We start from the raw sequence: 57,671 nt of genomic DNA, 5'->3' as shown, positions 1-57,671 counted from the left end.
CGGTTTAGCGGTGCATTTAGCCAACCCTGCTTACGCAGCCGTTTTGTTGCCGCGTTCCGGCTTGGGTCATAAACACGGTATTGTTTTGGGTAACTTGGTCGGTTTGATTGACTCGGATTATCAAGGCGAATTGAAGGTCTCTCTGTGGAACCGTGGTAAAGAAGCGTTTACCATCGAGCCGATGGAGCGCATCGCGCAAATGGTGATTGTGCCGGTTGTCCAAGCTGCGTTTAAGGTTGTGGACGAGTTTGCCGCCAGCGCGCGCGGTGAAGGCGGATTCGGCAGTACCGGCAAAGCCTGATGATTTAAAAGGCCGTCTGTAACAGGATAAATTGAAATATTCGATTTCGGTTTGCCGCTGTTCAGACGGCTTTTTTGTTGTGCCAACCTTTGCATAATTACACACAAGATTGCATTTTTATATCTTGCCTGCATGGCTGACGCACCCAATAATACAGGCCGTCTGAAACCTTTACGGAGCGTTGTTATGTCCCGCCCCTCACTTTTTCTGCCTTTATTTTTGATTATCTTTGGTGCGATTTGGTTTTTACGCGCTACGGATATTTTGCCTGCGACATCGACAATGATTGCCGGCGCATTAATTATTTTGGGCCTTGCCGTGTTGATTATGGACGGTATCAACAAACAGTCCATCGTTTCCGGCCCGATGTTGGTTTATATCGGCACAGCCATTTATCTGCACATGAGCTACTGGATTTACCTCTCGCCGTTGCTGGCCATCGGCATGGTCGTGTTGGGTTGCCTGCTGTTGCTCTCGCGCAGCGATATGATTCCTGAGAAACACACAAAATAGAAAGATGAGAGATTTGGGTTTTGCCCTATAAAGGCCGTCTGAACAATGGTATAATCCGCCGATTCAGACGGCCTTTTTTATTGTGGTTTAAATTTGAAATTTACCCTCACGGCCGCACCGTTTTCTTACATTTTGCAAAGTTTCCGCCATGACCCAAGACAAAATCCTTATTCTCGACTTCGGCTCGCAAGTTACCCAGCTGATCGCCCGCCGCGTGCGCGAAGCCCATGTTTACTGCGAATTGCATTCTTTCGACATGCCTTTGGAAGAAATCAAAGCCTTCAATCCGAAAGGCATCATCCTCTCCGGCGGCCCTAATTCCGTATACGAATCCGATTATCAAGCCGATACCGGTATTTTTGATTTGGGCATTCCGGTTTTGGGCATCTGCTACGGTATGCAATTTATGGCGCACCACTTGGGCGGCGAAGTTACCCCGGGCAACCAACGCGAATTCGGTTATGCGCAAGTTAAAACCATCGACAGCGAGCTGACACGCGGCATTCAAGACGATGCGCCAAACACGCTCGACGTATGGATGAGCCATGGCGATAAAGTTTCCAAACTGCCTACCGGCTTCTCTGTCATCGGCGATACCCCGTCTTGCCCGATTGCCATGATGGAAAACGCTGAGAAACAATTCTACGGCATCCAATTCCACCCTGAAGTGACCCACACCAAACAAGGCCGCGCGCTGTTGAACCGCTTTGTCTTGGATATTTGCGGTGCACAACCAAGCTGGACCATGCCGAACTACATCGAAGAAGCCGTTGCCAAAATCCGCGAACAAGTCGGCAGCGACGAAGTGATTTTGGGTTTGTCCGGCGGCGTGGACTCTTCCGTAGCGGCCGCGCTGATTCACCGCGCCATCGGCGACCAACTGACCTGCGTGTTTGTTGACCACGGTCTGTTGCGTTTGAATGAAGGCAAAATGGTGATGGATATGTTTGCCCGCAACTTGGGCGTACGCGTGATTCACGTTGATGCCGAAGAGCAGTTTTTGGCGAAACTGGCCGGCGTGACCGATCCGGAGAAAAAACGCAAAATCATCGGTGCGGAATTTATCGAAGTATTTGATGCTGAAGAGAAAAAACTTACCAACGCCAAATGGTTGGCGCAAGGTACGATTTACCCTGACGTAATTGAATCCGCAGGCGCGAAAACCAAAAAAGCCCACGCCATCAAATCCCACCACAACGTCGGCGGCCTGCCTGAAAACATGAAGCTCAAATTGCTTGAACCATTGCGCGACTTGTTCAAGGACGAAGTGCGCGAATTGGGTGTGGCTTTGGGCCTGCCTCGTGAAATGGTGTACCGTCATCCGTTCCCCGGTCCCGGTTTGGGCGTGCGTATCTTGGGCGAAGTGAAAAAAGAATACGCCGACTTGCTCCGTCAAGCAGACAATATTTTCATTCAAGAATTGCGCAATACTACCGATGAAAACGGCACATCTTGGTACGACCTGACCAGCCAAGCCTTTGCCGTATTCCTGCCTGTGAAATCCGTCGGCGTGATGGGCGACGGCCGTACTTACGATTACGTCGTAGCTTTGCGTGCCGTGATTACCAGCGACTTTATGACTGCGCACTGGGCAGAGCTGCCATACTCGCTGCTTGGCCGCGTGTCCAACCGCATCATCAACGAAGTCAAAGGTATCAACCGCGTAGTTTATGATGTCAGCGGCAAACCGCCTGCCACGATTGAATGGGAATAATCCCTAAATAATAAAGGCCGTCTGAACAGATATTGTTCAGACGGCCTTTATTATTTAGGGAGCAAGCCCAATTAAAATTGATTTTTCAATTCACGCAAAGCGGCGAAGACTTCGAGTTCGCTGTTTAATTTTCGTCCGCTCAATTCTTCGGCGCGTGCCTGAACTTGGGGCAGGTCTGCGCGGAAAAACGGATTGACTTTGCGTTCGTGCGCTAGGCTGACAGGCAGTGTCGGCGTGTGTTCGGCTGCGGCCAAGGCCGTCTGAATATCGGCGTTGTCCGGCTCGATATGCTGGGCAAAGCGCAGGTTGGAGGCGGTATATTCGTGCGCCGGATAAAACAGCGTTTCTTCGGGCAGTTGGTTGAATCGGTGGAAGCTGTCGTAAAGTTGCTCGATTGTGCCGGTAAATACGCGGCCGCAACCGGCGGAGAACAAGGTATCGCCGCAGAAAACATGCAGGCCGTCTGAATTTTCCAGCAGATAGCTGATGTGGCGGTCGGTATGGCCGGGGGTTGCCCAAACGGTAACCAAGCCTTCGCCAAACGGGAACTGCGTGCCTGCGGTGACGGTATGCGTCGCCACGTCGATGTCGCTTTCGCCATAGATTGGTGATTCTAAGAAGCCGTTGTGCAGCGCTTTTGCGCCGCCGGTATGGTCATGATGGGGATGGGTAATCCATGTTTGCGCCAGCATCAAGTGGTTGTGAACAAGGAATTTTAAGACCGGCGTGGCATCGGACGGATCGACGCAGACGGCATGATTGCCTTCTTGAATCATCCAGATGTAGTTGTCGTTTAGGGCTTGGATTGGTGTGATTTTCATATGCTTTCTTCTGGTTTGGGGTTTCAGACGGCCTCTAAATAATCTTTGATATTCGGGCTTTGGCCGAATACGGCTTCATGGGCTTGCTGGATGCTCAGTCGGTTGAACAGCAATCTTTGGGTTTGGTCGCCGTCGATAATCCGCACTTGGCCTTGCAGTTTGGGCGCATCGTGATGAAAGGTATTTTTAAACGCATGCCAATGGTCAGCTTGCAGATGGACGGTGGCAAACATATCGTGCGAAATATTGACGCCGACGCTCAATAGCTTGGCCGAGGCTTGCAGGCAGAAACTGCTGTCGCCAAACAGGCACAGTCCTGCGTTTTCAGGGTAGCGGAACAATTCGATTTTCACGGCTTCGGGTTCGGCAAAAATGTTGCAAAACAGCCGTTCAAACAACGACGGCTGCGCCACGCCTTCGCTCAACATACCGTAAAGCCCGCCCAGCCAATCGACATAGCCGAGAAAAGTGAAACGGTAGTCCTGCATAATGGCTTCAATGCGCTTGGGGTCGCGTTTGCTGATCAAGCGGACAAATTCAAAACCGACTTCCGGCAGCCGCGCCCGAAGTATTTGGTGCAGACGGTGGGCAAACAGGTTTTTATGGTTGTGCGGATTGCGCAGGATACCGAGGAATTTCAGCCGCAATATCCGCCACAACGCATCGGGAACTTTGACCGTATCGGGTTCGCCTGTTTTCAGACGGCCTGCAGGTAAGGTGCGCAGGTGGTTGCAGGCCTCTTCGTAGCCGCTTTCATGACGGTTGAACCAGCTTTCCAGATTGTATTGGTTGGCGGAGTCTTCGACAAAGGTCAGCGTATAGAGGTTTTTCGCCGCCAGATTGCCGATGATGTTGACGCTTATCGCTTCGTTGCGGTTTTGTTCTTTACCACGGGCTTTTTCGCCAGTATGGAACATTGACAAGGGCAGGCGGTAAACGTTTTGGTTTTGCGGGCTGACCTGCGGATTATGCGAATGCTGCCGCTGCTCGGTTTGGGCGATGAAGTGGTGTTCCTTCGTCGGATTCGCGGTCAACAGGGCGTAAGGCTTTTCTCCGCATTCGGAAAATTCGCAATCGCTGAGGATAAAGGCTTGTCGAGTCATAATGTCGGGAAAGGCCGTCTGAATATGTCGATTATAGTTTAAAAGTGAGAATTATACAGAATGACGGCAGTCGGTTTCTATAAGTAAAAGCTTACATAAAGGCCGTCTGAAAACAGGGAACGGCAAATTTTGCTTTTCCTGTTTTCAGACGGCCTTTCTTAAAGCCTGATCAAATTAAGCTTCTCATTAGCCCAAAGCTTTTCTTGCACCGGCAAAGAGGCGGTACCAGCCGGACAATTCCGTCCAGTCTTCCGGTTTCCAGCTCATTTGTGCGGCGCGGTATACGCGTTCCGGATGCGGCATCATGATGGTAACGCGGCCGTCGGCGTTGGTCACACCGGCGATGCCTTGCGGCGAGCCGTTGGGGTTGAGCGGGTAGGTTTGGGTAACCTGGTTTTGTCCGTCGACGTATTGCAGCGCAATGCCCAAATCGGCGGAGATATTGCCGCCGTGAAGCGCGAAGTCGGCGCGGCCTTCGCCGTGGCTGACCACGACAGGCAGGCTGGAGCCTTGCATTTCGTTCAGGATCAAGGAGGCTGATTGGGGGACGTGAACCATGCTCAGGCGCGCTTCGAACTGTTCGCTCAGGTTGCGTTTGAACTTCGGCCAGCCTGCCGTGCCGGGGATGATTTCGGCGAGGTTGCTGACCATTTGGCAGCCGTTGCACACGCCCAATGTCAGCGTGTTCGGGTCGGCGAAGAAGGCGGCGAACTGGTCGCGCAAGGCGGGGTGGAACAGGATGGATTTCGCCCAGCCTTCGCCCGCGCCGAGTACGTCGCCGTAGCTGAAGCCGCCGCACGCCGCCAGCATTTTGAAGTCGGCAAGGTGGACGCGGCCTGCCATCAGGTCGGACATATGCACGTCGTAAGCATCGAATCCGGCGCGGGTGAAGGCGGCGGCCATTTCGATTTGTCCGTTCACGCCCTGTTCGCGCAGGATGGCGATTTTGGGTTTCGCGCCGCTGTTGACGAAAGGCGCGGCGATGTCTTCATTCACGTCGAATTTCACGTCGGCAAACAATGCGCTGCGGTAGTTGTCGTCAATTAGGGCAAACTCGCTGTCGGCGCAGGCAGGATTGTCGCGCAGACGTTGAATGGCGTGGCTGGTTTCCTGCCATGCGCGTTGCAGGTCGGCGCGGTTTTGTTCCAATACGATGCCTGCTTGGTTGCGGATAACGATTTTCTCGTCAGTACCGATGGTCGCAATGGTATGCAGTGCCAAATCAGCTTCTTTAAACAAGGCTTCTACGGCCGCAACATCTTGTTTGGCAATTTGAATCACTGCGCCCAGCTCTTCATTGAATAATGCGCGAATGCTGGCTTCGTTGACGTCGGCTTGGCTGGCAACCAGCGAGGTCAAATCCACATTGACGCCGATACGGCCGGCAAATGCCATTTCTACCAAAGCGGCAAACAAGCCGCCGTCGCTGCGGTCGTGATACGCCAAGAGTTTGTCTTTGGCGACAAGCTGCTGAATCACGCCGTAAAAGTCTTTCAGACGGCCTGTATCGTCCAAATCAGGCGCGTCGCCGGTCATATTGTTGTACACCTGACCGAACGCGGAGCCGCCCATACGCGCTTTGCCGAAGCCCAAATCGATAAACAGCAATACGCTGTCTTCGACGTTTTTCAACTCAGGCGTAACAGTCTTGCGTACGTCTTCCACTGGCGCAAACGCGGAGATAATCAGGCTCAACGGCGAAACCACGGATTTTTTCTCTTCGCCATCCTGCCACACGGTTTTCATCGACAAGCTGTCTTTGCCCACGGGAATGCTCAAATCCAATGCTTGACAGGCTTTAGAAACTGCTTCAACGGTGCGGTAGAGTTTTTCGTCTTCGCCTTCGTTGCCGCATGCCGCCATCCAGTTGGCGGAAAGTTTGATGTTGCCGATGTCGCCGATATTGACCGCAGCGATGTTGGTGATGGCTTCGCCGACGCACATTCTGCCCGAAGCAGGCGCGTCAAACAGGGCGACGGTCGGTTTTTCGCCCATAGACATCGCTTCGCCGCGATAGGTATTGAAGCCCATCATGGTAACGGCGCAGTCGGCTACGGGGGTTTGGTATTTGCCGACCATTTGGTCGCGGTGGGTCATGCCGCCGACGCTGCGGTCGCCGATGGTAATCAGGAAGTTTTTAGCGGCTACGGTGGGCAGGCGCAAAACACGGTAGGCGGCTTCGGTAATGTCGATATTGCCGGCGTTAAACGGTTTTTCAGACGGCGTAACCGTTTTGTCGGTGCGCGTGGTTTTAGGCGGTTTGCCGAGCAAAACGTTCAATGGCAAATCGACGGGGTTGTTGGAGAACAAATCGTCGCGTACTTTCAAATGGCCGTCGTCGGTCGCCGTACCGACTACGGCAAACGGGCAGCGTTCGCGTTCGCAGATGGCGCGGAAGGTCTCCAAATCTTTTTCTAAAATGGACAATACATAACGTTCTTGCGATTCGTTACACCAAATCTGCAATGGGTTAAGACCGTGTTCTTCCAGCGGCACTTCGCGCAGTTTGAATACCGCACCGCGTCCGGCATCATTGACCAGTTCGGGGAAGGCGTTGGACAGGCCGCCTGCGCCGACGTCGTGGATGGAGATAATCGGGTTTTGGTCACCGAGTTGCCAGCAGCGGTCGATGACTTCTTGCGCACGGCGTTCGATTTCGGGGTTGCCGCGTTGTACGGAGTTGAAGTCCAAAGATGCGTCGTTTGTGCCGGTGTTCATGGAAGAGGCCGCGCCACCGCCCAAGCCGATGAGCATGCCCGGGCCGCCCAGTTGGATCAGCAATGCGCCTTCGGGGATTTCGTCTTTGTGTGTTTGTTGTGCCTGAATGCTGCCCAAGCCGCCGGCAATCATAATCGGTTTGTGGTAGCCGCGAACCTGACCGTCAAATTTTTCTTCAAAAGTGCGGAAGTAGCCCAAGAGGTTCGGACGACCGAATTCGTTGTTGAACGCTGCGCCGCCAATCGGGCCTTCAATCATGATGTCTAGGGGAGAAGCAATATGGCCGGGTTTGCCATATGCTTGTTCCCAAGGCTGTTTCAAGCCCGGAATATTCAGGTTGGAGACGGTAAAGCCGGTCAAGCCTGCTTTCGGACGCGAACCTTTGCCCGTTGCGCCTTCATCGCGGATTTCACCGCCCGCACCCGTTGCCGCACCCGCAAACGGCGCAATGGCGGTCGGATGGTTGTGTGTTTCCACTTTCATGATGATATGGGTGTCTTCTTCGTGGAAACGGTAGCCTTGGTTTTCCGCCGCATTCGGATAGAAACGTTCGACTTTTGCGCCTTCGATCACGGATGAATTGTCTTTATAGGCAACGACTGTGCCTTCGGGATGCGCATTGTGTGTATCGCGAATCATGCCGAAGAGGGATTTCGGTTGTTTTTCGCCATTGAGGATGAAGTCGGCGTTGAAGATTTTGTGGCGGCAGTGCTCGCTGTTTGCCTGAGCGAACATCATCAATTCAACATCGGACGGATTGCGGTTTAAAGCCTGATAGTTTTCAACCAGATAATCGATTTCGTCGGCTGAAAGTGCCAAACCCATTTCGGTATTGGCTTTAATCAATGCCTCTTTACCGCCGCCCAATACATCTACGCTGGAGAAGGTTTCCGATTGGATGTGGTGGAACAGTTGCGCCGCTGCATCGATGTCGGTCAACACGCTTTCGGTCATGCGGTCGTGCAACAGGGCTGCCCATTGTTGTTTTTGCCCGTCGGTAAGCGCACCTTCCAACCATACGGCCATGCCGCGTTCGATACGTTCAATGCCTTCCAAACCGCAGTTTTCGGCGATATTGGTTGCTTTGGAAGCCCAAGGAGAAATGGTGCCCAAACGGGGCGTTACCAAAAATAAATGCAAGCCCTCGCGCGCTTTGGGCGTTTGTTCAACGCTTTGCGCTGCCAGTAAGGCTTGCAGTTTTTCGACTGTCGCGGCATCAAGTGCTTTTTCGCTACCGACAAAATACCAAAATTCGCTGCTTAATTTGACTTCGGGCAGGCCGAGGGCGGCTGCTTTTTGGAAGAGTTTTTCAACACGGAAATCGGAAAGGGCGGTTACACCGCGCAAGGGCAGAACAACAGACATGGATTCAGCTCACAAAATGCAGTTGGGGAATCCATTATTATACCTGAAAAATGCGATTTTGCTTGTGAATTTATACTTGAAATGTTGACAATTTTTACTTGTGAACAGAAGACGGAAGAAGCCGTCTTTCCGTCCTTTTGTTTATTTTATATCTGATTATTCAGTTATTTTTATTTATTTTTGAAGGATTGGGCGAAATGGGGTCGGATAGGTGCGACGACATAAAGTGAGGATTATTGGATGGTTGTTTGTGATTTTTTGCTGACAATAAGGCCGTCTGAAACCTTGTTTTCAGACGGCCTTGCGTTATCCTTTCTTTTTATTCCCCAGCATATCCAACAAGCCTGCTAAGTTACTTTTTCCTTCTTCCTTGCTCACAATCGGATCGCCGCCTTTGCGTCCTAAAATTTTGATGTCTTCCTGCGGCATTTCGTCTATGAAGCGGCTCGGCTCGGGGAACTGCCATGTGCCTTGTTTTTTACGTTTGAGGCAGTGGGTCAGCGTAAGTTGGCGTTTGGCGCGGGTGATGCCGACGTACATTAGGCGGCGTTCTTCTTCGACATTGTCTTCTTCGATGCTGTCGTTGTGAGGCAAGATACCTTCTTCGCAACCGACAAGGAAGACGTAGGGGTATTCCAAACCTTTGGAAGCGTGCAGGGTCGAAAGTTTGACGGCATCGACTTCTTCTTCACTTTTGCCCTCCAAAAGCGTCATCAGGGCGATGGTTTGGGCAAGCTCGATGATGTTTTTGCCGTCCTGCTCGCCTTTGCGTTCCAGCCAGCCGGTCAGGTCGGTAACGTTGCGCCATTTAATTTCTCCTGCTTTGCCTTCTTCATTGGCCAACAGGTGGTTTTCGTAGTCGATTTCTTTCAGCAGGTTATGAATAAGCTCGCCTGCTTCGCTGGTTTCAGCTTTGGCTCGGTAGTTTTCAATCATATCCATGAAGGCTTGCAGGTGTTGGCGGTTGGTATGGTTCAACAGGGCAAGCGCTTCTTCGTTTTGCGCGGCTTCATATAGGCTGCATTCGTGTTCGTGTGCGAAGGTATTGAGTTTGCCCAGCGTCACGTCGCCGATGCCACGTTTGGGCGTGGTTACGGCGCGCAGGAAGGCAGGATCGTCGTTGGGATTGGCAAGCAGGCGCAAATAGGACAACACATCTTTGATTTCGGCTTTGTCGAAAAAGCTTTGTCCGCCGGAGAGTTGGTAAGGGACGCGCGCACTGCGCAAGGCTTCTTCAAAAATCCGCGCCTGATGGTTGCCGCGGTATAACACGGCGAAATCGGCGTATTGGGTTTTATCGCCGCCGACCAGCTTCTGCTTGACGATTTGGCTGACAACCCAGTCGGCTTCGTGCTGCTCGCTTTGACAGGCAACGACTTTGACGATTTCGCCTTCGCCGAACTGTGACCAAAGTTTTTTGGTAAAGAGTTTGGGGTTGTTTTCAATGACTTTGTTGGCGATTTTGAGAATCCGCGCGGTGGAGCGGTAGTTTTGCTCCAGCTTGATGACCTTCATCTGCGGATAATCTTCCTGCATTTTGCGCAGGTTTTCCATGTTTGCACCGCGCCATGCGTAGATGGACTGATCGTCATCGCCGACGGCGGTAAACATGCCTTCCGCACCGGTCAGAAGCTTCATCAGCGTAAATTGGCAGGTGTTGGTGTCTTGGCATTCGTCAACCAGCAGATAACGCAGCCGTCGTTGCCATTTGTTGCGCACTTCGCTGTTCTGCTGCAACAGCACGGCAGGCAGGCGGATTAAGTCGTCGAAGTCCACCGCCTGATAGCTTTGCAGGGTTTCCTGATAACTTGCATAGACGCGCGCTGTTTGCTGTTCCCACACATTGGAGGCCGTCTGAACGACATCTTCAGGCGTTTTTAGATCGTTTTTCCAAAGGGAAATTTGATGCTGCGCTTTGAATATAGCTTCTTTGCCCGTACCGCCCAAGAGTTCGCCGATAATTTTGGCGCTGTCGGTAGAGTCGAGGATGGAAAAGTTTTTTTTGTAACCGATTTGATTGGCTTCTTCGCGCAAAATCTTCATGCCCAAAGAGTGGAAGGTGCAAATCGTCAGCCCGCGCGTTTGCGACTTGGGCAGCATTTTAGAGACGCGTTCCTGCATTTCCGTGGCGGCTTTATTGGTAAATGTAATCGCTGCAACGGTATGCGGCAGATGGCCGACATTGACAATCAAATGCTTGATTTTTTGCGTAATCACGCCGGTTTTGCCGCTGCCTGCGCCGGCAAGGACGAGCAGGGGGCCGCCAAGATATTGGACTGCGGCTTGCTGTTGGGGGTTGAGTTTCATTGAAGGGGAAGACGGGTAATATGGGGAGCAATTATACAACAAGGCCGTCTGAAATTTTCAGACGGCCTTGGGCGTTTTTTAGAGTAAACCTTATTCAAAATATTTCAATTTGCCTTTGAAGTCTTCCAGCTTCTCATAGCCTTTTTGCGCCATGATGGCTTTTAATTCAAGGGAAACCCGTTCAAAAATGTCTACGCCTTGCTGGTGTAGCGCCGTGCCGATCTGCACCATACTTGCACCGCACAAGATGTGTTCAAACGCATCACGACCGCTATAAACGCCGCCTGTTCCGATGATTTGGATAGACGGATCCAGTCTTTGATAGAACGCGTGGACATTGGCGAGCGCAGTCGGTTTGATGTATTGGCCGCCTATGCCGCCGAAGCCGTTTTTCGGGCGGATTACGACGGATTCGTCTTCGATATACATGCCGTTGCCGATGGAGTTGACACAGTTGACGAATTTTAGGGGATAGCGGTTGAACACTTTCGCCGCTTGATCGAAATGGGCAATATCAAAATACGGCGGCAGTTTGATGCCCAATGGCTTGTCGAAGTAGGTAAAGGCATTATCCAAAATTATCTCGGTTGTTTCAAAATCATAGGCGATTTGCGGTTTGCCGGCGACGTTTGGGCAGGATAGGTTGAGTTCGGTAATGCCGTTGAACCCGCTGTTTTGCACCTTTTCCAACAGGATATGTGTTTCGCCGGGCGACAGACCGACCAGTGATAGGAAAAATGTCCGTTCCGGCTGAGACTCTTGAAGGGTAAGCAGGTAATCCAGATAGTAATCAATGCCTTGATTCGGTAAGCCCATCGAATTGATGCTGCCGAGAGGCACGTCCCGATAACGCGGCTCGGGGTTGCCTTGACGCGGGGTAAGCGTTGCGGTCTTGGTAATGACAGTGCCTGCCGAAGACTGTCTGACCGCTTCCAATTCCTCAACGGTCATACACGACACACCAGCCGCATTCATCAGGCAGTTGTCAAAAGAAAAACCGGCGATTTGGGTTTTCAACGATACCATCTCCTGCTCCTTTTCTTCGTAAAATCAAATTGTTTGCCAAGCGTAACACGAAGAGGCAGTATGATTTTTAACAAACATCAAATGACAAAGCATGTAGGCGGATGTTGTTTTCAATATTGAAAAAAGGCCGTCTGAAAAACTCAAACGGTCTTTCAGACGGCCTTCACTATATGGCATCAATTAGGAACAAAAGCTGTCGGCTGATTTGGAGATTGGGTTTTAAAAATCAGGCCAACCATTCGGCCAAGGCCGCTTCAAAACGTTTCAAGCCTTCGGCCATGTCTTCATCGTTCAGCAGCAGGCTGGGGGCGAAGCGCACCACATTGGCGCCGGCAACCAGTACCATCAATCCGTGTTTCAAAGCGGCGGCGGTGATTTCCGATGCCTTGCCTGCGTATTCGTCTGCCAACACGCAGCCGAGCAGTAGGCCCATGCCGCGGACTTCTTTAAATACGCCGGTCTTTTCGCCTATTTCACGCAAGGCCGTCTGAAGTTTTTGGCCTTGTTGTTCAACGTGTGCCAATGTTTCGGGCGTATTGATGATGTCAAACGCACGGCTGCCGACCGCACACGCCATCGGATTGCCGCCGAAGGTTGAGCCATGTGTTCCGGGGCCGAAGGTTGGGGCGATTTTATCGGTTGTCAGAATTGCGCCAATCGGGAAGCCTCCGCCCAAGGCTTTGGCGGAGCTGAGAATATCGGGTGTTACGCCGTAATGCTCGTAGGCAAACAGTTTGCCCGTATGACCCATGCCAGTTTGTACTTCGTCCAAAATCAGCAAAGCACCATGTTTGTCGCATAAACGGCGTGCGGCTTGCAGATATTCTTGAGTGGCAGGCAGAATGCCGCTTTCACCTTGAATCGGCTCGATAATCACGGTGCAGGTTTTGTCGCTGACGGCTGCTTCCAATGCGGCAACATCATTGAAGGGAACGTGGGTAATGCCGGCCGGCAGCGGCGCGTAGTCTTTGCTGTATTTGGGCTGGCCGCCGACGGATACGGTAAACAGGGTGCGGCCGTGGAAGCTGTTGAGGCAGGAGATGATTTCGGTTTTGTGTTCGCCAAAATGATCGCGGCCGTATTTGCGCGCCAGTTTCAACGCAGCCTCATTGGCTTCTGCGCCGGAATTGCAGAAAAACACTTTGTCGGCGAAGGTGTTTTCGACCAATTTTTTGGCCAATTCTTGCGCCGGTTGGGTGGTGTAGATATTAGAAATGTGCCAGAGTTTTTGCGATTGTTCGGTCAAGGCTGCGACCAAATCGGGATGACAATGGCCCAGCGCGTTCACAGCAATACCGCCTGACAGGTCAATGTATTCTCGTCCTTCGGTATCCCAAACTCGGCTGCCGAGCGCGCGTTCTGGAATCATGGGGGCGAATGAGAAATTGGGCGTCAGGTAGTTTTGCATGTTATTTTCCTTTTGATATTGTCAACAATTTCTTCAATTATGCGCCTATTGATTGAGAGATTCAATATGGTAATCAGGCCGTCTGAAAACTGGCTTTCAGACGGCCTGATGCTTATTTATGCTTGATTTCCCAGCATTGATGAATTTTTTTGTTGCGGAAATCGTCGGGAACGGACTGCTTGGAAATGTCTTTGACCGCATATTGTTCCGCGACCGAATCGTCCAACACAAAGCTGCGTAGGTTGTTGGAGAAGTACAAAATACCGTCTGAAGCGAGCAGGTTCATTGCGCCGTCGATCAGCTTTTTATGGTCGCGCTGGATGTCGAGGATGTCGAGCATCTTTTTGCTGTTGGAAAAGCTGGGAGGATCCATGACGATCAGGTCAAACTTTTTGCCTTCGTCAGCGGCATTTTGCAGGTATTGGAACACATCGGCACGGACGATTTTGTGTTGTTCGGTGTCGATGCCGTTGAGTTCAAAATTGCGTTTTGCCCACTCGAGATAAGTGTTGGATAAATCGACGGTTTCGCTGGATACCGCGCCGCCGGTTGCGGCATAGACGGTAAAGCTGCCTGTGTAGGAAAACAGGTTGAGGAAGCGTTTGCCCGCTGCGGTGTCGCCAACTTTTTTGCGCGTGTTGCGGTGGTCGAGGAAAAGGCCGGTATCGAGGTATTTGTCGAGGTTGATCCAAAACTTGCGGCCGTTTTCAGTGATGACGAAATCGTCGCCGGTTTTGCCAGTTTTCTCGTATTGCTGTAAACCTTTTTGACGTTCTCGGCGTTTGAGATGAATTTGTTTGGGCGCAAAACCGGTCACAAAACCGATGGCTTCCAATACATCTGCAAGCCATGCTTCGTATTCTTCGGGCTGCATCAGCCAGCCGGTATCGTATTCCTGAAGATGGATTTGGTCGCCGTAAACATCGACGGCAAAGGGAAATTGGGGAATATCGCGGTCGTAAATGCGCCAGGCTTCGATATTGTTGCGTTTGGCCCATTTCATAAGATGTTTGATGTTTTTGCCCAAGCGGTTGGCAAAGGGGGTAATGTCAGTCATGGTTTCAGATGGCCTGAATAAGTATTGGGAAGGGGTTGGATTTTAACGCACTTGATGCCTTTTTGCTTGACTGTTACCCATAAAATCTATATTATTCGCCGTTCGCCTTTTGATACGAAGCCATCGTCATCCAACCTAAACCGCCGTTTCGGGCGCGTTTCTTTTATTGCTTGCATATTTGCAAAGCCTTTTCTGTGCAGGTTGTCGTCGATGTTAACCACAAGCAAGATGCTTGCGACAACCCTGTAACTTCACATTTCCCGTATCGTTACTTTCCTTTGCTTCAGGTCGTCTGAAATTGTTCAGGCGTGCGCGTTGTTGTCTCTTAGGATAGATATGTCTATTAAATTTGCCGATTTGAACCTTGATAAAAACATTTTGTCTGCCGTACGCAGCGAGGGTTATGAAAGCCCGACCCCGATTCAGGCGCAAGCGATTCCGTTTGCTTTGGACGGCCGCGACATCATGGCTTCGGCACAAACCGGTTCAGGCAAAACCGCAGCCTTCCTGCTGCCTACCTTGCAAAAACTGACCAAGCGCAGCGAAAAACCGGGCAAAGGCCCGCGCGCTTTGGTATTGACCCCAACCCGCGAACTGGCGGCTCAGGTGGAAAAAAACGCGCTGGCGTATGCTAAAAATATGCGTTGGTTCCGTACTGTCAGCATTGTCGGCGGTGCATCTTTCGGCTACCAAACCCGTGCCCTGAGCAAACCGGTTGACCTGATTGTCGCCACTCCGGGCCGTCTGATGGACTTGATGCAAAGTGGCAAAGTTGATTTTGAACGTTTGGAAGTGCTGATTCTGGACGAAGCCGACCGTATGTTGGACATGGGCTTTATCGATGATATCGAAACCATCGTTGAAGCGACGCCTAGCGACCGTCAGACTTTGTTGTTTTCCGCCACTTGGGACGGCGCAGTGGGCAAACTGGCGCGCAAACTAACCAAAGACCCTGAAACCATCGAAGTTGAGCGTGTGGATGATCAAGGCAAAATCGAAGAGCAGCTGTTGTACTGCGACGATATGCGCCATAAAAACCGCCTGCTCGACCACATCTTGCGCGATGCCAATATTGACCAATGCGTGATTTTTACGTCCACCAAAGCTATGACCGAAGTCATCGCGGATGAATTGTACGAAAAAGGTTTCGCCGCCAACTGTCTGCACGGCGATATGCCGCAAGGCTGGCGTAACCGTACGCTGATGGACTTGCGTAAAGGCCGCTGCAAAATTTTGGTTGCCACCGACGTTGCCGCACGCGGTATCGACGTACCGACCATTACCCACGTTATCAACTACGACTTGCCGAAACAGGCTGAAGACTACGTTCACCGCATCGGCCGTACCGGCCGCGCTGGCCGTACCGGTATTGCGATTACTTTTGCCGAAGTGAACGAATACGTCAAAGTACACAAAATTGAAAAATACATCGGCCGTAAATTGCCTGAGCTGACCATCGAAGGCATGGAGCCGACACGCAAACGCAAATCTGCCGGCGGCAAACCAAAAGGCAAAGGCGGCTGGGGCGATCGTAAATCCGGCGGCTGGCGCGGCGATAAGAAACCGGCTAAAGAAGGCTTCGGCGGCAAATCACGCGGCGAAGGTCATAAAAAAGACGGTTTCAAAAAAGATGGCTTTAAGAAAGACGGTTTCAAGAAGTCTGACGGTTTCAAAAAAGGCGGCGAAGGCTTTAAAGGTAAACGTAAGTCTAACGATGGCTTTGGCGGCAAACACAAAAGAGGTTGATTGCTTCAATCTTAAGGCCGTCTGAAAAGACATAAGGGCGTGTGAAGACACGCCCTTTTTTATGGTTTAAAGTTTTCGCATATAAAAAAGCGCGGGATTGATCCCACGCTTTTTTCAGACGGCCTCTTACAAAGCGGCCAATACGGCATCGCCCATTTCGGAGCAGGAAACCAGTTTAGTACCTTCTTCGTAAATGTCGCCGGTACGCAAGCCTTGTTGCAGTACTTTTTGTACAGCGTTTTCAACTTGTTGAGCGCGTGCTTCGTCGTTCAGGCTGTAACGCAACAACATGGCAAGAGATAATACGGTCGCCAGCGGATTGGCTTTGTTTTGACCGGCAATGTCAGGAGCAGAGCCGTGAGACGGTTCGTACAGGCCTTTGCCGTTTTCGTCCAAAGAAGCGGAAGGCAGCATACCGATAGAGCCAGTCAGCATGGAAGCTTCGTCGGAGAGGATATCGCCGAAGATGTTGCCGGTGGCAATCACGTCAAACTGTTTAGGTGCGCGTACTAACTGCATGGCTGCGTTATCAACGTACATATGGGAAAGCTCGACATCAGGGTATTCTTTGCCGATTTCTTCAAAGATTTCGCGCCACAGTTCGGTGGTTTCCAAAACGTTGGCTTTGCCTACGGAGCAGACTTTTTTGCTGCGTTTTTGGGCGGATTGGAAGGCAACGTGGGCAATACGGCGGATTTCACTTTCGCTGTATTTCATGGTGTTGTAGCCTTCGCGTTCGCCGTTTTCCAAAACACGGATGCCGCGCGGTTCGCCAAAGTAAATATCGCCGGTCAGTTCGCGTACGATAAGGATGTCGAGGCCGGCTACGATTTCCGGTTTCAGAGTGGAAGCATTGGCCAGCTCTTTATACAAAATGGCAGGGCGCAAATTGGCAAACAGATTCAAGTCTTTACGGATGGCCAACAAGCCGCGCTCAGGGCGCAGCGGGCGGTCGAGATTGTCGTATTGAGGAGAACCGACTGCACCAAGCAAGACCGCATCGGCTTTACGGCAAAGGTTTTGCGTGAATTCTGGATAAGGATGGCCGTATTCGTCATAGGCTTCGCCGCCCAAAGGTGCGTATTCGTAGCTGACATCCAAACCTTGTTCGATAAGTTTGTCGAGTACACGGACGGTTTCTGCAACGATTTCAGGGCCGATGCCGTCGCCGCGCAAGATAGCGATATGTTTGGTCATTTCGGGTTTCCTTATGGGAAGGTTTTAGGTAAAGGGCAGGCCGTCAGTTTTTCAGACGGCCTTAAATCAATTTGCTCTGAAAACGCTGATTGTACCATTATGGTACTGGTAAAGCTGGGTAGAAATCGCGTAGGCAGATTCTTCAAATGCCTGCAGGGCGATATTCGCCATCGCCTGCAAAGCTTCTTCATCAGATGGGCTGCAAACGAGCAGGGCATTGCGTGCCGGGACTGCAAAAACAGGGTTGGCCGGCAGCATAGGATCGTCTTTAAGTACTTCGTCCAAAAGCAAAATCAGGGAAGCATCATAGTCGTTGTCCAAATGGATTTGAGCCAATGACCAACCTTCGGCATGATGAATTTGGACATGTCCATTCATCCGTTGGCGCAAATTATCCATGGCGGTACGATACAAGGCGTCTTCATCTTCAATACCGGCCTCTTTCATATGCTCACGATTGAGCGTATGCATGGATTCTTCCGTATCCACCATATAAAGCACCATGATATCGCCCGCAATCGGTTTGTATGCCAGGTAATCGGCAGGTTCGGCTTCGTCCGTATTTGTAATTAGTCTGGCGTTTTCCAGATAAATCGTATTTTTAATCGTCGGAAGAATTTGTTGTGCCGAAACACTGGCATCAGCGTCTTGAAGCTTATCGATAACCGCTAAATTGGCAGCAACAATAGCCTCCAAGGCCTCGGGATTTTGCAGATAACTTGTGTAATGGTTGCTCAAATATGTGCTGAACGATGCTTCATCGTCTTCGGAGAACTGGACAATGATCGGCGAAGAAGCAATGTTTTCGCCCCAGTCAATTTTTGCCTCAAGATCCAATTCTTCTTGGATACGACGGGCAAAGTATTCGACAAATTCCTGCCAAGTCATTAATTTAGGTTTGGAGCGGAACAACCTGCTGAAAAAAGACATATTGTGTCCTGAATAAGGGGATAAGGCCGTCTGAAATATTATAGACGTTCGGTTTCAACACGGATTTTAAAAACAACTTTGCGTATGTTCGCCCTGTCGCCGACCAATGGGGCATGCGCATCATTCGGGAAAAATAGCGCAAATTCGCCGGGCTCCAAGGTCAGCCAGGTTTCCGGTTCACAGTCGAAAAATTCGATATCGCGCTTTTCGTTGTAGCCTAAACCGTTTTTCAGACGGCCTCTGTCTATCCAGCCATATGTTTCGCTGCCATCAATCGGCGTTTGAATATCAATGTGTTTTAAGTGTGCTTCAGGCTGGGCTTCGCCTTTAGTCCTCATCGGCTCGCTGCCGATAAAAATACGGATATTGGGATTCTCGCACGGCACTTGGCCGTCCGGCAGCTTGGAAAAATCCAAGGTCTGCAACAGATGGAAGGCCTCGGCAAAGTCGGGATGCAAGGCAGCGTAGCGGGTGGCATTGCTTATGGTGTCGGTAATCATGGTATATTTGTGTAGATTAAAGGCCGTCTGAAACACTTAAATTTTTCAGACGGCCTTTTGTATGTCAACCGTTAAACAGCCAAGGCTGGCTTTGGCGGCATTTTTCTTCAAAGGCGTGAATTTCGTCAGCGTGTTGCAGGGTCAGGCCGATTTCGTCCAAGCCGTTTAAGAGGCAGTGTTTGCGGTGTTCGGTAATGTCGAATGTGAATGTTTCGCCGCTAGGGGTAGTCAGGGTTTGCTCGGCAAGGTCGATGGAGAGCTGATAGCCTTCGTTGGCTTCAACTTCTTTGAAAAGCTGGTCAACCTGTTCTTCTGTCAAAACGATAGGCAAAAGGCCGTTTTTGTAGCAGTTGTTGAAGAAGATGTCGGCGAAGCTGGGGGCGATGACGGCGCGGAAGCCGTAGTCGTCCAATGCCCAAGGGGCGTGTTCGCGTGAAGAGCCGCAACCGAAGTTTTTGCGTGTGAGCAGGATTTGCGCGCCTTGATAGCGTGGCTGGTTCAGAGAGAAATCCGGATTTAACGGGCGTTTGCTGTTGTCCATGCCAGGTTCGCCGTGGTCGAGGTAGCGCCATTCATCAAAGGCATTGGGGCCGAAGCCGCTGCGTTTGATGGATTTCAAAAATTGTTTGGGGATGATGGCGTCGGTATCGACGTTGCTGCGGTCGAGCGGGGCAACGATGGCGGTAATTTTGGTAAAGGCTTTCATGTCAGATTCTTATAGTAATAATGGGAAATTTTATGGCTATTCGGGTTAGCATGTGCTGTGCAAACCGATTCGGTTGCCTTCTGTGTCTTCGATAAATGCTGCAAAGCCGTTGGCAATGCGGAATTTCTCTTGTAACAGTTTGCCGCCTGCTGCAACGGCTTTTTCTGCTGTTTCGGCGCAATCTGGGCAATTAAAGAAAATGGTTGTACCGCCGTGACCGGGTTGGGCATTGCTGTCGTGCCAAATCATGCCGGCCGTACCGTGTTGCGTGTAATCGGCTGGAAAAATGATGAAACGGAATCCGTTGCCGCCAACGTCTTGTAGGGGCTTGCCGAATACGGATTCGTAAAAGGCTTTGGCGCGATCCAAATCATGAGCGTGAATACCAAACCAGCTTGACGGATTACTCATTGTTTCTTCCTTTGCTTGGAATCGTGAAAATGTCTGAAAAATTAATAATGTATCAGACCGTCTGAAACGGAGTCAGGAGCTTCAGACGGCCTGATTTACCGAATTATTCAGTAGCGGCTTCGATTTTTTCTCCAACATGGCTCATGCCGCGGCCTACTGCATTGCCGCCTTTTTTAACGGCTTCTTCAGTTTTATCGGCTACGCGTTCAGCGGTTTCTTTGGTTTTGTCGGCTACACGTTCTGCAGTTTCTTTGGTTTTGTCCCAATTGCGGTTGGTATCGTCTTTTGCGCCGGACCAAGTGCTGGAACAAGCTGACAGGATGAGGGCTGCGGCAGCTAATGCAAACAGTTTTTTCATACTAGATTCCTTTCAAGTTATCAATGATTAAGAAGGTTTTCAGACGTTTTTCGCAATACAATAGGAAAACTTACTTGAGCAAGGTATTGTTTCAGACGGCCTGATCAATAAAGGCCGTCTGAAAATACTTTAAGCCATAGTGCGGATGTCGGTAAAGTGGCCGGTAACTGCGGCTGCGGCTGCCATGGCAGGGCTGACGAGGTGGGTACGTCCGCCGTTGCCTTGACGGCCTTCAAAGTTACGGTTGGAAGTGGAGGCGCAACGTTGTCCCGGGGTCAGGCGGTCGGCATTCATGGCGAGGCACATAGAGCAACCCGGCTCGCGCCATTCGAAACCGGCTTCGATAAATACTTCGTGCAAGCCTTCTTTTTCGGCCTGTTCTTTCACCAAACCGGAGCCTGGAACAATCAATACGCGTTGTACATTGTCCGCTTTTTTACGGCCTTTGGCGATGGCGGCGGCTTCGCGCAAGTCTTCGATACGGCTGTTGGTGCAAGAACCGATAAAGACGATATCGACAGGGATTTCGTTTAATGGTGTACCGGCTTCCAAGCCCATGTATTCGAGGGCGCGTTCCATGCCACTGCGTTTGACCGGATCGGCTTCTTCGGCAGGATTAGGCACTTTGCCGCTGATGTCCAAAACCATTTCAGGCGATGTGCCCCAAGTTACTTGAGGCTCGATGTCTTCGGCTTTGAAGTGGTATTCTTTATCGAATACTGCGCCTTCGTCAGACACCAGCGTGCGCCAGTATTCGACGGCTTTATCCCATGCTTCTCCTTTAGGTGCGAAAGGTTTGCCTTTTACATAGTCGATGGTGGTTTGGTCGACGGCAACCATGCCTGAACGCGCACCGGCTTCGATCGCCATATTGCACAAGGTCATGCGGCCTTCCATAGAAAGGCTGCGGATGGCTTCGCCGCCAAACTCGATGGCATAGCCTGTACCGCCTGCCGTACCGATTTGGCCGATGATATAAAGCGCTACGTCTTTTGCGGTAACACCGGGTTTCAGACGGCCCTCAACGGAAATCAGCATGGATTTGGATTTTTTCGCGGTAATACACTGGGTTGCCATGGTGTGTTCGACTTCGGAAGTGCCGATACCGTGCGCCAATGCGCCGAATGCGCCGTGGGTAGAAGTGTGCGAGTCGCCGCAGACAACGGTCATGCCGGGCAGGGTAGCGCCTTGTTCCGGACCCATAACGTGTACAATGCCTTGGCCTTTATCCATAAACGGAAAGTAGGCGAGTGCGCCAAACTCTTTAATGTTTTTGTCCAAAGTATCGACTTGCAGCTTGGAAATCGGGTCTTGGATACCTTTGTCCCAGTCGCCGGTCGGAGTGTTGTGGTCGGCTGTGGAGACCACGCTGTCGATACGCCAGAGTTTGCGGCCGGCCATTTTCAAGCCTTCAAATGCTTGCGGGCTGGTTACTTCGTGAACCAGGTGGCGGTCGATGTAAAGCAGGACAGTGCCGTCTTCTTCTTCGCGGACGACGTGGCTGTTCCAAAGTTTATCGTAAAGGGTTTGTGCGCTCATGATGAGTATTCTTTGCTATTGGTAGGTATGAATGATGGTTTGCGTTTATGGGCGGATTTTAGGCTTTTTATAGGGGCTGCGCAATAGGAATTTGTCCAATTTTTAAAATTTGTTGTAAAGTTTCAAAAACACTTGTCAAAAATTAGACAAATTGTAGAATTGTTGACAAAAAGATTCATCTTATCTGAAAGAATGCTTGTCGAAATGTACTAAAAAGTTCTATCATTCTCACTCAACATCCACACTTACCAAGAGGTATAGAAAATGAAATTACCGGTAATGGCTCCTGAGCATCTGACTCAATTACGGAAATTTGAGAAAAAAGTCCTTGCCAATCATGCCAAAATCGAAGCATGGTTCCGTTCGCATTGGAACGAACACCGTCCGCCATTTTATGGTTCAGTTGACATCCGTAATGCCGGTTACAAAATTTCATCTATCGATATGAACCTGTTTCCGGGCGGCTTCAATAATTTGAATCCCAACTTTATCCCGCTGGCGGCGGTTGCCGCGCAAGATGCGGTACAGCGCGCCTGTGAAACGGCAAAATCCGTATTGATTATTCCTGAAAACCACACGCGCAACACATTCTATCTGCAAAACGTTTACGCCCTCAGCGAGATTTTGCGTTCGGCAGGATACGAAGTGCGCTTGGGCAGCTTGAATCCTGAAGTGACTGAGCCAACCGAGTTTGAAACCGCATTAGGCGACAAAATTTTGCTTGAACCTTTATTGCGTACCCGTGAGCGTGTACATCTCGCAGACGGTTTCTCGCCTTGCGTTGTTTTGTTGAATAACGACTTGTCTGCGGGTGTTCCTGAAATCCTTAAGGACATCAGTCAAACCGTATTGCCTCCATTGCACGGCGGCTGGACGACTCGCCGTAAAACCGAACATTTCGGCGCGTACAACCAAGTTGCTGCCGACTTTGCCAAGTTGATTGACATCGACGAATGGCAAATCAATCCTTATTTTGAAAAAATCAGCGGTTTAGATTTCCAAGAGCGTGAAGGCGAGGATGCGTTGGCAGGCGCAGTAGAGCGCGTATTGGCGAAAATTCAAGCCAAATACGATGAATTGGGCATTACCGACCAGCCTTTCGTTATTGTGAAAGCCGATGCAGGTACTTATGGCATGGGCGTGATGAGCGTTAAATCTGCGGATGAAGTGCGCGGCTTGAACCGTAAAAACCGCAACAAAATGGCGAAAGTCAAAGAGGGTTTAGAAGTTAGCGAAGTCATTGTCCAAGAAGGTATTTATACCTACGAAACCATGAACGGCGCCGTGTGTGAACCTGTCGTTTATATGATGGACCGTTTCGTTATCGGCGGTTTCTTCCGTGTACACGAAGGCCGTGGTGCAGACGAAAACCTCAACGCCGGCGGCATGGTATTCGTCCCGCTGTCCAACAGCATCCCCACCGGCAGCGGCGACAATTCCCAAGAAGCGCCCGAAGCCTGCAAGCGCGTATTTGAACAATGGGACTCGCTCGGCATGCCACGTTCTGAAAAAGACTGCGACGTCGACAATGAACACAACCGCCTCTACGTTTACGGCGTAATGGCGCGCCTGTCCTTGCTTGCTGCCGCATTGGAATTGGAGAAAACCGCGCCTCAAGCCTAATAAAGCATAAAGCGTTGATCGATATTGTCAGGCCGTCTGAAAATTTGTTTTCAGACGGCCTTTTCTGTCTGTACAATTCATTCTAACTAAAAAACATGATTTATTTTTATGAGCAAACCAGCCAATCCAGTTGAGACAACCGACAATCTGCAAGACCAAACCATGCAGCGCAGCAATACCGACAATGCGCCGCGTTCTGCTATCCATCAAACCTTGTATTCCGCCGATACCTTTGTTCAGCATGATTATCTTGCCGGAAAAAATTTGCCCGATATTGCCCATCCGCAAGAAGGTCAAATCAACTGGCTGCATTTTGTCGGTATTAATGATGTCGTCTTGCTCAAACACGCGCTTGAACCTTATGGTATTCATGAGCTGGTGATTGAAGATATTCTCAGCCGCAAGCAGCGTCCGAAAATCGAAGACTACGGCAACTATGTATTTACTGCCGCACAGGTATACCACTATACCTCTACGGGCAAACTCCATTCTGACCAAGTGTATGTGATTATCGGCAAAGATTTTGTGTTGTCTTTCCAACAAAAACCGTTGGGCTTGTTCAGCCATCTCCGTCGGCAGATGCACGAAAATCCGCACAATATTTTGAACAAAAATACGGCGTTTCTTGCTTATTGCCTGCTTGACCGTATTGTGGACGACTATTTCATTGTTTTGGAGTCATACAACAACCGCGTCGAAGTCATAGACAAGTCCCTGTTTAAAAATGAAAACAGCGATATTCTCAGTAAGATTCACCGCCTCAAGCGAGATGCCGTCCGTCTGCGACGCACGCTTTTACCATTGCGCGATGTGTTCTATCAACTGGCCGTGCGCGGCGATTTTGCCATTTTCAAAGGCGAGTCGACCGTCTATCTGCGCGACGTGTACGACCACAATATGCAACTTATCGAATCGCTTGATGCCTCGCGTGATATGGTGTTGAGCATGATGGACATTTACCTTTCCTTCCAATCCAACCGCATGAACCAGCAAATGCGCGTGTTGACGGTTATCACCATCATCTTTATGCCGCTGACCGTCATCACCGGCATCTACGGCATGAACTTCGACAATATGCCCGAGCTGCATTGGCATTACGGCTATTTCATGGTTTTGGGTGTGATGCTGTGCATTATTATCGGACTGCTGATTTTCTTTTCGCGTAGAAAATGGCTGTAAACAGGAAGGCAATGGGTTGAAATTCAACGATTAAAAACGGTAGAATGATTTTACACACGTGCAGTCTGAAGTTTTCAGACAATTTTAAAATAAATATCAAAAGGAGAATAAACGATGAAACCGGAACGCCAACTACCTTCCCATGAACTGATTATGTCCGAGCTGATGATGCCTTATACGGCAAACTTCAGCGGCAATGTTCACGGCGGCGATCTTCTGCGCCTGCTCGACCAAGTAGCATATTCCTGTGCCTGCCGTTACAGCGGTACCTATTGCGTTACTCTGTCTGTTGATAAAGTATTGTTTAAAGAGCCTATTCATGTCGGCGAACTGGTAACCTTTTACGCCAGTATCAACTACACAGGCCGCACTTCTATGGAAGTCGGTATTCGGGTTGAGGCGCAAAACATCCACACCGGCAAAGTGCGTCATACCAACAGCTGCTACTTCACCATGGTTGCCGTTGAAGACGGTAAGCCGGTTCCTGTACCGCCTTTGGAAATCAATACACCGCGCCAACGTTGCCGTTATGAAAGGGCTAAAAAGCGCAAAGAGTTGAGTCTGCAGGCTGCGAACGAAGATTCTGGCTGCAACTAAATTGAATTTATTAAATAATGAAGGCCGTCTGAAATCCTGTTTCAGACGGCCTTCACGCAAAAGCCATAAACCGCTTGTTTTGTGGTAGAATCAACAAGATTTTTGCCATACGAAATTACAGATAATCATGACCGACGCAACCATCCGCAACGACCATAAATTTGCACTTGAAACCCTGCCTGTCAGCCTTGAAGACGAAATGCGCAAGAGCTACCTCGATTACGCCATGAGCGTGATTGTGGGTCGAGCCCTGCCGGATGTCCGCGACGGTCTCAAGCCGGTACACCGCCGCGTGTTGTACGCGATGCACGAGTTGAAAAACAACTGGAATTCCGCCTATAAAAAATCAGCGCGTATCGTCGGCGACGTTATCGGTAAATACCACCCTCATGGCGATATAGCCGTTTACGATACCATCGTCCGCATGGCGCAAGATTTTTCCATGCGTTATGTACTGATCGACGGTCAGGGTAACTTTGGTTCCGTTGACGGATTGGCCGCGGCAGCCATGCGTTATACCGAAATCCGCATGGAAAAAATTTCCCATGAAATGTTGGCGGATATTGAAGAAGAAACCGTCAATTTCGGCCCCAACTATGACGGCAGCGAACATGAGCCGCTGGTATTGCCAACCCGTTTTCCTGCGCTGTTGGTAAACGGTTCGTCCGGTATTGCCGTCGGTATGGCAACCAATATCCCGCCGCACAATTTGGGCGATACCATCAATGCCTGCCTGCGCTTGTTGGACGAGCCTGAAACAGAAATCGACGAACTGATTAACATCATCCAAGCGCCCGATTTCCCGACCGGTGCGACTATTTACGGCTTGAGTGGCGTGCGCGAAGGCTATAAAACCGGCCGCGGCCGCGTGGTCATGCGCGGTAAAACCCATATCGAGCCTATCGGTAAAAACGGCGAGCGCGAAGCCATTGTAATCGATGAAATCCCATATCAAGTAAACAAAGCCAAGCTGGTTGAGAAAATCGGCGAATTGGTACGCGAAAAAACGCTGGAAGGCGTATCCGACCTGCGCGACGAGTCCGACAAATCCGGTATGCGTGTCGTAATCGAATTGAAACGCAATGAAAATGCCGAAGTCGTTTTGAACCAACTCTACAAACTGACCCAGCTGCAAGACAGCTTCGGTATCAACATGGTGGCCTTGGTTGACGGCCAGCCGCGTTTGCTGAACCTGAAACAAATCCTGTCAGAATTCCTGCGCCACCGTCGCGAAGTCGTTACCCGCCGTACTTTGTTCCGCCTGAAAAAAGCGCGTCATGAAGGCCATATTGCCGAAGGTAAAGCGGTGGCCTTGTCCAATATCGACGAAATCATCCGTCTGATCAAAGAATCTGCCAATGCGCCGGAAGCCAAAGAAAAATTGCTGTCCCGCCCATGGCGCAGCAGCTTGGTTGAAGATATGCTCAGCCGTACGGATTTGGACCTGCAAATGATGCGTCCTGAAGGCTTGCCTGAAAATTTGGGTCTGCACAGTCAAGGCTATTACCTGAGCGAATTGCAAGCTGATGCCATCCTGCGCATGAGCTTGCGCAACCTGACTGGTCTCGATCAGGAAGAAATTGTCGGCGAATATAAAAATCTGATGAGCAAAATCATTGATTTCGTGGATATTCTTTCCAAACCAGAGCGCGTTACCCAAATCATCCGCGAAGAATTGGCAGATATTAAAGCCAACTTCGGTGACGAGCGTCGCAGCGAAATCAATCCGTTTGGCGGCGACATTGCCGATGAAGACCTGATTCCGCAACGCGAAATGGTCGTTACCCTGACTCATGGCGGCTACATCAAAACCCAGCCGACAACCGATTATCAGGCGCAGCGTCGCGGCGGCCGCGGTAAGCAGGCAGCGGCAACCAAAGACGAAGACTTTATCGAAACCCTGTTTGTTGCCAATACGCATGATTATTTGATGTGCTTTACCAATTTGGGCAAGTGCCATTGGATTAAAGTGTACAAACTGCCGGAAGGCGGCCGCAACAGCCGTGGTCGTCCGATTAACAACGTTATCCAATTGGAAGAGGGCGAAAAAGTCAGCGCGATTTTGGCCGTCCGCGAGTTCCCGGAAGACCAATACGTTTTCTTCGCCACTGCACAAGGCATGGTGAAAAAAGTCCAGTTGTCTGCGTTTAAAAACGTCCGCAGCCAAGGCATTAAAGCCATCGCGCTTAAAGAAGGCGATTACTTGGTCGGCGCAGCGCAAACCGGCGGTGCGGACGACATTATGTTGTTCTCCAACTTGGGCAAAGCCATCCGCTTTAACGAATATTGGGAAAAATCCGGTAACGATGAAGCAGAAGATGCCGATATTGAAACCGAAAACGAAGATTCAGACGGCCTGGATGATGAAAATGCCGAAAACGCATTGCCAAGCGGCAAACACGGTGTCCGTCCGTCCGGTCGTGGCAGCGGCGGTTTGCGCGGTATGCGTCTGCCGGCCGATGGCAAGATTGTCAGCCTGATTACCTTCGCCCCTGAAGCCGAGCAAAGCGACTTGCAAGTATTGACTGCTACCGCCAACGGCTATGGCAAACGTACCCCGATTGCCGATTACAGCCGTAAAAACAAAGGTGGACAAGGCAATATCGCCATCAATACCGGCGAGCGCAACGGCGATTTGGTTGCCGCCACTTTGGTCAGCGAAACCGACGACCTGATGCTGATTACCAGCGGCGGTGTCCTGATTCGTACCAAAGTTGAGCAAATCCGTGAGACCGGTCGTGCTGCCGCAGGCGTGCGCCTGATTAATTTGGATGAAGGCGAAACCTTAGTCAGCTTGGAACGCGTGGCTGAAGAGGCTGAAGATGAAGCCGCTTTAGAAAGCGATGCAGCTGAAAACCAAGTGGTAGAAGCTGAAGATACTCCGTCTCAAGAATCTTAAACGTCAATGAAAAAGGCCGTCTGAAAAGTTTTCAGACGGCCTGCTTATTCCAAAAGAAAATCCCGTGAGCGCAACCGAACCGTTCGATTTACCTCTTTTTCTGAAAAATCTGCCCAATCTGCCGGGCGTGTACCGTTTTTTTGACGAAGACAATAATGTTTTGTATGTCGGCAAAGCGGTCAATCTCAAGCGGCGCGTTTCCAGCTATTTCCAAAAAAACGACCATTCGCCGCGCATCGCATTGATGGTAAAACAGGCTCACCACATCGAAACCACCATCACGCGTTCCGAAGCCGAAGCGCTGATTCTCGAAAACAATTTCATCAAAGCCTTGTCGCCGAAATACAATATTCTTTTCCGCGATGACAAAAGCTATCCTTATTTGATGCTCAGCGGCCATCAATATCCGCAAATGGCGTATTACCGTGGCACGCTGAAAAAGCCTAATCAATATTTCGGCCCGTATCCCAACAGCAACGCCGTGCGCGACAGCATTCAAGTGTTGCAAAAAGTCTTTATGCTGCGTACCTGCGAAGACAGTGTATTCGAGCACCGCGACCGTCCTTGTCTGCTTTACCAAATCAAACGCTGCACCGCGCCTTGTGTCGGCCACATTAGCGAAGAAGATTATCGCGACAGCGTGCGTGAAGCAGCAACTTTCCTCAATGGCAAAACCGACGAACTGACGCGTACCTTGCAACACAAAATGCAAACCGCCGCCGCGAATCTGCAATTTGAAGAAGCTGCCCGTTATCGCGACCAAATTCAAGCGCTTGGTATCATGCAGAGTAATCAGTTTATCGACAGCAAAAATCCGAACAACCCTAACGATATCGATTTACTTGCGTTGGCGGTTTCAGACGGCCTAGTCTGTGTACACTGGGTCAGCATCCGCGGCGGACGGCATGTCGGCGATAAAAGCTTTTTCCCCGACACCAAAAACGATCCCGAACCAAACGGACAAGATTACGCCGAAGCCTTTGTCGCCCAACATTATCTGGGCAAAAGCAAACCCGACATCATCATCAGCAACTTTCCCGTTCCCGATGCGCTGAAAGAGGCCTTGGAAGGCGAACACGGCAAGCAGATGCAATTTGTCACCAAGACCATAGGCGAACGCAAGGTCTGGCTGAAGATGGCGGAACAAAATGCACAAATGGCGATTGCACAACGCCGCCTGCAACAAAGCAGCCAGCAACACCGTATTGATGAACTGGCCAAAATACTCGGCATGGATTCAGACGGCCTCAACCGCCTTGAATGTTTCGATATCAGCCACACGCAAGGCGAGGCCACTATTGCGTCCTGTGTTGTGTATGATGAACAAAACATCCAGCCTTCGCAATACCGCCGCTACAACATCACGACCGCCAAGCCCGGCGACGACTATGCCGCTATGCGCGAAGTGTTGACGCGCCGTTACGGCAAAATGCAGGAAGCCGAAGCCAACGGCGAAAGCGTCAAATGGCCGGATGTCGTGTTGATTGACGGCGGCAAAGGGCAAATCGGCGTAGCCGTATCGGTATGGGAAGAACTTGGGCTGCACATACCTTTGGTCGGTATCGCCAAAGGCCCCGAGCGCAAAGCCGGTATGGAAGAACTCATACTGCCTTTTACCGGCGAAGTCTTCCGCCTGCCACCCAACAGCCCGGCCTTGCATTTATTACAAACCGTACGCGATGAATCGCACCGCTTTGCGATTACAGGCCACCGTAAAAAACGCGACAAAGCACGCGTTACTTCCTCACTCAGCGAAATCCCCGGTATCGGCAGTAAACGCCGCCAAGCATTGCTTACCCGGTTCGGCGGTTTACGCGGCGTGATTGCCGCCAGTCGCGAGGATTTAGAAAAAGTGGAAGGCATCAGTAAAGCATTGGCGGAAACCATTTACGAGCATCTGCACTGATTGGTTTGAACAGCAAAAAGGAACAATATGAAACCTGTCATCATCAAAAATATCGAGATCGGCAAGGGCCTGCCTAAAATTGCCGTGCCTCTGGTGGCCGCCAATACGCAGGAATTGGAGCAGGCTTTACGCGTATTGAAAGAGACGGCTTTTGACATTATTGAATTTCGTGCGGATTTTTTTCAAGCTGCGCTTGATGCCGATTTTATTGCCGAGCAATTAGGCATTGTCCGACAGGCTTTTCCTGATAAGCCCTTACTGTTTACGTTTAGAAGGGCGCAAGAGGGCGGTAATACGCCTTGTTCAGATGACTACTATTTTGAATTATTGGAAAAAATCATCCGTTCCAAACAAGCTGATATGATCGACATCGAGCTTTTTGCCGAGGAAAGCGGCGTAAAACAAACCATTGCACTGGCGCATTCGCATCAAACTGCCGCCTTACTTTGTAATCACGATTTCCAAGCCACGCCGTCTTTGGCAGACATTACAGGCCGTCTGAAAAAAATGGCCGAGTGGGGCGCGGATATCTGCAAAATTGCCGTGATGCCACAATCGCCGCAAGATGTATTGACCTTATTACAGGCAACATATGATGTTTCACAAAGTATAAACTGCCCGATTATTACTATGTCTATGAATAAAATCGGTGCGATCAGTCGTCTGGCCGGCTCGGCTTTCGGCTCAGCCGTAACCTTTGGTGCAGCAGGAAAAACGTCGGCCCCCGGACAAATTGATGCCAACGAATTGAGGAAAATCTTGGCAATTTTGGGATAGTTTAATTATTAATATTCAAGGCCGTCTGAAAAATATTTTTCAGACGGCCTGATTTTTTTAAATTTATTTCTTTTAATTTTAAATAAAATAGGTAACAATGGGTTTCCTATTTTAATAACCAGAGGAGAAATAAAATGACTACTACTAAAGAAAACCTGGCGAACCCAGGTCCAGTAGGCCTGTGTGGCTTTGCATTGACAACTTGGTTGCTCAGTCTGATTAACGGCGGCTTTTTTACTGCTCAAGAGGGTGTCGGCTTAGTTTTGGGCATGGCTCTCGCCTTTGGTGGTATCGCCCAAGTTATTGCCGGTATGTTTGAGTTCAAGAAAGGCAATACGTTTGGCTTTACCGCTTTTATCAGCTATGGCGCCTTCTGGTGGACATGGGCTTTGTTTACCATCTTTTTTAAAGGTGAAACAGCCCCGGCATTTATCGGCTGGTATCTTTGTGCATGGGGTATGTTTTCACTGATGATGTTTGTGGCTACCTTGACCAAGCCTAAAGTATTGAGCGGTATTTTCTTTTTCTTGACACTGACTTTTTTTGCTTTGGGTATTGGCGATGGCATGGAAAATCATAGCATCGTCCATATCGGCGGTTGCTTAGGCTTGGTAACTGCACTTGGTGCGTTCTACTTGGCAGCGGCAGAGGTCATCAACGAATCTTTCGGCCGTACTGTTTTGCCGGTTGGCGAACGTAAATAAGGTTGCTTAAACAAAATGCCGTCTGAACGGTGGAAATGAAATCAAAGATTTCGGCCATAATGTTCAGACGGCATTTTTTATTTGTCTTCAAATAAATCGACATCAAATAAATCCGGCTCTTTGATGCGCTCCCGACAATCAAGTTTGATGTCTTCAGTAACCCGGCAGCAGCACGGCAAAATTTCTCCGGGCGCGACAAAAGCGAGCGGAAAATTATCATAAGAGACTTTCCCATCCAAGATTTTGACCCGGCATGAACCGCAATAGCCGCTGCGACATTGGTATTCAACCTCGTGTCCAGTGCGCTCCAAGCCCTCCAATAAGGTTTCGCCTTGTTGGAGTTGGAAGGTTTTGTCGTGTGTGCTGATGAGTGCCATATGATTTGTTTGGATTGGAAAGGCCGTCTGAAACGGTGTAAAGACGAAATCAAAGATTTCTGCCACACCGTTCAGACGGCCTTGATCATAAAACCGAATGTTCGATTACAGCTCGAAATCGCCCAAATCGTCGGCATTGACTTCCGAATCAATCTGACCAATCAGGTAAGAGGAAATTTCCACTTCTTGCGGCGCAACCTGTACATTGTCAGAAGACAGCCACGCGTTAATCCAAGGAATCGGGTTTTGGGTCGCACCTTCAAATCCGGCAGGAAGGCCAACTGCCTGCATACGCAGATTGGTAATGTATTCAACGTATTGAGCCAGAATTTCCTTGTTCAGACCAATCATGGAACCGTCTTTAAACAGATAGGCCGCCCATTCTTTTTCCTGCTCGGCTGCTTTTTTGAAGAGGTTGAAACACTCGTCCTGCAATTCATTTGCAATTTCAGCCATTTCAGGATCATCGGCACCGGCACGCATCAGGTTGAGCATATGCTGGGTGCTGGTCAGGTGCAGGGCTTCGTCGCGGGCAATCAGCTTGATGATTTTAGCGTTGCCTTCCATCAATTCACGCTCGGCAAAGGCGAAAGAGCAGGCGAATGAAACGTAGAAACGGATGGCTTCCAATACATTGACGCACATCAGGCAGAGATAGAGCTTTTTCTTCAACTCACGCAAAGACACGGTAACGAGCTTGCCGCGGACATTGTGCGAACCTTCGCCCAACAGATTGTAATATTGGGTATATTCAATCAAATCATCGTAATAGCAGGCAATGTCTTCTGCACGGGCGATGATGTATTTGTTTTGCACAATATCATCGAACACGACTGACGGATCATTCACGATATTGCGGATGATATGAGTGTAGCTGCGCGAGTGGATGGTTTCGCTGAAGCTCCATGTTTCAATCCAAGTTTCAAGCTCGGGAATAGACACTAAAGGCAAGAACGCAACATTCGGACTGCGGCCTTGGATCGAATCGAGTAAGGTTTGGTATTTCAGATTGCTGATGAAAATATGTTTTTCGTGTTCGGGCAGATTGGCGTAGTCAATACGGTCGCGCGACACGTCGATTTCTTCCGGCCGCCAGAAGAAAGATAATTGTTTTTCAATCAGTTTTTCAAATACTTCGTATTTCTGCTGGTCATAACGGGCGACATTTACCGGCTGACCAAAAAACATCGGCTCTTTCAGCGCGTCGTTTTTGGTCTTGGAAAAGGTGCTGTAGGACATAGTTAAATGTTCGCATGACATTGTAGAAATCCTTTAAATAAAAAAAGCCCGCAGTAAAAACTGCGAGCTGGTTATTATAACCGATTACCGTAATGGTGGTCGGCGAAAATGCTTGCGAACATGTTCGAAGTTGCCATTACGGAAACGACGATAAGCTCTTACAGGAACAGTTTTCCCGCGCATTCAAGCTCCCTTCGTAAAACACAAAGTGTATTTTTTATGTAGAAAACTAAACTCTACAAAAAATAAACACTTATATTGAGCTCACGAGAATTAGCTTGTACTAACCTTAAAATCGCAGTATCATTCGAATTCTAGCAATAAATCTAATGAAATCATACGATTGAGTTAGGTCTTTAGGTTTCTCATGAATGACCTAAAGAAATTTTTAACGTATTGGCGTACGTTAAAAATCTTTCAATAGCTTGATACATTGGCGTGTATCAAGCTATTTTCATTTTTTAGAAAACTTCTTATGTTCAGACGGCAGTTTAAATGCAAAAGGCCGTCTGAACTCCTTCTTTATCAAATCTTACAAGCCCCACCAGCACAGCCGTCATCTTGAATATCGGCTTGAGTATCGTCCGCACCGTCGCGGGTGTTGTGGTAGTACAGGGTTTTGACGCCGTATTTATAGGCGGTAAGTAGGTCTTTCAGCATTTGTTTCATGGAAACTTTGCTGCCTTCAAATTTGTTCGGGTCGTAGGCGGTATTGGCAGAAATCGATTGATCGACGAATTTTTGCATTACGCCGACAAGTTTCAGGTAGCCTTCGTTGCCGGGAAGCTGCCACAGGGTTTCGTAGGCATCTTTCAGGGTTTCAAATTCTGGTACGACTTGTTTCAAAATACCGTCTTTCGATGCTTTGACCGTTACCAATCCGCGTGGCGGCTCGATGCCGTTGGTGGCATTGGCAATTTGCGAGCTGGTTTCAGACGGCATGAGTGCGGTCAGGGTAGAGTTGCGCAGGCCGTATTTGACGATGTCGGCTCGCAGGCTTTCCCAGTCGTAGTGCAAAGGCTCGCTGCACACGGCATCCAAGTCTTTTTTGTAGGTATCGATAGGCAGTTTGCCTTGCGAATAAACGGTTTGGTTGAAGAGCGGGCATGCGCCGTATTCTTTGGCAAGGTTCACCGATGCTTTGAGCAGGTAATACTGCATGGCTTCAAAGGTACGGTGGGTAAGGCCGAGGGCTGAGTCGTCGCTGTAACGTACGCCGTTTTTCGCCAGATAGTAGGCGTAGTTGATGACGCCGATGCCGAGTGTGCGGCGGTTCATGGTTGCGGTGCGTGCGGCTGCAACCGGATAGTCTTGATAATCCAGTAGGGCATCAAGTGCGCGTACGGTCAAATCGGCAAGCTCTTCCAGTTCGTCCAAGTTGTTCAATGCACCCAAATTGAAGGCGGACAAGGTACACAAGGCAATTTCGCCGTTCGGATCGTTGATGTTGTCCAAAGGTTTGGTCGGCAGGGCGATTTCCATGCACAAGTTGGACTGATGAACAGGCGCAACGCGTGGATCAAACGGGCTATGCGTGTTGCAGTGGTCAACGTTTTGGATGTAGATACGACCGGTACCGGCGCGTTCCTGCATCAGGGTGGAGAACAATTCTGTTGCCGGCAAAGTGCGTTTGCGGATGTTTGGGTCTTGCTCGTATTGAGTGTAGAGGCGCTCGAATTCGTCTTGGTCGGCGAAGAAGGCATCATATAAACCCGGAACTTCATTCGGCGAGAACAGGGTAATGTTGCCGCCTTTAATCAAACGGGTGTACAGCAGGCGGTTGATTTGCACGCCGTAGTCCAGTTGGCGGATACGGTTGTCTTCTACGCCACGGTTGTTTTTCAATACCAACAAGCTTTCGGCTTCGATGTGCCACAATGGGTAGAACAAGGTTGCCGCGCCGCCGCGTACGCCGCCTTGCGAGCAGGACTTAACGGCTGCTTGGAACATTTTGAAGAATGGGATACAGCCGGTGTGTTGTGCTTCGCCGCCGCGGATTTCGCTGCCCAAGCCGCGGATACGGCCGGCGTTGATGCCGATGCCTGCTCGTTGGGAAACGTATTTCACAATCGCGCTGGTGGTCGCGTTGATGGAGTCGAGGCTGTCGTCGCATTCAATCAACACGCAGCTTGAGAATTGACGGGTAGGCGTACGCACGCCGCTCATGATAGGCGTAGGCAGCGATACTTTGAATGTGGAAACGGCGTCATAAAAGCGTTTGACGTAATCCAAACGGGTCTCTTTCGGATATTTGCTGAAGAGACACATGGCCACCAAAATGTATAAGAACTGAGGCGTTTCATAAATTTGGCGGGTCACGCGGTTTTGAACCAGATATTTGCCTTCGAGCTGCTTCACGGCAGCATAAGAGAAGGTCATGTCGCGGCTGTGGTCGATATAGGCATTCAGCTCGTCGAATTCTTCGCGGCTGTAATCTTCGATGATGTGGCGGTCGTATTTGCCTGCTTCGGTCAGTTTTTTAACATGATCGTAGAGGTGAGGCGGTTCGAACTCACCGTAAGCGATTTTGCGCAGGTGGAAAATGGCGAGGCGGGCGGCCAGATATTGATAATCGGGCGTGTCTTGTGAGATCAGGTCGGCTGCGGCCTTGATGATGGTCTCATGAATATCGTCGGTACGGATACCGTTGTAAAACTGAATATGTGATTTGAGCTCGACTTGCGATACGGAGACGTTTTGTAAGCCTTCCGCCGCCCAAGTAACAACACGGTGGATTTTGTCTAAATCGATATCTTCCAAGCGTCCGTCGCGTTTGGTTACTTTAATATTCGTTGCTGCATTCATTATTCAGTCTTCCCATTAAAAAACACAAGATACGGTATTTGATTGCTTTGAACGGCACAATATAATGTATTTTTCTTTGTTTAACTAGACTTGACAATGCGCTTTTTTCGGGGGTTGATTAAAGAGGGGAATAGTTCAGGCTAGGTTTTATGTGGGTTTGTGGCGGTCAGGCATTATTTTGTGTTTGCATCACATTTGTTCAAAATTTTTCTAGAGGCTTATGAAATAAAGAGATTTATATTCAGATTTCGTCTAAATGGAAGGTGTGTTAAATTTTGCAAAGCAAGTAGTATGATGTAGTAATTAACCACATTTTTTGTCATGTAAAAAATGGGCGTTTTGCCGGTGCCCTGGCGAAACATATAATGGAAAAACTATTTAGGAGGCGAATCATGTTAATGTTGAAAAATTTAGGTTCCGCACTGGTGGCGGTTGCCGTATTGAGCTTGGGTGCTTATTCTGCCGAAGCGGCGGCCAAACCGCACGTCCATCAAGCGAGCAAACACCAGTATGCGAAGAAAAATAAATTGCATCCTGCCTGCAAGCAATACCTTGAGCGCCGTGCTGCTTGGTATCGCTACAAGGACAATAAGGCTGAGTTGAGGGAAAACCGCAAAGCGGCAAAAGCGTTCCGCGGTTTGCCTTATGCCGAGCAAAAAATTCAATGCCAAGCCGCTTATCAGGCATTTGATGATTTTGATCACGGCAAATTCCGTCGCCGTTAATCGGCTGATTTGAATAAAGGCCGTCTGAAGGTTTCAGACGGCCTTTGATTTTTATTTCTCAACGATGATTTTGTTTTCGGCTTGAGGCTCGTATTGAGTGGATTCATCACCGTAATACAACACGCCCAGCTTGATGGGGATGCGGCCTTGCGATTTGCGGTGGGCATTGGAGTCGCGCAGGGAATAGGCGCATCCGCAGTATTCTTGTTGGTAGAAATGTTCGCGTTTGCTGATTTCAATCATGCGTGCGCTGCCGCCGCCTTTGCGCCAGTTGAAATCCCAATAAACCAAGTCATCGTAGGGCTCGGCAGCGCGATGGCCGCAGCCGTTGATCTGTTTCATGTCTTTCCAGCGTGAAATGCCTAATGAGCTGGTGAACACGTGGAAGCCATTTTCATGGGCGTATTGGGCTGCTTTTTCAAAACGCATATCGAAACACATGGTGCAGCGGATACCGCGTTCGGGTTCGAATTCCATGCCTTTGGCTTTGGCGAACCATTCTTTGCGGTCGTTTTCGTAGTCGTCGTCTTTGTCGATGAAGGGAATGCCGAATTTATCCGCAAAGCGCATGTTTTCTTCTTTGCGCAGCATATATTCTTTGTGCGGATGGATATTGGGGTTGTAAAAATAAATGGTGTAGTCGATGCCGCTGGCAAGCAGGGCTTCCATTACTTCGCCGCTGCACGGGGCGCAGCAGGAATGCAGCAGGACTTTTTTATGGCCGCCAGGCGGAACGAGGATGGGGCGGTCGATATCGGTAACGATAGGCTTGGTTTTTTCGGTCATGGTTGTATTCTGTTTTTGATATTTTGTTTCAGACGGCCTTTATCTCTGAGGCCGTCTGAAGGGGTTGAAATCTATTTGTCTATTTTAACAGAGCAATACTTTATGGAACAGATTGTTTCTGTGTTTCTTTTTCGTTTAACGGTTTGAAATCTTTAGCGTCCGGCGGCGGTTCGGCAAAGATGGCATCGGGATTGTGGTGTGCTGCAAATTCTGTCAGCAGGTTGCGGTAGTCCAGCGATTGCTTCATCAGTTCGGCTGCGGCGGTACGCAGATTGTCCACGTCTTCCGGCGGCAGATAAAAACTGGTCGGAATGTTCAATACTTTTTCCCTCAACTCGGAAGGAGAGAGGTCTTTGAGGTTAAGGCTGACGAAGGAGAAGCTGATGCCGTCGGTCTGTTTGTCTTTATTCCACTGATCGACGAAGGCGCGGAAACGGCGCAGGGATTCTTGCGAGTTTTGGTCGATGGGGATATTGACGATGGAGGAGACGACGTCGCGGAAACCGGGAACGGCCGCGGTTTTGTCCAAATTGCTGCTGACTTGGTTTTGCGCATTGACGTTGATGACGACGATATGGCGGATGTTGTTTTGCAGGATTTTGTTTGTCAGGATTTTTTCCGGGTACATTTCCGTCATATCCAAAAGGCTGCGCATGCCCAGATTGTCGGTCAGGCCGCCGTCTATCAGGTGGATGTAGGGGCGGTTTTTCCCGTCTGCGTATTTTTGGAATCGCTCGTAAAACTCTTTTATAGTGCGGCTTTGTTGTCTGCCTGTTTCACTGTCGTCTACGTCTTCGATTTTAATCGGCGGCGTGTAGTTGCAGCGTCCGCCGTTGTTGTTTAGGGTGATCGGTGCAAAGACCATGGGGACGGAGCTGGATGCGGCAACGGCGCGGGCGATGCGGAGGTTGCCCAAGTCGATACACATCGGATCGAAGTATTCCTGCGTGAAGTTGAAGCGTTCGCCTATGCCCATATCGGTGGCAGAAATGATGGCAAACGGGCCTTTGCCGTGTTTTTCCAAATCGCGGAAAGTGGCTTTGCCGAAAAGATAGTTTTCAAACTGCTCCTGCAACAAATCTCCGCGCCCGTACTCGGGGGAGGCGAGGCGGGGCAGGTTGGACATAGAAAAGGCTTGTTTGATGACTTGGCGTTGGAAGTTTTGATGCAGGAAACGCTTGTAAAACAATGGGATGGTTTCTTCGCCTTTTAATGCGAAATAGGCGGCTAAAACTGATCCGCCGGATACGCCGACAACGACATCGACGTTGGCCAGCAAGGATTTTCTTTTGCCACCGATGGTTACCTGCTGTTGGTTGAGCTGTTCTAAAACGCCGTAACCCAAGGCCGCCGCACGCGTTCCTCCGCCTGAAAACATGACGACAATCAAGGTATCGTCATCGTCTTCGCGCTGGAGTTTGCTGGTTTCAAAGCGGTAGCCTTGCTTCAAATCGACTGCATCAATACCGGCAATGGGTTGGTATTTCACCAAGGAGCAGGCGGATAACAGGGCGAGAGAAAGTATGGAAAGCGTGGATTTGAGCTGGAATTTCGGCATAAAGTCAACAAAATCGGAAAATTATTGAAAACGGATTATAAAGGTTTTCAGGCGTTGTTTACAGAAGCAGGCCTTTCAGACGGCCTTTTGTGTCGATTTTCCGTTATAATCGACACAATCTTTATCTTTCCAAACCCTTATGGCGCAACCGAACCGCATCAACTACGAACCTGTCTTTCTGCTTGCTTCCGCCCCTTGGCGCGAGAGCAGCTTGTGGGTGGAGGCCTTCAGCCGCCGTTATGGACGTGTAGCTTTGTTGGCCAGAAGCGCACGCAAACGGCAGAGCGAGTTGCGCGGCGTGTTGGTGCCGTTTGTGCCGGTGAGCGCGTCTTGGTATGGTTCGCAAGAGTTGAAGACCCTGCATCGCGCCGAATGGATAGGCGGTTGGCCGCAGCCGCAGGGCAGGGCTTTGTTCAGCGGATTGTATGTGAACGAGTTGATGCTGAAGTTGACCGTCCGCGAAGACCCGTTGCCCGAGCTTTACGATGTTTTGGCGGAAACCATGAAAACCATTTGCTGCGAGGCCAACCACATTGCCGCTTTGCGCCGTTTTGAATGGACGCTGCTGACACGCTTGGGCTTTGCCCCCGATTTGTTCCATGACGGCAACGGCAATGAAATCAACGGCGAAGAAACGTATTGGCTCACGCCGGAAGAGGCTGTGGTACCCTTGGCCGAGGCCGACCGCTTTCACGCGCTCAATAAAGGCGTTGCCGTATCGGGTGCGACGTTAATCGATTTGAGGGAAGGCAGCTTCGTTCATCAGGAAAGTCTGGGGCAGGCTTTGAAAGTAACGCGGCTTTTGATTGACAACCTTCTGCCCGAGGGCATCAAGTCTCGGCAGGTTTTGCAGCAATTGCAGCAATTTGGTTTAGGCAGTTGAATTTTTCAGACGGCCTTTGATATGAGCAGGCTCAGGCCGTCTGAAACTTTAAAGAAAGGACATTATTATGTTGTTAGGCGTAAACATCGACCATATTGCCACCGTCCGCAATGCGCGCGGTACGATTTATCCCAGCCCTGTCGAAGCGGCGCTGATTGCGGAAACCCACGGCGCAGATTTAATTACCATGCACTTGCGTGAAGACCGCCGCCATATTAAAGATGCGGATGTATTTGCCGTTAAAAACGCTATCCGCACGCGTTTGAATTTGGAAATGGCGCTGACGGAAGAAATGCTGGAAAACGCGCTCAACGTCATGCCGGAAGACGTGTGCCTCGTGCCTGAAAAACGTCAAGAAGTGACTACAGAAGGCGGTTTGGACGTATTGGCGCAACAGGATAAAGTGGCAGAGTTCACTAAAATCCTGACCGATGCAGGCATCCGCGTGTCCTTGTTTATCGATGCCGACAACGCGCAAATCCAAGCCGCTTATGATGTCGGCGCGCCCGTTATCGAGTTGCATACCGGTGCGTATGCCGATGCACACGGCCACGCCGAGCAGATGAAACAATTCGAGCGCATTCAAAACGGTGCGCATTACGCCAGCGATTTGGGCTTGATCGTCAACGCCGGACACGGCCTGACCATTCACAACGTTACGCCGATTGCTCAAATTCTCGCCATCCGCGAGTTGAACATCGGGCATTCGCTGATTTCCCAAGCACTCTTCCTCGGCCTGCCTGAAGCTGTCCGCCAAATGAAGGAAGTAATGTTCAGAGCCAGAATGCTGCCTTAACGGCATCAGCCATACAGGCTAAAGCGGTTTGCTTTGGCCGGTATTCACACTTTCAGACGGCCTGACTATTTAAACAAGGAGCAGACCCATGATTTACGGAATCGGTACAGACATTGTTTCCCTCAAACGCATTATTCGCCTGAACAAAAAATTCGGACTGGCATTTGCGCAACGCATTCTCAGCCCGGAAGAGCTGTTGGAGTTTCCACAGGCAGGCAAACCGGTCAACTATCTTGCCAAACGCTTTGCCGCTAAAGAGGCTTTTGCCAAAGCCGTCGGTACAGGCATACGCGGCGTGGTGTCTTTCCGCAATATCGGTGTCGGACATGACGCATTGGGCAAACCTGAATTGTTTTTTGCTCCGGCTTTGACCAAATGGCTGGAAGAACAGGGTATCCGAAGCTGCCATCTCAGTATGAGCGATGAAGAGGATACCGTTATGGCTTTTGTCATTACGGAAAAATAAGGCCGGATTTAAGTATTCTGAAATAAAGCATCTTTTTCAGACGGCCTGAAGGGTTTGGTATTTATTGAAGGTCGGGCGTATAAGCCCGACATCGTTTTTTTACGCATAAATCGACAGGTATCGCTGCCTGTTGCATATAAGAATAAGCTCATGATGACTGAAGACACACGTCCATTGGTGAAAGTGGTTGCCGGAATTTTGCTCGACCAAAACGGCCGCTACCTGCTCAGTTCCCGCCCGGAGGGCAAACCGTATGCCGGCTATTGGGAATTTGCCGGAGGCAAGGTTGAGGCAGGCGAAAGCGATTTTCAAGCCTTGCAACGCGAGTTTGAAGAAGAACTCGGCATCCGTATCCTTGCCGCTACGCCGTGGCTGACGAAAGTCCATTCCTACGAACACGCACATGTACGCCTGCATTTTTTATGGGTGGAAGCCGACCAATGGACAGGTGAAATCCAATCGAGGGAAGGGCAGAAATGGGCATGGCAAAAGGCAGGGGATTTTACCGTTGAGCCGATGTTGCCTGCCAATAGCGCATTGTTACGCTCCCTATCCATTCCGCGCCAACTTCAAGGCCGTCTGAAAAGCGGCTTGAGCGGTCAAAACAGCATGGGCGAATATCATGTTGTGCCATATCTATCGGCTCAGCATCAAACCGCCTCTGCCGTATTGTTGGAATTTGCCAATTGGCAGCAAGGCAAGCCGATAGAAGCGCCCAGCGTGTGGCCAATCATTGAAAATGCCGAACAATGGCAGCAGGTGCAAAATGCGGATGCTGTCGTATGGAAAGTAGCGAATGAAGCGGCAGCCAAGCAAGTTGTCGATATTTTGGCGCAAGGCGTGGCTATGCCGGTGATTGCAGCTGCTCCGGAAAGTATGGTTTCCATTTATTGTGAACAGTGGCAGAGCATGGGTGCGCATGCCGTTGTGACCGATAATGACATTGAGGCCGTCTGAAATGAGTAAAAATCAAAAGCTTTTAATTGCCGCTGTTTTACTGATTGTGTTTGCGGCGGCCAAACTGCTGCTCTTGGATTGGTGGCAGCGGCAACAGTCAAAAGCGAATGTAGTCGAATGTAGTCTGACACAAGGCTGTGTCCTGCCTGACGGTTCAACAGTGCGTGCGACCTCCATCAATACACACGAGCCTTTTGATATTGTGGTGGAGAATGTGCCGAAGAATACGGGCGCGGTCAGTATCAGTTTCAGTATGAAAAACATGAACATGGGCTTCAACCGCTACAACCTGGCGCAACAATCGTCGCAAAGTTGGCAGGCTGCGCAAATCCGCTTGCCGTTTTGCGTCGAAGGCCGCCATGATTACACTGCCGACATTACTATTGGCAAGCAGACTTTTCAGACGGCATTTAGTGCAGAGTAGTCATCATGCAAAGGCCGTCTGAAAATTTAAAGGCAAAAATTTTAATTTTTTTAGACGGCATATTTAAAAGTTCTTTATAAATGAATCAATTATAAATTATTTTTAGATAGATTGTTTACAATCATTCTGACTATCAGTCAAAAGTACAAAACGGACAGAAGCTAGGCTACATAAGGATTTGATGTGGTACAGCCTGTCCGTTTTTTATATTTGTTGCAAAAAAATCGTTTATTAATAACTGAATTTTTTATAATTTTTTTGAAAAAAGTGTTTGACAAGACCGGTTTTATTTTTTAAATTTGTTTCCATAAATAAAAACTACATCGCACTACAAAGGAACATCATCATGAATCTGTATCAAACCACTCTCTCTTGTTATAGATTTTCTCCCGTCTCTGCCGCTCCCGTCGCCGCCAGCTTATTGGCAGTCCCGACGGTCTGAAGGCTCTCAACCCGAATCCAGTTTCCGCATTCCTACAAACTTTTCGGGTTTTAATATATCTGTATCCCCAACAGCATTCATATACTGATTAATAAAAATTAAAAAACGTATACCTTCGCTTCAGCCTTATTGTATTTATTGGTTTTGATAACTATTTGTATTTATTGATTTTAAATTTTTGGATGGTTGATGATCGACATTTTACAGGCCGTCTGAAAACAGTTTTTAGAACGATTGTTTCTTTTTAAACGGTTCGTTTCAAGTTGTGAAAAAACCGAGCCGTCCGATTCATACTGATAAAAAGTCTATAAAGGAGAAATATGATGAGTCAACACTCTGCCGGAGCACGTTTCCGCCAAGCAGTGAAAGAATCGAATCCTCTTGCCGTCGTCGGTTGCGTCAATGCTTACTTTGCACGATTGGCCACCCAAAGCGGTTTCAAAGCAATCTATCTGTCTGGCGGCGGCGTGGCAGCCTGCTCTTGCGGTATCCCTGATTTGGGCATTACCACAATGGAAGACGTGCTGATTGACGCGCGACGCATCACGGACAACGTGGATACGCCTCTGCTGGTGGACATCGATGTGGGTTGGGGCGGTGCATTCAATATTGCCCGTACCATTCGCAACTTTGAACGCGCTGGTGTTGCAGCGGTTCACATCGAAGATCAGGTAGCGCAAAAACGCTGCGGCCACCGTCCGAACAAAGCCATCGTTTCTAAAGATGAAATGGTTGACCGTATCAAAGCTGCCGTAGATGCACGCGTTGATGAAAACTTTGTGATTATGGCGCGTACCGATGCGCTGGCGGTAGAAGGTTTGGATGCAGCTATCGAACGCGCTCAGGCTTGTGTCGAAGCCGGTGCAGACATGATTTTCCCTGAAGCCATGACCGATTTGAAAATGTACCGCCAATTTGCAGATGCAGTGAAAGTACCGGTATTGGCCAACATTACCGAGTTTGGTTCCACTCCGTTTTATACCCAAAGCGAGCTGGCTGAAAACGGCGTGTCGCTGGTGCTGTATCCGCTGTCATCGTTCCGCGCAGCAAGCAAAGCCGCTCTGAATGTTTACGAAGCGATTATGCGCGATGGCACTCAGGCCGCAGTGGTAGATACCATGCAAACCCGTGCCGAGCTGTACGAGCATCTGAACTATCATGCCTTCGAGCAAAAACTGGATAAATTGTTTCAAAAATAAGTAACCGCTTTCAGACGGCCTTTCAACAAATCCGCATCGGCCGTCTGAAAAATAAAACCCATAAAAATACAAAGGAGAAATACCATGACTGAAACTACTCAAACCCCGACTTTCAAACCTAAAAAATCCGTTGCGCTTTCTGGCGTTGCGGCCGGTAATACCGAATTGTGTACCGTTGGCCGTACCGGTAACGATTTGAGCTATCGCGGTTACGACATCTTGGATTTGGCACAAAAATGCGAGTTTGAAGAAGTCGCCCACCTGCTGATTCACGGTCATCTGCCCAACAAATTCGAGCTAGCCGCTTATAAAACCAAGCTCAAATCCATGCGCGGCCTGCCTATCCGTGTGATTAAAGTTTTGGAAAGCCTGCCTGCACATACCCATCCGATGGACGTGATGCGTACCGGTGTATCCATGCTGGGCTGCGTTCATCCTGAACGTGAAAGCCATCCGGAAAGTGAAGCGCGCGACATTGCCGACAAACTGATCGCCAGCCTCGGCAGCATCTTGTTGTATTGGTATCAATATTCGCACAACGGCAAACGCATTGACGTTGAAAGCGACGAAGAGACCATCGGCGGTCATTTCCTGCACCTGTTGCACGGCAAACGTCCAAGCGAATCACACATCAAAGCCATGCACGTTTCACTGATTCTGTATGCGGAACATGAATTCAACGCCTCCACTTTCACCGCCCGCGTGATTGCCGGTACAGGCTCTGATATGTATTCCTGCATCACCGGCGCCATCGGCGCGTTGAAAGGTCCGAAACACGGCGGCGCGAACGAAGTGGCTTACGATATTCAAAAACGCTACCGCAATGCCGACGAAGCTGAAGCCGACATCCGCGAACGCATCGGCCGCAAAGAAATCGTGATCGGTTTCGGTCATCCGGTGTACACCATTTCCGACCCTCGCAACGTTGTCATTAAAGAAGTGGCACGCGGTTTGAGCAAAGAAACCGGCGATATGCGCCTCTTTGACATTGCCGAACGCTTGGAGAGCGTGATGTGGGAAGAGAAAAAAATGTTCCCGAATCTGGACTGGTTCTCCGCCGTTTCCTACCAAAAATTGGGCGTACCGACCGCTATGTTCACACCGCTGTTCGTAATTTCCCGTACAACCGGTTGGAGCGCACACGTTCTCGAGCAACGCAAAGACGGCAAAATCATCCGTCCGAGCGCAAACTACACAGGCCCTGAAGATTTGGCATTCGTGGAGATTGAAAACCGCTAATACGCGTAACAGCAGGGTGGGCCGCCAGCCCGCCCCATCTCGAAATGCCGTTTGAAAACAATGAATAAATGATGTTTTCGTTTTTCGACGGCCTAGTGCAGTATGCGAGAGAGAGAGCCGGCCGTTTGGAAAACATGCTGCTCTGCTGTCGTCATTCCCATACAGGCAGAAATTCAAAAGTTGAAATGTTCTGCTGTAAAGAGTGCTGAAAGATTTAAGTTTGGATTTCCGTCTATACGGGAATGATGGTAGCGGAGCAGCAATTTTTTTTCATACCGCGAATAGATTTCAGACAACAAGCAATAAAACAGAATTTATGGTTTCAGACGGCCTTAAGGTCCGAATCAACAGGCCGTCTGAAACCCCAAAACCAAAAAAAGAATAGATTTAGGAGAACCGACATGACTGCCAACCAACGCTACCGCAAAGCTTTGCCCGGTACGGATTTGGAATATTACGACGCGCGTCAGGCGTGTGAAGACATCAAACCAGGCTCTTACGACAAGCTGCCTTATACAAGCCGTATCTTGGCTGAGAACTTGGTCAACCGCGCAGACAAAGTCGACCTGCCTACGCTGCAAAGCTGGTTGGGCCAGCTGATTGAGGGAAAACAGGAAATCGACTTTCCTTGGTATCCGGCGCGCGTGGTGTGTCACGATATTCTGGGTCAGACAGCGTTGGTGGATTTGGCAGGCCTGCGCGATGCGATTGCCGAAAAAGGCGGCGATCCTTCCAAAGTGAATCCTGTGGTGCAAACCCAGCTCATCGTCGACCACTCTTTGGCCGTTGAATGCGGCGGTTACGATCCCGATGCCTTCCGCAAAAACCGCGAAATCGAAGACAGACGTAACGAAGACCGTTTCCACTTCATCAACTGGACAAAAACCGCATTTGAAAATGTGGATGTGATTCCGGCGGGCAACGGCATTATGCACCAAATCAACTTGGAAAAAATGTCGCCGGTTGTCCAAGTCAAAAACGGTGTGGCATTCCCTGATACCTGTGTCGGTACTGACTCACATACACCGCACGTCGATTCACTGGGCGTGATTTCCGTAGGCGTGGGCGGTTTGGAAGCCGAAACCGTAATGTTGGGCCGTGCATCCATGATGCGTCTGCCTGATATTGTCGGCGTTGAGCTGACCGGCAAACGCCAGCCGGGCATTACTGCCACCGACATCGTGTTGGCACTGACCGAATTCTTGCGTAAAGAGCGCGTGGTTGGCGCATTTGTTGAATTTTTCGGTGAGGGTGCAAGAAGCCTGTCCATTGGCGACCGTGCCACTATTTCCAATATGACTCCTGAGTTCGGCGCAACTGCCGCGATGTTCGCTATTGATGAGCAAACCATTGATTATTTGAAACTGACCGGTCGCGACGACACGCAAGTGAAATTGGTGGAAACCTACGCCAAAACCGCAGGCTTGTGGGCAGATGCTTTGAAAACCGCCGTTTATCCGCGCGTATTGAAATTTGATTTGAGCAGCGTAACGCGCAACATGGCAGGCCCAAGTAACCCGCATGCCCGTTTTGCGACCGCCGATTTGGCCAGCAAAGGCTTGGCAAAACCTTACGAAGAGCCTTCAGACGGCCAAATGCCTGACGGTGCAGTGATTATTGCCGCGATTACTTCGTGTACCAATACTTCCAATCCGCGCAACGTTGTCGCTGCCGCGCTGTTGGCACGCAATGCCAACCGTCTCGGCTTGAAACGCAAACCTTGGGTGAAATCTTCGTTTGCCCCAGGTTCAAAAGTAGCCGAAATCTATTTGAAAGAAGCAGGCCTGCTGCCTGAAATGGAAAAACTCGGTTTCGGTATCGTTGCCTTCGCATGTACCACCTGTAACGGTATGAGCGGCGCACTGGATCCGAAAATCCAAAAAGAAATTATCGACCGCGATTTATACGCCACCGCCGTATTGTCAGGCAACCGCAACTTCGACGGCCGTATCCATCCATATGCGAAACAGGCTTTCCTCGCTTCGCCTCCGTTGGTCGTTGCCTACGCGCTGGCAGGCAGCATCCGTTTCGATATTGAAAACGACGTACTCGGCGTTGCAGACGGCCGCGAAATCCGCCTGAAAGACATCTGGCCTACCGATGAAGAAATCGATGCCATCGTTGCCGAATATGTGAAACCGCAACAATTCCGCGACGTTTATATCCCGATGTTCGATACCGGCACAGCGCAAAAAGCACCAAGCCCGCTGTACGACTGGCGTCCAATGTCCACCTACATCCGCCGACCACCTTACTGGGAAGGCGCATTGGCAGGGGAACGCACATTAAGAGGTATGCGTCCACTGGCGATTTTGCCCGACAACATCACCACCGACCACCTCTCGCCGTCCAATGCGATTTTGGCCAGCAGTGCCGCAGGCGAATATTTGGCGAAAATGGGTTTGCCTGAAGAAGACTTCAACTCTTACGCAACCCACCGCGGCGACCACTTGACCGCCCAACGCGCAACCTTCGCCAATCCGAAACTGTTTAACGAAATGGTGAGAAACGAAGACGGCAGCGTACGCCAAGGTTCTCTGGCACGCGTTGAACCCGAAGGCAAAACCATGCGTATGTGGGAAGCCATCGAAACCTATATGAACCGCAAACAGCCGCTCATCATCATTGCCGGTGCGGACTACGGTCAAGGCTCAAGCCGCGACTGGGCTGCAAAAGGCGTACGCCTCGCCGGTGTTGAAGCGATTGTTGCCGAAGGCTTCGAGCGTATCCACCGCACTAACTTGATCGGTATGGGCGTGTTGCCGTTGCAGTTCAAACCGGGTACCAACCGCCACACCCTGCAACTGGACGGTACGGAAACCTACGACGTTGTCGGCGAACGCACGCCGCGCTGCGACCTGACCCTCGTGATTCATCGTAAAAACGGCGAAACCGTCGAAGTTCCGGTTACCTGCCGCCTCGATACTGCAGAAGAAGTATTGGTATATGAAGCCGGTGGCGTATTGCAACGTTTCGCACAAGACTTCTTAGAAGGAAATGCAGCGTAAGGTAAATCGGGCATAGTCAAAATGTTCGGGCTATGCTCAAAAAGGTTTTCAGACGGCCTCGAATGTTTGAGAGGCCGTCTGAAAAAACCATACTAAAAATACAAAGGAGAACTCGAAATGCCGCAAATTAAAATTCCAGCCGTTTACTACCGCGGCGGTACATCCAAAGGCATTTTCTTCAAACGTACCGATCTGCCGGCCGCTGCGCAGGAAGCAGGCGAGGCACGCGACAAAATCCTCTTGCGCGTACTCGGCAGTCCAGACCCTTACGGCAAACAGATTGACGGTTTGGGCAATGCCAGTTCGTCCACCAGCAAAGCCGTGATTTTGGATAAATCCGAACGCGCCGATCACGATGTCGATTATTTGTTCGGACAAGTTTCCATCGACAAACCTTTTGTCGATTGGAGCGGCAACTGCGGTAATCTGACCGCCGCCGTGGGCGCATTTGCCATCGAGCAAGGCTTGGTCGATAAATCCAAAATCCCTTCAGACGGCCTGTGTACCGTCAAAATCTGGCAGAAAAACATCGGCAAAACCATTATTGCCCATGTACCGATGCAAAACGGCGCAGTTTTGGAAACAGGCGATTTTGAGCTTGACGGCGTAACGTTTCCGGCAGCCGAAGTACAAATCGAATTTTTAGATCCGGCCGACGGCGAAGGCAGTATGTTCCCAACCGGCAATTTGATCGATGAAATTGATGTGCCGAATATAGGCCGTCTGAAAGCCACGCTTATCAATGCCGGTATTCCAACCATTTTCCTGAATGCCGCAGATTTGGGCTATACAGGCAAAGAGTTGCAAGACGATATCAACAACGATGCCGCGGCTCTGGAAAAATTTGAAACCATTCGCGCGTATGGCGCGCTGAAAATGGGTTTGATCAGCGATGTATCCGAAGCTGCCACCCGCGCCCATACTCCGAAAGTCGCTTTTGTCGCCCCTGCGGCCGATTACACCGCGTCAAGCGGCAAAACCGTCCAAGCTGCCGACATCGATTTATTGGTACGAGCGCTGAGCATGGGCAAATTGCACCACGCCATGATGGGTACCGCTTCAGTCGCCATCGCTACCGCCGCCGCCGTGCCGGGAACGCTGGTCAACCTTGCAGCCGGAGGCGGAGCGCGTAAAGAAGTCCGTTTCGGTCATCCGTCAGGCACACTACGTGTCGGTGCCGCCGCCGAATGTCAGGACGGACAATGGACGGCCACCAAAGCGGTCATGAGCCGTAGCGCACGCGTGATTATGGAAGGACAAGTCCGAGTACCGGAAGATTGCTTTTAAGTTTTCAGACGGCCGCAGCATTAAACAAGGCCGTCTGAAAACCAAATAAGCAGATTTTAGTCAGGTAGCGATACCTGCAATGGAGATTAGGGTTGGGCATGAAGCCTGACTAAACACCAAACCAAAGGCAATCTGAAAAGCTCTCAAATGTTTTTGCTCTTTTCAGACAGCCTGAAGCCAAAAAACAATCAAAAATTCAAAGGAGAAACACCATGTCCAACCAACTCATTCTTGTTCTGAACTGCGGCAGCTCTTCACTCAAAGGTGCCGTTATCGACCGTAAAAACGGCAAAGTTCTCTTAAGCTGTCTCGGCGAACGTTTGGGTACGCCTGAAGCAGTCATTACGTTCAGCAAAGACGGCAAAAAATGCCAAACAGCTTTGACCGGCCGTAACGACCACGCCGGTGCAGTAGGCATGTTGCTGAAAGAACTGGAAAAACACGGCCTGCACGACCGCATTAAAGCCATAGGCCACCGCATCGCACACGGCGGCGAAAAATACAGCGAATCTGTTTTGATCGACCAAGCAGTCATGGATGAACTCGATGCCTGCATTCCGCTCGCTCCGCTGCACAACCCTGCCAATATCAACGGCATTTTGGCTGCGCAAGAGCATTTCCCGGGTCTGCCCAATGTCGGCGTGATGGATACTTCGTTCCACCAAACCATGCCGGAGCGTGCCTACACTTATGCCGTTCCGCGCGAATTGCGTAAAAAATACGCTTTCCGCCGCTACGGTTTCCACGGTACCAGTATGCGTTACGTTGCCCCTGAAGCCGCACGCATCTTGGGCAAACCTCTGGAAGACATCCGCATGATTATTGCCCACTTAGGCAATGGCGCATCCATTACCGCGATCAAAAACGGCAAATCCGTTGACACCAGTATGGGCTTCACGCCGATCGAAGGCTTGGTAATGGGTACGCGCTGCGGCGACATCGACCCGGGCGTATACAGCTACCTGACTTCACACGCCGGTTTGGATGTTGCCCAAGTTGATGAAATGCTGAACAAAAAATCAGGCTTGCTCGGTATTTCCGAACTCTCCAATGACTGCCGTTCTTTGGAAATCGCTGCGGATGAAGGCCATGAAGGCGCACGTTTGGCTTTGGAAGTAATGACTTACCGCCTTGCCAAATACATTGCTTCGATGGCTGTGGCTTGTGGTGGCGTTGACGCACTCGTGTTCACCGGCGGCATCGGCGAAAATTCACGTAACATCCGTGCCAAAACCGTTTCCTATCTTGATTTCTTGGGTCTGCACATCGACACCAAAGCCAATATGGAAAAACGCTACGGCAATTCAGGCATTATCAGTCCGACTGATTCCTCTCCGGCTGTTTTGGTCGTTCCAACCAATGAAGAGCTGATGATTGCCCACGATACGGCTCAGTTGGCCGGCTTTATGGAAGAAGCAGGCTAGGGCGAAGATTTTCCTAGAACATAAACAATAAAAAGTGCGGATTCATCATCCGCACTTTTTTAATTACATCTCAAATCAAGCCACTTGGGTTTGATGTTCGTCGCCGTTGCGCTCACGAACTGCGCCCAAGCGGTAAACGGTTTCGCCTTGTTCGCTCAAGAATGCTTGTACTGCATCGGCATCTTCTTTAGCAATGATAACGACCATACCAATACCGCAGTTGAAGGTACGGTACATTTCTTGGGTTTCCACATTACCTGCTTTTTGCAGCCATTGGAACAGTTTAGGCAATTCCCACGCTTTGGCATCGATTTGTGCAACGGTATTTTCAGGCAAAACGCGAGGTACGTTTTCGGTAATGCCGCCGCCGGTAATGTGAGCCATACCTTTAATGGTGAATTTTTCCAAAGCGGCAAGGATAGGTTTCACATACAGGCGGGTAGGGGCGATGATGGCTTCGCGCAAGGTTTTGCCGTTGTCAAATTCCGCATCCAAATCGGGATTGTCGCGCTCGATGATTTTGCGTACCAAAGAGTAGCCGTTGGAGTGTGCGCCGTTGGAAGCCAAGCCCAAAACAACGTCTCCGGCCTGAATGCTGCGGCCGTTAATCACGCGTTCTTTTTCAACCACGCCGACGGCAAAACCTGCCAAGTCGTATTCGCCTTCGGGATACATGCCCGGCATTTCGGCAGTTTCACCGCCAATCAAAGCGCAACCGGATTCTTCGCAACCTTGGGCAATACCTTTAATCACATCAGTCGCACGGGCAACGTCCAGCTTGCCGCAAGCGAAATAGTCCAAGAAGAACAAAGGTTCTGCACCTTGAACCAAAATATCGTTGACACTCATGGCAACCAAATCGATGCCGACGGTATCGTGTTTGTCCCAGTCGAAAGCCAGTTTCAGCTTGGTGCCGACGCCGTCCGTACCGGAAACCAATACCGGATTTTTATATTTTTTGCCGATTTCGACCAAAGCGCCGAAACCGCCCAAATCACCCAACACTTCAGGGCGCATAGTACGCTTGGCAAAAGGTTTGATGTTTTCGACCAGTTGATCGCCTGCGTCGATATCCACGCCTGCGTCACGATAGCTCAAAGAAGTGCTCATTGGATTTCCTTATTCGGGTATGGGTAGATTGTCGGAGCGTATTTTATCTTAAATTAGAGGATTCAGGCTGAATTTTTTGGCATTATTGTCAACAATTTTTATTTTATCTTAATAGCCGTCGCGCTTTCAGACGGCCTTTGTGAATCTGTTATACTGCTTATTGATTTCGAAAACCTTAAACATCAATTGGGAAATACCTTTTTATGTATCAAAAGAAAGCGCGCGGCGCAAAACCGTGGATTATTATGGCTTGCGTCATCGCAGCCTTTATTTGGCTTTTATATGCCTTGGGCGATGTTTTGACGCCGTTTATTGTGGCCGCCGTTTTGGCCTATGTTTTGAATCCCTTGGTCGAGTGGCTTCAATTGAAGCGTATCCGTCGCGCACCGGCCTCTATGATTATTATGGCACTGGCTTTGCTGACATTGCTGTCGTTGGTGCTGATTATCGTGCCTATGTTGTTGAACCAGTTTAACAATCTGGCCGAACGCCTGCCGCAAATCGTCGGCTTTGTTCAAAACAAACTGTTGCCGTGGCTCAATAGCGTCAGCGGGGATTATATTCAAATCGATCAAGAATCAATTATTGCATGGTTGCAGTCGCATACGGATGAGTTGAGCAATACGCTTAAAGAATGGATTCCTACCTTGATGCGTCAAAGCGGCAACGTGATCAGCGGCGTCAGCAATTTGGTGTTGTTGCCTTTGTTGCTGTATTACTTCTTGCTGGATTGGAAACGTTGGTCTTCCGGAATCAGCAAATTGGTTCCGCGCCGTTTTATCGAGACCTACACGCGTATCAGCGGCAATATGGATGAAGTTTTGGGCGAGTTTCTGCGCGGCCAACTGATGGTTATGATGATTATGGGCTTGGTCTATGGCTTGGGCTTGATGCTGGTCGGTTTGGATTCTGGCTTTGCCATCGGTATGATTGCCGGTATTTTGGTATTTATTCCGTATTTGGGTGCATTTACCGGCCTTTTGCTGGCAACAGTTGCCGCGCTTTTACAATATGGCTCATGGCAGGGCTTATTGATGGTCTGGGCTGTATTCGGTGTCGGACAATTCTTGGAAAGCTTTTTCATTACGCCTAAAATCGTCGGCGACCGCATCGGTTTGTCTCCGTTCTGGGTGATTTTCTCGTTGATGGCTTTCGGACAACTGATGGGTTTTGTCGGTATGCTTTCCGGTCTGCCGCTTGCCGCCGTAACATTGGTTTTATTGCGTGAAGGCGCATCTGCCTATTTCGGCAGCCATTTCTACAAACATAAATAAATCGATAATATTAAGGCCGTCTGAAATCTAAGTTTCAGACGGCCATTGATAACAAAGAAAGTCTATATGTTAGCCATTATCGGCGGCAGCGGTTTGACCAAACTGCCGGAACTCGAAATTACCGAACGAAAAATCGTACGCACTCCATACGGCTTAACCAGCAGCCCTATTTTGTTCGGCAGGTTGGGGCGCTTGGATATTGTTTTTCTTGCCCGACACGGCTTCAGTCATACCATCGCGCCGCATGAAATCAACTACCGCGCCAATATTTGGGCGTTACATTCTTTAGGCGTTGAAAACATTATTGCCATTTCTTCAGTCGTCGGTATCAATCCTGATTTTGAAAACGGCAGCTTGGTGTTGCCGGACGATTTGATCGACTATACCTATGGCCGTAAAGATACTTTTTTTGAAGGCCAAGAATGCCCGGTTGTCCATACCGATTTTTTCAACCCTTATTGCGATGAATTGCGACAAAAGTTATTAAATATCACGAAAGCGCACAATGTGCCGATTTACGACTCCGCCGTTTATGGCTGCCTGCAAGGCCCGCGGCGTCCAACCCGCGCTGAAATCGCCCGTTATCGCCGTGACGGGGTAGATGTACTCGGTATGACCGGTATGCCTGAAGCCGTTTTGGCCAGGGAGTTGAAAATGGCCTATGCCCACTTTTGCAGCGTCAGCAGCATTGATTGCTTTGATAGCGGAGTAGGGACTGAGGGCTGTGATGAACAGACTTCTATGGCGATGACGAAAATCCGACAATTATTGAATGGTTTGTAACTGATAATGCCGTCTGAAATGATGTTTTCAGACGGCATTGTTTTATTTAAGAAGCTGTTTCACGTGCCCAATGGGGTAGGGAAGCTTTTTGTTTGCGGAACGAGGCAAGTTGCATGCCCCGACATTTTTCAAAAATCAATTCGACCCCGCTTTGCAGCTGTAAAATCAAATTGGTATGCGTTTCCGTTTTAATAAAATCGATATTGCGTTGTACCAAGCGTTGAATGACGGCATATACATCAAGGCAGCCATTTGCAAAAAACCACGGATTTAACTTTACCCAACGGCCGCCGCTTAATGCAGCATCAGGCTGAAAATCAGCACGAATCTGTGTCAAACGATTGTCGGAGAAATGCAGTTCGATATCGCCATAAAGCCAAATATTCCAGCCTTTTTGTACCAACAAGCCTTTAGGGACGCAATCAGGCGCAGGAAACATCTGCAAAATAGACTCTGCCGATTGTCCGATTTCCAGATAGTCAAATCGGCCGGTATACAAAAAATCATAAATATCAACGGCAATAGGAAAGTGGTAACGCATGGCAACAACCATAGAAAAGCAATTAACCAAGCTATCTTAAACTTAAAATATAATGAAATCAATTCTTATTACTACTTATTTATATAAGAAAGGCCGTCTGGAATTTCAGACGGCCTTGTAGGCTTTGATTTAAATCGGTATTGGTTTACTCAGCCTTTAAATCAGCCACGCATTGCTTATCGCGTGCCTCAAAAGCTTCCGCACCACCCAAGAGTTTGAGTTGCTCCTCAGGGCTGATTTTGCCGAAGTTTCGAATTTGCTCGTCAGAGAGTTTGCTTAAAGGCTGATCCCACATGCAGACGCAATAGTCTTGAGCTAATTTCTCGTTTTGCGCATCCAAACCTTTTGCCTTCAAATCAGCTTGCCATTTTTCAGCAAAAGGAATGTTTTTCACGCAAGATTCCACTACATTTTGTTTCATCTGCGGCTTGTTCATGGCGCATTGTGAGAGCAGGGCGGTCAGAGCCAGCAAAGACAAAATAATCCATGCCCAAATGCGGATGGTGCGGATTTTTGCCTTGGCTTTCTTTCTGGCCGCCAGTTGTTCTTCAGACGGCCTTTCCGTTTGTTGCTCAGTCATGCAGGCTTTCCATGCGGATCATGGTGATCGGAGCATCCACGCAACTCAACGCTTCAATCGCAGCGATAGCGCGTTTGACGTTGTGTTCCACTGTGGTGTGGGTCAGAATCACAATTTCGGCAGTACTTTGATTAATCACGCCTTTTTGAATCAGAGCCTCGATAGAAACATTTTCTTTGGCCAAGAGTGCGGCAATTTGACCCAAAGTGCCCGGTTCGTCAGTTGCTTGAACGCGCAGATAGTAGCTGCTGGTGATTTCATCCATAGACAGAATATTTTGCGCTTGAACTTGAGAAGGTTGGAATGCCAAGTGAGGAACACGATGGTCAGTTTCCGCTTCAATCAGGCGGGCAATATCAATGATGTCGGCAACTACGGCAGAAGCAGTCGGCAATGCACCGGCGCCCGCACCGTAATACAAGGTTTCACCAACCATATCGGCATTGACACGGACAGCATTCATCACGCCGTTAACGTTAGCCAGCAAACGGCTTTCAGGAATCAGAGTAGGGTGTACGCGCAACTCGATACCTTTGTCGGTTTTACGGGTAATACCCAACAACTTGATACGATAGCCAAGTTCTTCAGCGTATTTGATATCGCGGCTGTCGAGTTTGCTGATGCCTTCCAAATAACAGGCAGAAAAGTTCATCGGCGTACCAAATGCCAATGCGCTCATAATCGTAATTTTATGGCCGGCATCATGACCTTCGATATCAAAAGTAGGGTCAGCTTCTGCATAGCCCAAAGCCTGAGCTTCTTTCAAGACGTCTGCAAACGCGCTGCCTTTTTCACGCATTTCAGTAAGAATGAAGTTGCTGGTACCATTAATAATACCGGCAATACTGCGGATTTGGTTTGCAGCCAAACCTTCACGCAAAGCCTTGATAATAGGGATACCGCCGGCAACAGCAGCTTCAAACTGTACCATGACATTTTTTTCTTCCGCCAAAGGGAAAATTTCATTGCCGTATTCAGCCAGCAGTTTTTTATTGGCAGTAACAATGTGTTTGCCGTTTTCAATCGCTTTCAATACCGCATCTTTGGCAATACCGGTACCGCCAAACAATTCCACAACAACATCAACATCTTGATGTTGAACCAGCTCAAACGGATCTTTGATAAAAGCAGCATTTGGGCAAATTTGTTTGGCTTTTTCTTCGCTCAAATCACAAACAGCAGAAATACGGACTTCACGTCCCAAGCGGCGGCTGATTTCCGCAGCGTTGTCCTGCAATACAGTGGCTGTACCGCCACCGACTGTACCCAAACCTAAAAGACCGATATTTACTGGCTTCATTGTGTCTCCTTTTGAGCCGATACTTTGAAATAATCACGAAAAACCAAGGCTTGTTATAATCGCTTGCAATCGTAAATTCAGAGCAAAGCATCAATGCACAAGGTCAAACGTTGAATCCTACCTGATATTGCTTGATTTTGCACCTTTTTTTGCAAGTTTCCCAAGGCCGTCTGAAAATCGTTCTACCATAAAAACAGGAATTGCCATGAAAATCACAGAAAACCATATCGATGAAGCCACATCATTTTTTTCATCCTCACAAGGTATATTGCAAATCGGAGAACAAACATATTCAGAACCCATTTGCTGGCAAGATGGCAAAGTAAGCATCATTCCTCGAACAACCATCGAAGAATTAAATGAACAAATTTTTATATCAGCAATTGAAACAGCAGAAAACCGTCCTGAAGTCATTATTATAGGTACAGGAGAAAAACAAAAATTCCTGCATCCCAAAATTGCTGCAGCCTTATCAGCCTACGGAATCGGCTTCGAATGCATGAACACAGCTTCAGCTTGTAGAACTTTAGTTTTACTGCAAGGAGAAGAACGAAGCACATGGGCTTGGTTGTGGCCATAATTTGTAGAAAAGACTATTGCATCATGCCAGTTTATGTTCGCATAATTTATATTATGTTAAATTAATAATACTAGTATTTTAGCCTGTTAACTCCTGTTTCTCCTAGCTATACAATAACTTACACAAAAATCCTATCTGAAATTTTTCACTACGCTTTTCTTTTCATATCTAAATAAAGTAAGATTCAGTCAACGGATATCAATCTTCATATTACCATCCAATCTCTGGAGTAAAGCACCCCATGGCCGTCAATAAAATCGCCCGTAAAAGCAGCAAGTTCCGCGTTGTCTTTACCGTCCCCGATTTCTGTTGGCCGCCTCCACCCGCTCCCCCTTCCGTTCCACCCATCCCCTTCTCACTCTTTGCCGACCTCGGCGGTGCCAAGACCGTTGCCAAAGACGTACGCCTCAACCGCAAACCTGCTTTTGTCTTTAATGCCAGTAAGACGGATAAAACTTATGGCGACGAAATCGCCCTTCCGGG

At 49.5% G+C, this 57,671-nt stretch carries 49 protein-coding genes (1 of these 49 running past the window's edge); 26 read left to right on the top strand and 23 right to left on the bottom strand.

Annotated elements, in window-relative coordinates:
• The 3 genes from dut to guaA form a co-directional block, all read left to right on the top strand.
• A protein-coding gene (dut, locus tag ACTHTY_RS05595; protein ID WP_293194334.1) for a dUTP diphosphatase crosses the window boundary here: on the top strand, window positions 1–301 show its 3' portion. 152 nt of this gene lie to the left of the window's left edge; the window shows 301 of its 453 coding nt (coding positions 153–453); its start codon lies beyond the left edge, outside the window; the stop codon is at window positions 299–301.
• Window positions 302–487: 186 nt separating this feature from the next.
• Complete coding sequence (locus ACTHTY_RS05590; RefSeq protein WP_004464437.1) at window positions 488–814, top strand: hypothetical protein; 327 nt, start codon at window positions 488–490, stop codon at window positions 812–814.
• 148 nt (window positions 815–962) lie between these two features.
• Complete coding sequence (guaA, locus tag ACTHTY_RS05585; RefSeq protein WP_440366720.1) at window positions 963–2,528, top strand: glutamine-hydrolyzing GMP synthase; 1,566 nt, start codon at window positions 963–965, stop codon at window positions 2,526–2,528.
• A gap of 71 nt (window positions 2,529–2,599) precedes the next feature.
• Here guaA and gloB read toward each other — a convergent pair whose 3' ends face one another.
• The 7 genes from gloB to ACTHTY_RS05550 form a co-directional block, all read right to left on the bottom strand.
• The gene (gene gloB / locus ACTHTY_RS05580) at window positions 2,600–3,349 is read right to left on the bottom strand and encodes a hydroxyacylglutathione hydrolase (RefSeq protein WP_440366719.1); all 750 of its coding nucleotides are present in this window, start codon (window positions 3,347–3,349) and stop codon (window positions 2,600–2,602) included.
• Between the two features lie 23 nt (window positions 3,350–3,372).
• Window positions 3,373–4,452, bottom strand: coding sequence for a hypothetical protein (locus ACTHTY_RS05575; RefSeq protein ID WP_440366718.1), 1,080 nt, complete (start codon window positions 4,450–4,452; stop codon window positions 3,373–3,375).
• Window positions 4,453–4,638: 186 nt separating this feature from the next.
• A complete protein-coding gene (gene purL / locus ACTHTY_RS05570) occupies window positions 4,639–8,535 on the bottom strand; it encodes a phosphoribosylformylglycinamidine synthase (RefSeq protein ID WP_440366717.1) in 3,897 nt (1,298 codons plus the stop codon).
• Window positions 8,536–8,841: 306 nt separating this feature from the next.
• A complete protein-coding gene (rep, locus tag ACTHTY_RS05565; protein ID WP_440366716.1) occupies window positions 8,842–10,842 on the bottom strand; it encodes a DNA helicase Rep in 2,001 nt (666 codons plus the stop codon).
• Window positions 10,843–10,932: 90 nt separating this feature from the next.
• Complete coding sequence (locus ACTHTY_RS05560) at window positions 10,933–11,868, bottom strand: dihydroorotate oxidase (protein ID WP_440366715.1); 936 nt, start codon at window positions 11,866–11,868, stop codon at window positions 10,933–10,935.
• 226 nt (window positions 11,869–12,094) lie between these two features.
• Window positions 12,095–13,276, bottom strand: a complete 1,182-nt coding sequence (locus ACTHTY_RS05555; protein WP_440366714.1) for an aspartate aminotransferase family protein — start codon at window positions 13,274–13,276, stop codon at window positions 12,095–12,097.
• 112 nt (window positions 13,277–13,388) lie between these two features.
• Window positions 13,389–14,333, bottom strand: coding sequence for a class I SAM-dependent methyltransferase (locus tag ACTHTY_RS05550; RefSeq protein ID WP_440366713.1), 945 nt, complete (start codon window positions 14,331–14,333; stop codon window positions 13,389–13,391).
• 336 nt (window positions 14,334–14,669) lie between these two features.
• Here ACTHTY_RS05550 and ACTHTY_RS05545 point away from each other — a divergent pair, with 336 nt between their 5' ends.
• The gene (locus tag ACTHTY_RS05545) at window positions 14,670–16,079 is read left to right on the top strand and encodes a DEAD/DEAH box helicase (RefSeq protein ID WP_440366712.1); all 1,410 of its coding nucleotides are present in this window, start codon (window positions 14,670–14,672) and stop codon (window positions 16,077–16,079) included.
• A 126-nt stretch (window positions 16,080–16,205) separates the two neighbouring features.
• On the opposite strand, the gene leuB is transcribed toward ACTHTY_RS05545, so the two are convergent.
• The 7 genes from leuB to leuC form a co-directional block, all read right to left on the bottom strand.
• Complete coding sequence (gene leuB / locus ACTHTY_RS05540; protein ID WP_004520344.1) at window positions 16,206–17,276, bottom strand: 3-isopropylmalate dehydrogenase; 1,071 nt, start codon at window positions 17,274–17,276, stop codon at window positions 16,206–16,208.
• 66 nt (window positions 17,277–17,342) lie between these two features.
• Window positions 17,343–18,206, bottom strand: a complete 864-nt coding sequence (locus tag ACTHTY_RS05535) for a DUF1444 family protein (protein ID WP_440366711.1) — start codon at window positions 18,204–18,206, stop codon at window positions 17,343–17,345.
• Between the two features lie 38 nt (window positions 18,207–18,244).
• Complete coding sequence (locus tag ACTHTY_RS05530) at window positions 18,245–18,706, bottom strand: YhcH/YjgK/YiaL family protein (protein WP_440366710.1); 462 nt, start codon at window positions 18,704–18,706, stop codon at window positions 18,245–18,247.
• 64 nt (window positions 18,707–18,770) lie between these two features.
• Complete coding sequence (gene leuD / locus ACTHTY_RS05525) at window positions 18,771–19,412, bottom strand: 3-isopropylmalate dehydratase small subunit (protein ID WP_308185469.1); 642 nt, start codon at window positions 19,410–19,412, stop codon at window positions 18,771–18,773.
• Between the two features lie 45 nt (window positions 19,413–19,457).
• On the bottom strand, window positions 19,458–19,823 hold the full coding sequence (locus ACTHTY_RS05520; protein WP_440366709.1) for a VOC family protein: 366 nt from the start codon (window positions 19,821–19,823) through the stop codon (window positions 19,458–19,460).
• A gap of 103 nt (window positions 19,824–19,926) precedes the next feature.
• Window positions 19,927–20,181 (bottom strand): hypothetical protein, encoded by a 255-nt coding sequence (locus tag ACTHTY_RS05515; protein ID WP_049331004.1) that lies wholly within the window; start codon window positions 20,179–20,181, stop codon window positions 19,927–19,929.
• 129 nt (window positions 20,182–20,310) lie between these two features.
• Window positions 20,311–21,720, bottom strand: coding sequence for a 3-isopropylmalate dehydratase large subunit (gene leuC, locus ACTHTY_RS05510; RefSeq protein ID WP_049343582.1), 1,410 nt, complete (start codon window positions 21,718–21,720; stop codon window positions 20,311–20,313).
• A 264-nt stretch (window positions 21,721–21,984) separates the two neighbouring features.
• On the opposite strand from leuC, the gene gshA reads away from it, so the two are divergent.
• The 7 genes from gshA to ACTHTY_RS05475 all read left to right on the top strand — a co-directional run bounded on the left by gshA (window position 21,985) and on the right by ACTHTY_RS05475 (window position 31,405).
• Entirely contained in the window at window positions 21,985–23,343 is a 1,359-nt protein-coding gene (gene gshA / locus ACTHTY_RS05505) for a glutamate--cysteine ligase (protein WP_070504569.1), read from the top strand.
• Window positions 23,344–23,451: 108 nt separating this feature from the next.
• On the top strand, window positions 23,452–24,522 hold the full coding sequence (gene corA, locus ACTHTY_RS05500; RefSeq protein ID WP_070504566.1) for a magnesium/cobalt transporter CorA: 1,071 nt from the start codon (window positions 23,452–23,454) through the stop codon (window positions 24,520–24,522).
• A gap of 114 nt (window positions 24,523–24,636) precedes the next feature.
• The gene (locus tag ACTHTY_RS05495) at window positions 24,637–25,119 is read left to right on the top strand and encodes an acyl-CoA thioesterase (protein ID WP_036490948.1); all 483 of its coding nucleotides are present in this window, start codon (window positions 24,637–24,639) and stop codon (window positions 25,117–25,119) included.
• A 127-nt stretch (window positions 25,120–25,246) separates the two neighbouring features.
• Window positions 25,247–28,018 carry a DNA gyrase subunit A gene (gene gyrA / locus ACTHTY_RS05490; protein ID WP_070504563.1) on the top strand — a complete coding sequence of 924 codons (2,772 nt, stop codon included), beginning with the start codon at window positions 25,247–25,249 and terminating at the stop codon, window positions 28,016–28,018.
• 64 nt (window positions 28,019–28,082) lie between these two features.
• The gene (gene uvrC / locus ACTHTY_RS05485; RefSeq protein WP_440366708.1) at window positions 28,083–29,924 is read left to right on the top strand and encodes an excinuclease ABC subunit UvrC; all 1,842 of its coding nucleotides are present in this window, start codon (window positions 28,083–28,085) and stop codon (window positions 29,922–29,924) included.
• Between the two features lie 27 nt (window positions 29,925–29,951).
• Window positions 29,952–30,701, top strand: a complete 750-nt coding sequence (gene aroD, locus ACTHTY_RS05480; RefSeq protein ID WP_440366707.1) for a type I 3-dehydroquinate dehydratase — start codon at window positions 29,952–29,954, stop codon at window positions 30,699–30,701.
• 134 nt (window positions 30,702–30,835) lie between these two features.
• A complete protein-coding gene (locus tag ACTHTY_RS05475; protein WP_070711946.1) occupies window positions 30,836–31,405 on the top strand; it encodes an acetate uptake transporter in 570 nt (189 codons plus the stop codon).
• A gap of 77 nt (window positions 31,406–31,482) precedes the next feature.
• Here ACTHTY_RS05475 and yfaE read toward each other — a convergent pair whose 3' ends face one another.
• The 3 genes from yfaE to nrdA form a co-directional block, all read right to left on the bottom strand.
• Complete coding sequence (yfaE, locus tag ACTHTY_RS05470) at window positions 31,483–31,782, bottom strand: class I ribonucleotide reductase maintenance protein YfaE (RefSeq protein ID WP_003686421.1); 300 nt, start codon at window positions 31,780–31,782, stop codon at window positions 31,483–31,485.
• 105 nt (window positions 31,783–31,887) lie between these two features.
• Window positions 31,888–33,021: a class Ia ribonucleoside-diphosphate reductase subunit beta gene (gene nrdB, locus ACTHTY_RS05465; RefSeq protein WP_440366706.1), complete on the bottom strand. Its 1,134-nt coding sequence runs from the start codon at window positions 33,019–33,021 to the stop codon at window positions 31,888–31,890.
• A 525-nt stretch (window positions 33,022–33,546) separates the two neighbouring features.
• Window positions 33,547–35,826 (bottom strand): class 1a ribonucleoside-diphosphate reductase subunit alpha, encoded by a 2,280-nt coding sequence (gene nrdA, locus ACTHTY_RS05460; protein ID WP_440366705.1) that lies wholly within the window; start codon window positions 35,824–35,826, stop codon window positions 33,547–33,549.
• Between the two features lie 392 nt (window positions 35,827–36,218).
• On the opposite strand from nrdA, the gene ACTHTY_RS05455 reads away from it, so the two are divergent.
• Complete coding sequence (locus tag ACTHTY_RS05455) at window positions 36,219–36,551, top strand: stress response protein (RefSeq protein WP_440366704.1); 333 nt, start codon at window positions 36,219–36,221, stop codon at window positions 36,549–36,551.
• Between the two features lie 51 nt (window positions 36,552–36,602).
• On the opposite strand, the gene ACTHTY_RS05450 is transcribed toward ACTHTY_RS05455, so the two are convergent.
• Together ACTHTY_RS05450 and ACTHTY_RS05445 are read right to left on the bottom strand one after the other, a co-directional pair.
• Entirely contained in the window at window positions 36,603–37,337 is a 735-nt protein-coding gene (locus ACTHTY_RS05450; protein ID WP_070849989.1) for an epoxyqueuosine reductase QueH, read from the bottom strand.
• A 100-nt stretch (window positions 37,338–37,437) separates the two neighbouring features.
• On the bottom strand, window positions 37,438–38,895 hold the full coding sequence (locus ACTHTY_RS05445) for a patatin-like phospholipase family protein (RefSeq protein ID WP_440366703.1): 1,458 nt from the start codon (window positions 38,893–38,895) through the stop codon (window positions 37,438–37,440).
• Window positions 38,896–39,034: 139 nt separating this feature from the next.
• On the opposite strand from ACTHTY_RS05445, the gene recO reads away from it, so the two are divergent.
• The 10 genes from recO (at window position 39,035) to ACTHTY_RS05395 (ending at window position 51,020) form a co-directional block, all read left to right on the top strand.
• Complete coding sequence (recO, locus tag ACTHTY_RS05440; RefSeq protein ID WP_440366702.1) at window positions 39,035–39,778, top strand: DNA repair protein RecO; 744 nt, start codon at window positions 39,035–39,037, stop codon at window positions 39,776–39,778.
• A gap of 67 nt (window positions 39,779–39,845) precedes the next feature.
• On the top strand, window positions 39,846–40,574 hold the full coding sequence (pdxJ, locus tag ACTHTY_RS05435) for a pyridoxine 5'-phosphate synthase (protein ID WP_004520366.1): 729 nt from the start codon (window positions 39,846–39,848) through the stop codon (window positions 40,572–40,574).
• An 88-nt stretch (window positions 40,575–40,662) separates the two neighbouring features.
• Entirely contained in the window at window positions 40,663–41,040 is a 378-nt protein-coding gene (acpS, locus tag ACTHTY_RS05430) for a holo-ACP synthase (protein WP_440366701.1), read from the top strand.
• A gap of 153 nt (window positions 41,041–41,193) precedes the next feature.
• On the top strand, window positions 41,194–41,997 hold the full coding sequence (locus ACTHTY_RS05425) for an NUDIX domain-containing protein (RefSeq protein WP_440367027.1): 804 nt from the start codon (window positions 41,194–41,196) through the stop codon (window positions 41,995–41,997).
• A 1-nt stretch (window position 41,998) separates the two neighbouring features.
• A complete protein-coding gene (locus ACTHTY_RS05420) occupies window positions 41,999–42,421 on the top strand; it encodes a hypothetical protein (RefSeq protein ID WP_440366700.1) in 423 nt (140 codons plus the stop codon).
• Between the two features lie 765 nt (window positions 42,422–43,186).
• The gene (prpB, locus tag ACTHTY_RS05415) at window positions 43,187–44,062 is read left to right on the top strand and encodes a methylisocitrate lyase (RefSeq protein WP_164836834.1); all 876 of its coding nucleotides are present in this window, start codon (window positions 43,187–43,189) and stop codon (window positions 44,060–44,062) included.
• 84 nt (window positions 44,063–44,146) lie between these two features.
• On the top strand, window positions 44,147–45,301 hold the full coding sequence (gene prpC / locus ACTHTY_RS05410) for a bifunctional 2-methylcitrate synthase/citrate synthase (protein ID WP_070695615.1): 1,155 nt from the start codon (window positions 44,147–44,149) through the stop codon (window positions 45,299–45,301).
• Between the two features lie 401 nt (window positions 45,302–45,702).
• On the top strand, window positions 45,703–48,309 hold the full coding sequence (gene acnD, locus ACTHTY_RS05405; protein WP_440366699.1) for a Fe/S-dependent 2-methylisocitrate dehydratase AcnD: 2,607 nt from the start codon (window positions 45,703–45,705) through the stop codon (window positions 48,307–48,309).
• 117 nt (window positions 48,310–48,426) lie between these two features.
• On the top strand, window positions 48,427–49,596 hold the full coding sequence (prpF, locus tag ACTHTY_RS05400; RefSeq protein ID WP_440366698.1) for a 2-methylaconitate cis-trans isomerase PrpF: 1,170 nt from the start codon (window positions 48,427–48,429) through the stop codon (window positions 49,594–49,596).
• A 212-nt stretch (window positions 49,597–49,808) separates the two neighbouring features.
• A complete protein-coding gene (locus ACTHTY_RS05395) occupies window positions 49,809–51,020 on the top strand; it encodes an acetate kinase (RefSeq protein WP_107867339.1) in 1,212 nt (403 codons plus the stop codon).
• Between the two features lie 75 nt (window positions 51,021–51,095).
• Here the strand turns inward: ACTHTY_RS05395 and purM are convergent, their stop codons facing one another.
• On the bottom strand, window positions 51,096–52,130 hold the full coding sequence (purM, locus tag ACTHTY_RS05390; protein WP_003686290.1) for a phosphoribosylformylglycinamidine cyclo-ligase: 1,035 nt from the start codon (window positions 52,128–52,130) through the stop codon (window positions 51,096–51,098).
• Between the two features lie 203 nt (window positions 52,131–52,333).
• Here purM and ACTHTY_RS05385 point away from each other — a divergent pair, with 203 nt between their 5' ends.
• Together ACTHTY_RS05385 and ACTHTY_RS05380 are read left to right on the top strand one after the other, a co-directional pair.
• Entirely contained in the window at window positions 52,334–53,404 is a 1,071-nt protein-coding gene (locus ACTHTY_RS05385; RefSeq protein WP_440366697.1) for an AI-2E family transporter, read from the top strand.
• A 66-nt stretch (window positions 53,405–53,470) separates the two neighbouring features.
• Complete coding sequence (locus tag ACTHTY_RS05380) at window positions 53,471–54,187, top strand: S-methyl-5'-thioinosine phosphorylase (protein WP_440366696.1); 717 nt, start codon at window positions 53,471–53,473, stop codon at window positions 54,185–54,187.
• A 46-nt stretch (window positions 54,188–54,233) separates the two neighbouring features.
• On the opposite strand, the gene ACTHTY_RS05375 is transcribed toward ACTHTY_RS05380, so the two are convergent.
• The 3 genes from ACTHTY_RS05375 to ACTHTY_RS05365 all read right to left on the bottom strand — a co-directional run bounded on the left by ACTHTY_RS05375 (window position 54,234) and on the right by ACTHTY_RS05365 (window position 56,608).
• On the bottom strand, window positions 54,234–54,728 hold the full coding sequence (locus ACTHTY_RS05375) for a hypothetical protein (protein ID WP_049328665.1): 495 nt from the start codon (window positions 54,726–54,728) through the stop codon (window positions 54,234–54,236).
• A gap of 145 nt (window positions 54,729–54,873) precedes the next feature.
• A complete protein-coding gene (locus ACTHTY_RS05370) occupies window positions 54,874–55,308 on the bottom strand; it encodes a hypothetical protein (protein WP_049322347.1) in 435 nt (144 codons plus the stop codon).
• Window positions 55,301–56,608 (bottom strand): homoserine dehydrogenase, encoded by a 1,308-nt coding sequence (locus ACTHTY_RS05365; protein WP_049343858.1) that lies wholly within the window; start codon window positions 56,606–56,608, stop codon window positions 55,301–55,303. Before ACTHTY_RS05365 ends, ACTHTY_RS05370 begins: the two co-directional genes overlap by 8 nt.
• Before the next feature lie 205 nt (window positions 56,609–56,813).
• On the opposite strand from ACTHTY_RS05365, the gene ACTHTY_RS05360 reads away from it, so the two are divergent.
• Window positions 56,814–57,188: an Mth938-like domain-containing protein gene (locus ACTHTY_RS05360; protein ID WP_440366695.1), complete on the top strand. Its 375-nt coding sequence runs from the start codon at window positions 56,814–56,816 to the stop codon at window positions 57,186–57,188.
• A gap of 241 nt (window positions 57,189–57,429) precedes the next feature.
• Window positions 57,430–57,671, top strand: a 242-nt coding sequence (locus tag ACTHTY_RS05355) for a PAAR-like domain-containing protein (protein ID WP_440366694.1), incomplete at its 3' end; no start/stop codon positions are given.

The organism is Neisseria sp. P0019.S002 (assembly GCF_051957155.1).
In the GTDB taxonomy this organism is placed as follows: domain Bacteria; phylum Pseudomonadota; class Gammaproteobacteria; order Burkholderiales; family Neisseriaceae; genus Neisseria; species Neisseria perflava.
This window is presented reverse-complemented; position numbering and strand designations above follow the sequence as displayed.

Coding starts and splice junctions, on each gene's coding strand:
- ACTHTY_RS05535 (WP_440366711.1), bottom strand. CDS start 18,206: ATGTCTTTTTTCAGCAGGTTGTTCCGCTCCAAACCTAAATTAATGACT.
- ACTHTY_RS05450 (WP_070849989.1), bottom strand. CDS start 37,337: ATGACCGAAAAAACCAAGCCTATCGTTACCGATATCGACCGCCCCATC.
- purM (WP_003686290.1), bottom strand. CDS start 52,130: ATGAGCACTTCTTTGAGCTATCGTGACGCAGGCGTGGATATCGACGCA.
- leuC (WP_049343582.1), bottom strand. CDS start 21,720: ATGAGCGCACAAACCCTTTACGATAAACTTTGGAACAGCCACGTCGTC.
- gshA (WP_070504569.1), top strand. CDS start 21,985: ATGAAATTACCGGTAATGGCTCCTGAGCATCTGACTCAATTACGGAAA.
- ACTHTY_RS05425 (WP_440367027.1), top strand. CDS start 41,194: ATGACTGAAGACACACGTCCATTGGTGAAAGTGGTTGCCGGAATTTTG.
- acpS (WP_440366701.1), top strand. CDS start 40,663: ATGATTTACGGAATCGGTACAGACATTGTTTCCCTCAAACGCATTATT.
- ACTHTY_RS05420 (WP_440366700.1), top strand. CDS start 41,999: ATGAGTAAAAATCAAAAGCTTTTAATTGCCGCTGTTTTACTGATTGTG.
- ACTHTY_RS05555 (WP_440366714.1), bottom strand. CDS start 13,276: ATGCAAAACTACCTGACGCCCAATTTCTCATTCGCCCCCATGATTCCA.
- leuD (WP_308185469.1), bottom strand. CDS start 19,412: ATGAAAGCCTTTACCAAAATTACCGCCATCGTTGCCCCGCTCGACCGC.
- gyrA (WP_070504563.1), top strand. CDS start 25,247: ATGACCGACGCAACCATCCGCAACGACCATAAATTTGCACTTGAAACC.
- ACTHTY_RS05530 (WP_440366710.1), bottom strand. CDS start 18,706: ATGATTACCGACACCATAAGCAATGCCACCCGCTACGCTGCCTTGCAT.
- aroD (WP_440366707.1), top strand. CDS start 29,952: ATGAAACCTGTCATCATCAAAAATATCGAGATCGGCAAGGGCCTGCCT.
- nrdB (WP_440366706.1), bottom strand. CDS start 33,021: ATGTCCTACAGCACCTTTTCCAAGACCAAAAACGACGCGCTGAAAGAG.
- ACTHTY_RS05375 (WP_049328665.1), bottom strand. CDS start 54,728: ATGCGTTACCACTTTCCTATTGCCGTTGATATTTATGATTTTTTGTAT.
- ACTHTY_RS05365 (WP_049343858.1), bottom strand. CDS start 56,608: ATGAAGCCAGTAAATATCGGTCTTTTAGGTTTGGGTACAGTCGGTGGC.
- prpC (WP_070695615.1), top strand. CDS start 44,147: ATGACTGAAACTACTCAAACCCCGACTTTCAAACCTAAAAAATCCGTT.
- leuB (WP_004520344.1), bottom strand. CDS start 17,276: ATGACCAAACATATCGCTATCTTGCGCGGCGACGGCATCGGCCCTGAA.
- ACTHTY_RS05360 (WP_440366695.1), top strand. CDS start 56,814: ATGAAAATCACAGAAAACCATATCGATGAAGCCACATCATTTTTTTCA.
- ACTHTY_RS05545 (WP_440366712.1), top strand. CDS start 14,670: ATGTCTATTAAATTTGCCGATTTGAACCTTGATAAAAACATTTTGTCT.
- ACTHTY_RS05380 (WP_440366696.1), top strand. CDS start 53,471: ATGTTAGCCATTATCGGCGGCAGCGGTTTGACCAAACTGCCGGAACTC.
- pdxJ (WP_004520366.1), top strand. CDS start 39,846: ATGTTGTTAGGCGTAAACATCGACCATATTGCCACCGTCCGCAATGCG.
- gloB (WP_440366719.1), bottom strand. CDS start 3,349: ATGAAAATCACACCAATCCAAGCCCTAAACGACAACTACATCTGGATG.
- ACTHTY_RS05385 (WP_440366697.1), top strand. CDS start 52,334: ATGTATCAAAAGAAAGCGCGCGGCGCAAAACCGTGGATTATTATGGCT.
- nrdA (WP_440366705.1), bottom strand. CDS start 35,826: ATGAATGCAGCAACGAATATTAAAGTAACCAAACGCGACGGACGCTTG.
- ACTHTY_RS05560 (WP_440366715.1), bottom strand. CDS start 11,868: ATGGTATCGTTGAAAACCCAAATCGCCGGTTTTTCTTTTGACAACTGC.
- rep (WP_440366716.1), bottom strand. CDS start 10,842: ATGAAACTCAACCCCCAACAGCAAGCCGCAGTCCAATATCTTGGCGGC.
- ACTHTY_RS05575 (WP_440366718.1), bottom strand. CDS start 4,452: ATGACTCGACAAGCCTTTATCCTCAGCGATTGCGAATTTTCCGAATGC.
- prpF (WP_440366698.1), top strand. CDS start 48,427: ATGCCGCAAATTAAAATTCCAGCCGTTTACTACCGCGGCGGTACATCC.
- yfaE (WP_003686421.1), bottom strand. CDS start 31,782: ATGGCACTCATCAGCACACACGACAAAACCTTCCAACTCCAACAAGGC.
- prpB (WP_164836834.1), top strand. CDS start 43,187: ATGAGTCAACACTCTGCCGGAGCACGTTTCCGCCAAGCAGTGAAAGAA.
- ACTHTY_RS05520 (WP_440366709.1), bottom strand. CDS start 19,823: ATGAGTAATCCGTCAAGCTGGTTTGGTATTCACGCTCATGATTTGGAT.
- ACTHTY_RS05445 (WP_440366703.1), bottom strand. CDS start 38,895: ATGCCGAAATTCCAGCTCAAATCCACGCTTTCCATACTTTCTCTCGCC.
- recO (WP_440366702.1), top strand. CDS start 39,035: ATGGCGCAACCGAACCGCATCAACTACGAACCTGTCTTTCTGCTTGCT.
- purL (WP_440366717.1), bottom strand. CDS start 8,535: ATGTCTGTTGTTCTGCCCTTGCGCGGTGTAACCGCCCTTTCCGATTTC.
- ACTHTY_RS05455 (WP_440366704.1), top strand. CDS start 36,219: ATGTTAATGTTGAAAAATTTAGGTTCCGCACTGGTGGCGGTTGCCGTA.
- ACTHTY_RS05515 (WP_049331004.1), bottom strand. CDS start 20,181: ATGAAAAAACTGTTTGCATTAGCTGCCGCAGCCCTCATCCTGTCAGCT.
- ACTHTY_RS05475 (WP_070711946.1), top strand. CDS start 30,836: ATGACTACTACTAAAGAAAACCTGGCGAACCCAGGTCCAGTAGGCCTG.
- corA (WP_070504566.1), top strand. CDS start 23,452: ATGAGCAAACCAGCCAATCCAGTTGAGACAACCGACAATCTGCAAGAC.
- acnD (WP_440366699.1), top strand. CDS start 45,703: ATGACTGCCAACCAACGCTACCGCAAAGCTTTGCCCGGTACGGATTTG.
- ACTHTY_RS05495 (WP_036490948.1), top strand. CDS start 24,637: ATGAAACCGGAACGCCAACTACCTTCCCATGAACTGATTATGTCCGAG.
- guaA (WP_440366720.1), top strand. CDS start 963: ATGACCCAAGACAAAATCCTTATTCTCGACTTCGGCTCGCAAGTTACC.
- ACTHTY_RS05370 (WP_049322347.1), bottom strand. CDS start 55,308: ATGACTGAGCAACAAACGGAAAGGCCGTCTGAAGAACAACTGGCGGCC.
- ACTHTY_RS05550 (WP_440366713.1), bottom strand. CDS start 14,333: ATGACTGACATTACCCCCTTTGCCAACCGCTTGGGCAAAAACATCAAA.
- ACTHTY_RS05590 (WP_004464437.1), top strand. CDS start 488: ATGTCCCGCCCCTCACTTTTTCTGCCTTTATTTTTGATTATCTTTGGT.
- ACTHTY_RS05395 (WP_107867339.1), top strand. CDS start 49,809: ATGTCCAACCAACTCATTCTTGTTCTGAACTGCGGCAGCTCTTCACTC.